The organism is Pseudomonas sp. GW822-FHT02G04, assembly GCF_058802085.1.
This window is the reverse complement of sequence record NZ_JBXANU010000018.1, coordinates 57,672-113,953: the sequence shown is the minus strand read 5'-3', so window position 1 is coordinate 113,953 and position 56,282 is coordinate 57,672. Positions and strand designations below refer to the sequence as shown.

Annotated in this window: 54 protein-coding genes, 1 tRNA gene and 2 pseudogenes (2 of these 57 cut by a window edge); 8 read left to right on the top strand and 49 right to left on the bottom strand. The window is 60.1% G+C overall.

The genetic code is table 11. The features are described 5' to 3' along the window. The 11 genes from AC1RO5_RS21190 to AC1RO5_RS21140 form a co-directional block, all read right to left on the bottom strand. Window positions 1-274, bottom strand: partial view of an efflux RND transporter permease subunit gene (locus AC1RO5_RS21190; protein WP_493177429.1) — the 5' portion only. 2,780 nt of this gene lie to the left of the window's left edge; the window shows 274 of its 3,054 coding nt (coding positions 1-274); it begins with the start codon at window positions 272-274; its stop codon lies beyond the left edge, outside the window. Continuing rightward, a complete protein-coding gene (locus AC1RO5_RS21185; protein WP_019651526.1) occupies window positions 271-1,338 on the bottom strand; it encodes an efflux RND transporter periplasmic adaptor subunit in 1,068 nt (355 codons plus the stop codon). The genes AC1RO5_RS21190 and AC1RO5_RS21185 overlap by 4 nt, the downstream gene beginning before the upstream one ends. After that, on the bottom strand, window positions 1,335-2,438 hold the full coding sequence (locus tag AC1RO5_RS21180) for an efflux RND transporter periplasmic adaptor subunit (RefSeq protein WP_413696090.1): 1,104 nt from the start codon (window positions 2,436-2,438) through the stop codon (window positions 1,335-1,337). Before AC1RO5_RS21180 ends, AC1RO5_RS21185 begins: the two co-directional genes overlap by 4 nt. A 437-nt stretch (window positions 2,439-2,875) precedes the next feature. Further along, window positions 2,876-3,757: a transporter substrate-binding domain-containing protein gene (locus tag AC1RO5_RS21175; protein ID WP_258671925.1), complete on the bottom strand. Its 882-nt coding sequence runs from the start codon at window positions 3,755-3,757 to the stop codon at window positions 2,876-2,878. Continuing rightward, entirely contained in the window at window positions 3,754-4,536 is a 783-nt protein-coding gene (locus AC1RO5_RS21170) for an amino acid ABC transporter ATP-binding protein (RefSeq protein WP_493177426.1), read from the bottom strand. The genes AC1RO5_RS21175 and AC1RO5_RS21170 overlap by 4 nt, the downstream gene beginning before the upstream one ends. Then, window positions 4,533-5,192 carry an amino acid ABC transporter permease gene (locus AC1RO5_RS21165; RefSeq protein WP_413696093.1) on the bottom strand — a complete coding sequence of 220 codons (660 nt, stop codon included), beginning with the start codon at window positions 5,190-5,192 and terminating at the stop codon, window positions 4,533-4,535. Before AC1RO5_RS21165 ends, AC1RO5_RS21170 begins: the two co-directional genes overlap by 4 nt. Beyond that, window positions 5,173-5,838 carry an amino acid ABC transporter permease gene (locus tag AC1RO5_RS21160; RefSeq protein ID WP_007941049.1) on the bottom strand — a complete coding sequence of 222 codons (666 nt, stop codon included), beginning with the start codon at window positions 5,836-5,838 and terminating at the stop codon, window positions 5,173-5,175. Before AC1RO5_RS21160 ends, AC1RO5_RS21165 begins: the two co-directional genes overlap by 20 nt. 562 nt (window positions 5,839-6,400) lie before the next feature. Continuing rightward, the gene (locus AC1RO5_RS21155; protein WP_493177425.1) at window positions 6,401-7,183 is read right to left on the bottom strand and encodes a MetQ/NlpA family ABC transporter substrate-binding protein; all 783 of its coding nucleotides are present in this window, start codon (window positions 7,181-7,183) and stop codon (window positions 6,401-6,403) included. Between the two features lie 263 nt (window positions 7,184-7,446). Continuing rightward, window positions 7,447-8,379 carry a sigma 54-interacting transcriptional regulator gene (locus tag AC1RO5_RS21150; RefSeq protein WP_493177424.1) on the bottom strand — a complete coding sequence of 311 codons (933 nt, stop codon included), beginning with the start codon at window positions 8,377-8,379 and terminating at the stop codon, window positions 7,447-7,449. Window positions 8,380-8,437: 58 nt separating this feature from the next. After that, a complete protein-coding gene (locus AC1RO5_RS21145) occupies window positions 8,438-9,019 on the bottom strand; it encodes an alpha/beta hydrolase (protein WP_493177423.1) in 582 nt (193 codons plus the stop codon). Between the two features lie 394 nt (window positions 9,020-9,413). After that, window positions 9,414-10,487: a fatty acid desaturase gene (locus AC1RO5_RS21140; protein ID WP_493177422.1), complete on the bottom strand. Its 1,074-nt coding sequence runs from the start codon at window positions 10,485-10,487 to the stop codon at window positions 9,414-9,416. Window positions 10,488-10,587: 100 nt separating this feature from the next. On the opposite strand from AC1RO5_RS21140, the gene AC1RO5_RS21135 reads away from it, so the two are divergent. Next, a complete protein-coding gene (locus AC1RO5_RS21135) occupies window positions 10,588-11,592 on the top strand; it encodes an AraC family transcriptional regulator (RefSeq protein WP_019581709.1) in 1,005 nt (334 codons plus the stop codon). Window positions 11,593-11,660: 68 nt separating this feature from the next. On the opposite strand, the gene AC1RO5_RS21130 is transcribed toward AC1RO5_RS21135, so the two are convergent. Further along, window positions 11,661-12,020 (bottom strand): response regulator, encoded by a 360-nt coding sequence (locus AC1RO5_RS21130; RefSeq protein ID WP_493177420.1) that lies wholly within the window; start codon window positions 12,018-12,020, stop codon window positions 11,661-11,663. An 86-nt stretch (window positions 12,021-12,106) separates the two neighbouring features. Continuing rightward, a complete protein-coding gene (locus AC1RO5_RS21125; protein WP_493177418.1) occupies window positions 12,107-12,793 on the bottom strand; it encodes a Crp/Fnr family transcriptional regulator in 687 nt (228 codons plus the stop codon). An 84-nt stretch (window positions 12,794-12,877) separates the two neighbouring features. On the opposite strand from AC1RO5_RS21125, the gene AC1RO5_RS21120 reads away from it, so the two are divergent. Then, window positions 12,878-13,396 (top strand): Mpo1 family 2-hydroxy fatty acid dioxygenase, encoded by a 519-nt coding sequence (locus AC1RO5_RS21120; RefSeq protein ID WP_493177416.1) that lies wholly within the window; start codon window positions 12,878-12,880, stop codon window positions 13,394-13,396. Between the two features lie 43 nt (window positions 13,397-13,439). Here the strand turns inward: AC1RO5_RS21120 and AC1RO5_RS21115 are convergent, their stop codons facing one another. From AC1RO5_RS21115 to dibA, 9 genes and pseudogenes are all read right to left on the bottom strand, one after another. Next, the gene (locus tag AC1RO5_RS21115) at window positions 13,440-15,650 is read right to left on the bottom strand and encodes a GMC family oxidoreductase (RefSeq protein ID WP_493177414.1); all 2,211 of its coding nucleotides are present in this window, start codon (window positions 15,648-15,650) and stop codon (window positions 13,440-13,442) included. Continuing rightward, window positions 15,647-16,159 carry a sorbitol dehydrogenase gene (locus AC1RO5_RS21110; protein ID WP_493177413.1) on the bottom strand — a complete coding sequence of 171 codons (513 nt, stop codon included), beginning with the start codon at window positions 16,157-16,159 and terminating at the stop codon, window positions 15,647-15,649. The genes AC1RO5_RS21115 and AC1RO5_RS21110 overlap by 4 nt, the downstream gene beginning before the upstream one ends. Beyond that, window positions 16,149-17,519, bottom strand: a pseudogene (locus AC1RO5_RS21105) (cytochrome C). The gene AC1RO5_RS21110 and the pseudogene AC1RO5_RS21105 overlap by 11 nt, the downstream one beginning before the upstream one ends. A gap of 269 nt (window positions 17,520-17,788) precedes the next feature. Next, on the bottom strand, window positions 17,789-18,778 hold the full coding sequence (locus tag AC1RO5_RS21100; protein ID WP_493177411.1) for a sulfate/molybdate ABC transporter ATP-binding protein: 990 nt from the start codon (window positions 18,776-18,778) through the stop codon (window positions 17,789-17,791). A gap of 3 nt (window positions 18,779-18,781) precedes the next feature. Beyond that, window positions 18,782-19,651 carry a sulfate ABC transporter permease subunit CysW gene (cysW, locus tag AC1RO5_RS21095; protein WP_007941037.1) on the bottom strand — a complete coding sequence of 290 codons (870 nt, stop codon included), beginning with the start codon at window positions 19,649-19,651 and terminating at the stop codon, window positions 18,782-18,784. Window positions 19,652-19,664: 13 nt separating this feature from the next. After that, the gene (gene cysT / locus AC1RO5_RS21090; protein WP_493177410.1) at window positions 19,665-20,483 is read right to left on the bottom strand and encodes a sulfate ABC transporter permease subunit CysT; all 819 of its coding nucleotides are present in this window, start codon (window positions 20,481-20,483) and stop codon (window positions 19,665-19,667) included. Between the two features lie 71 nt (window positions 20,484-20,554). Continuing rightward, window positions 20,555-21,568: a sulfate ABC transporter substrate-binding protein gene (locus tag AC1RO5_RS21085; RefSeq protein ID WP_413696101.1), complete on the bottom strand. Its 1,014-nt coding sequence runs from the start codon at window positions 21,566-21,568 to the stop codon at window positions 20,555-20,557. A gap of 151 nt (window positions 21,569-21,719) precedes the next feature. Beyond that, the gene (oscA, locus tag AC1RO5_RS21080) at window positions 21,720-21,902 is read right to left on the bottom strand and encodes a sulfur starvation response protein OscA (protein WP_019651544.1); all 183 of its coding nucleotides are present in this window, start codon (window positions 21,900-21,902) and stop codon (window positions 21,720-21,722) included. Between the two features lie 243 nt (window positions 21,903-22,145). Next, window positions 22,146-24,056, bottom strand: a complete 1,911-nt coding sequence (dibA, locus tag AC1RO5_RS21075; protein ID WP_493177407.1) for a phosphodiesterase DibA — start codon at window positions 24,054-24,056, stop codon at window positions 22,146-22,148. Between the two features lie 148 nt (window positions 24,057-24,204). Here dibA and desA point away from each other — a divergent pair, with 148 nt between their 5' ends. Together desA and AC1RO5_RS21065 are read left to right on the top strand one after the other, a co-directional pair. Further along, entirely contained in the window at window positions 24,205-25,386 is a 1,182-nt protein-coding gene (gene desA, locus AC1RO5_RS21070; protein WP_493177406.1) for a delta-9 fatty acid desaturase DesA, read from the top strand. A 253-nt stretch (window positions 25,387-25,639) separates the two neighbouring features. Continuing rightward, window positions 25,640-26,629, top strand: coding sequence for a GGDEF domain-containing protein (locus AC1RO5_RS21065; protein WP_493177404.1), 990 nt, complete (start codon window positions 25,640-25,642; stop codon window positions 26,627-26,629). A 188-nt stretch (window positions 26,630-26,817) separates the two neighbouring features. Here the strand turns inward: AC1RO5_RS21065 and AC1RO5_RS21060 are convergent, their stop codons facing one another. The 3 genes from AC1RO5_RS21060 to gabD all read right to left on the bottom strand — a co-directional run bounded on the left by AC1RO5_RS21060 (window position 26,818) and on the right by gabD (window position 31,064). After that, window positions 26,818-28,032, bottom strand: coding sequence for an HDOD domain-containing protein (locus AC1RO5_RS21060; protein WP_493177403.1), 1,215 nt, complete (start codon window positions 28,030-28,032; stop codon window positions 26,818-26,820). Window positions 28,033-28,168: 136 nt separating this feature from the next. After that, complete coding sequence (gene gabT / locus AC1RO5_RS21055) at window positions 28,169-29,446, bottom strand: 4-aminobutyrate--2-oxoglutarate transaminase (protein ID WP_493177401.1); 1,278 nt, start codon at window positions 29,444-29,446, stop codon at window positions 28,169-28,171. Between the two features lie 175 nt (window positions 29,447-29,621). Further along, window positions 29,622-31,064, bottom strand: coding sequence for an NADP-dependent succinate-semialdehyde dehydrogenase (gabD, locus tag AC1RO5_RS21050; protein WP_205887049.1), 1,443 nt, complete (start codon window positions 31,062-31,064; stop codon window positions 29,622-29,624). Between the two features lie 349 nt (window positions 31,065-31,413). Here gabD and AC1RO5_RS21045 point away from each other — a divergent pair. Next, window positions 31,414-31,490: transfer RNA gene (locus AC1RO5_RS21045), tRNA-Arg, on the top strand. A 76-nt stretch (window positions 31,491-31,566) separates the two neighbouring features. On the opposite strand, the gene AC1RO5_RS21040 is transcribed toward AC1RO5_RS21045, so the two are convergent. The 9 genes and pseudogenes from AC1RO5_RS21040 to AC1RO5_RS21000 all read right to left on the bottom strand — a co-directional run bounded on the left by AC1RO5_RS21040 (window position 31,567) and on the right by AC1RO5_RS21000 (window position 36,791). Further along, a complete protein-coding gene (locus tag AC1RO5_RS21040; RefSeq protein WP_493177399.1) occupies window positions 31,567-31,875 on the bottom strand; it encodes a type II toxin-antitoxin system RelE/ParE family toxin in 309 nt (102 codons plus the stop codon). Continuing rightward, window positions 31,872-32,171 (bottom strand): type II toxin-antitoxin system prevent-host-death family antitoxin, encoded by a 300-nt coding sequence (locus AC1RO5_RS21035; RefSeq protein WP_019581695.1) that lies wholly within the window; start codon window positions 32,169-32,171, stop codon window positions 31,872-31,874. The genes AC1RO5_RS21040 and AC1RO5_RS21035 overlap by 4 nt, the downstream gene beginning before the upstream one ends. A 309-nt stretch (window positions 32,172-32,480) precedes the next feature. Beyond that, window positions 32,481-32,663, bottom strand: a pseudogene (locus AC1RO5_RS21030) (type II toxin-antitoxin system HicB family antitoxin); the annotation flags it as partial. Beyond that, the gene (locus AC1RO5_RS21025) at window positions 32,660-32,812 is read right to left on the bottom strand and encodes a type II toxin-antitoxin system HicA family toxin (RefSeq protein WP_493177458.1); all 153 of its coding nucleotides are present in this window, start codon (window positions 32,810-32,812) and stop codon (window positions 32,660-32,662) included. The gene AC1RO5_RS21025 and the pseudogene AC1RO5_RS21030, both read right to left, overlap by 4 nt. Before the next feature lie 99 nt (window positions 32,813-32,911). After that, window positions 32,912-33,181 (bottom strand): hypothetical protein, encoded by a 270-nt coding sequence (locus AC1RO5_RS21020; protein WP_019581692.1) that lies wholly within the window; start codon window positions 33,179-33,181, stop codon window positions 32,912-32,914. A gap of 20 nt (window positions 33,182-33,201) precedes the next feature. Continuing rightward, complete coding sequence (locus tag AC1RO5_RS21015) at window positions 33,202-33,822, bottom strand: hypothetical protein (RefSeq protein WP_493177397.1); 621 nt, start codon at window positions 33,820-33,822, stop codon at window positions 33,202-33,204. After that, window positions 33,819-34,400: an RNA polymerase sigma factor gene (locus AC1RO5_RS21010; RefSeq protein ID WP_230174042.1), complete on the bottom strand. Its 582-nt coding sequence runs from the start codon at window positions 34,398-34,400 to the stop codon at window positions 33,819-33,821. The genes AC1RO5_RS21015 and AC1RO5_RS21010 overlap by 4 nt, the downstream gene beginning before the upstream one ends. 8 nt (window positions 34,401-34,408) lie before the next feature. Further along, a complete protein-coding gene (locus tag AC1RO5_RS21005) occupies window positions 34,409-36,142 on the bottom strand; it encodes a vWA domain-containing protein (protein ID WP_493177395.1) in 1,734 nt (577 codons plus the stop codon). Between the two features lie 88 nt (window positions 36,143-36,230). Next, entirely contained in the window at window positions 36,231-36,791 is a 561-nt protein-coding gene (locus AC1RO5_RS21000; protein WP_493177393.1) for a YbhB/YbcL family Raf kinase inhibitor-like protein, read from the bottom strand. 140 nt (window positions 36,792-36,931) lie between these two features. Between AC1RO5_RS21000 and AC1RO5_RS20995 the strand changes: the two genes are divergently transcribed. Then, window positions 36,932-38,461, top strand: coding sequence for an FAD-dependent oxidoreductase (locus AC1RO5_RS20995; RefSeq protein ID WP_493177390.1), 1,530 nt, complete (start codon window positions 36,932-36,934; stop codon window positions 38,459-38,461). Window positions 38,462-38,484: 23 nt separating this feature from the next. On the opposite strand, the gene pgaD is transcribed toward AC1RO5_RS20995, so the two are convergent. From pgaD to AC1RO5_RS20925, 14 genes are all read right to left on the bottom strand, one after another. Then, on the bottom strand, window positions 38,485-39,012 hold the full coding sequence (gene pgaD / locus AC1RO5_RS20990) for a poly-beta-1,6-N-acetyl-D-glucosamine biosynthesis protein PgaD (protein ID WP_493177388.1): 528 nt from the start codon (window positions 39,010-39,012) through the stop codon (window positions 38,485-38,487). Further along, window positions 39,009-40,364, bottom strand: coding sequence for a poly-beta-1,6-N-acetyl-D-glucosamine synthase (pgaC, locus tag AC1RO5_RS20985; RefSeq protein WP_493177387.1), 1,356 nt, complete (start codon window positions 40,362-40,364; stop codon window positions 39,009-39,011). Before pgaC ends, pgaD begins: the two co-directional genes overlap by 4 nt. A gap of 1 nt (window position 40,365) precedes the next feature. Further along, entirely contained in the window at window positions 40,366-42,363 is a 1,998-nt protein-coding gene (gene pgaB / locus AC1RO5_RS20980) for a poly-beta-1,6-N-acetyl-D-glucosamine N-deacetylase PgaB (RefSeq protein WP_493177386.1), read from the bottom strand. Between the two features lie 12 nt (window positions 42,364-42,375). Beyond that, window positions 42,376-44,856, bottom strand: coding sequence for a poly-beta-1,6 N-acetyl-D-glucosamine export porin PgaA (gene pgaA / locus AC1RO5_RS20975; protein ID WP_493177384.1), 2,481 nt, complete (start codon window positions 44,854-44,856; stop codon window positions 42,376-42,378). A 251-nt stretch (window positions 44,857-45,107) separates the two neighbouring features. Next, window positions 45,108-46,619, bottom strand: a complete 1,512-nt coding sequence (locus AC1RO5_RS20970) for a YdgA family protein (protein ID WP_493177382.1) — start codon at window positions 46,617-46,619, stop codon at window positions 45,108-45,110. A gap of 238 nt (window positions 46,620-46,857) precedes the next feature. Continuing rightward, window positions 46,858-47,493 (bottom strand): NADH:ubiquinone oxidoreductase subunit N, encoded by a 636-nt coding sequence (locus AC1RO5_RS20965; RefSeq protein WP_493177380.1) that lies wholly within the window; start codon window positions 47,491-47,493, stop codon window positions 46,858-46,860. An 81-nt stretch (window positions 47,494-47,574) separates the two neighbouring features. Continuing rightward, complete coding sequence (locus AC1RO5_RS20960) at window positions 47,575-49,023, bottom strand: efflux transporter outer membrane subunit (RefSeq protein WP_493177379.1); 1,449 nt, start codon at window positions 49,021-49,023, stop codon at window positions 47,575-47,577. Further along, window positions 49,020-49,907 (bottom strand): efflux RND transporter periplasmic adaptor subunit, encoded by an 888-nt coding sequence (locus tag AC1RO5_RS20955; protein WP_493177378.1) that lies wholly within the window; start codon window positions 49,905-49,907, stop codon window positions 49,020-49,022. Before AC1RO5_RS20955 ends, AC1RO5_RS20960 begins: the two co-directional genes overlap by 4 nt. Then, the gene (locus tag AC1RO5_RS20950; protein WP_493177376.1) at window positions 49,904-50,113 is read right to left on the bottom strand and encodes a DUF1656 domain-containing protein; all 210 of its coding nucleotides are present in this window, start codon (window positions 50,111-50,113) and stop codon (window positions 49,904-49,906) included. The genes AC1RO5_RS20955 and AC1RO5_RS20950 overlap by 4 nt, the downstream gene beginning before the upstream one ends. Then, window positions 50,110-52,182, bottom strand: a complete 2,073-nt coding sequence (locus tag AC1RO5_RS20945; protein ID WP_493177375.1) for an FUSC family protein — start codon at window positions 52,180-52,182, stop codon at window positions 50,110-50,112. The genes AC1RO5_RS20950 and AC1RO5_RS20945 overlap by 4 nt, the downstream gene beginning before the upstream one ends. Continuing rightward, window positions 52,179-52,604, bottom strand: a complete 426-nt coding sequence (locus AC1RO5_RS20940; protein WP_258671877.1) for a MarR family winged helix-turn-helix transcriptional regulator — start codon at window positions 52,602-52,604, stop codon at window positions 52,179-52,181. Before AC1RO5_RS20940 ends, AC1RO5_RS20945 begins: the two co-directional genes overlap by 4 nt. Window positions 52,605-52,731: 127 nt before the next feature. Then, window positions 52,732-52,977, bottom strand: a complete 246-nt coding sequence (locus tag AC1RO5_RS20935) for a type II toxin-antitoxin system Phd/YefM family antitoxin (RefSeq protein WP_493177374.1) — start codon at window positions 52,975-52,977, stop codon at window positions 52,732-52,734. A 96-nt stretch (window positions 52,978-53,073) separates the two neighbouring features. Further along, complete coding sequence (locus AC1RO5_RS20930; RefSeq protein WP_493177372.1) at window positions 53,074-53,319, bottom strand: DUF2789 domain-containing protein; 246 nt, start codon at window positions 53,317-53,319, stop codon at window positions 53,074-53,076. Between the two features lie 132 nt (window positions 53,320-53,451). Beyond that, complete coding sequence (locus AC1RO5_RS20925) at window positions 53,452-53,919, bottom strand: aminoacyl-tRNA deacylase (protein ID WP_493177370.1); 468 nt, start codon at window positions 53,917-53,919, stop codon at window positions 53,452-53,454. Between the two features lie 214 nt (window positions 53,920-54,133). Here AC1RO5_RS20925 and AC1RO5_RS20920 point away from each other — a divergent pair, with 214 nt between their 5' ends. Further along, window positions 54,134-54,661, top strand: coding sequence for an NfeD family protein (locus AC1RO5_RS20920; protein ID WP_493177368.1), 528 nt, complete (start codon window positions 54,134-54,136; stop codon window positions 54,659-54,661). A gap of 22 nt (window positions 54,662-54,683) precedes the next feature. Next, window positions 54,684-55,442: a slipin family protein gene (locus tag AC1RO5_RS20915; protein WP_019651568.1), complete on the top strand. Its 759-nt coding sequence runs from the start codon at window positions 54,684-54,686 to the stop codon at window positions 55,440-55,442. Window positions 55,443-55,554: 112 nt separating this feature from the next. Here AC1RO5_RS20915 and AC1RO5_RS20910 read toward each other — a convergent pair whose 3' ends face one another. Then, window positions 55,555-56,282, bottom strand: the 3' portion of a protein-coding gene (locus AC1RO5_RS20910; protein ID WP_493177366.1) for a sulfotransferase family protein. Its footprint extends 217 nt past the window's final position; only the last 728 of its 945 coding nucleotides appear in the window; its start codon lies beyond the right edge, outside the window; the stop codon is at window positions 55,555-55,557.

The following is a 56,282-nucleotide window of genomic DNA, read 5'->3' as shown; positions in this document are numbered from 1 at the left end:
CGCCGGGGCGGGTGTAGCTTTTCACGTAATCGAGCGAGTCGAGTTCTTCGAGTTTTTTCTCGATCCGGTCAGTGACCTGTTTGAGGGTTTCTTCCTGAGTCGCACCGGGCCAACGGGTCTGGATCACCATGGTTTTGATGGTGAACGACGGGTCTTCTTCGCGGCCCAGGTTCAGGTAGGAGAACACGCCCATCAACAGCGCGACGAACATCAAATACCAGACAAACGACTGATGCTTGAGGGCCCACTCGGATAAGTTGAAACTCCCTTTCATTGCGGGCTGCCCTCGTCGATTTTCACTTTCTGCCCCGGTTTGAGGCTGTTCACACCGGCACTGACCACCCGCTCGCCAGAGTTCACGCCGTTGGCCAGGACCACCGTGGCATCGGTCCGGCTGATCACGCTGACGTCCCGTGGCGCAACGGTTAGCGTCTGCGGGTCGATGACCCAGATCCGTGTTTTCCCATCGACCTCTTGCAGCGCACTCACCGGAAGTTCGAGGCGAGGCTTGATTGCGGAGCTGAGGGTCACGCTGATCGCCGTGCCGAGGTGAAAACCCGGCGGCGTATCGGTCAGGCTCAGGCGGGCGCGACGGGTACGGGTCGCGCTTTGGGCCTGGGGTTCGATTTCACGCACGATGGCGGTGCTGGTGATGCTCGGGTCCAGCTGCGAGGCGACCTGGAACACCACGTCGGCCGGCAAATCATCGACCAGGGTGTCGGGCAAGTCGATCACCGCTTCCTTGATGTCCGGCTGCGCCAGGGTCACCACCTGCTGGCCGGCCGTCACCACTTGCCCGGCTTCGGCGCTCCACGCGGTGACAATGGCTTTGTGATCGGTGCGCAGTTCAACGTAGTTGAGTTGGTCCTGCGCCTGATTGACCGCGGCCCTGGCTTGATCGAGGGACGCCTGGGTGGTTTTCAAATCGGTCTGGGCGATGTCCAGTTGCGCCTGCGCGCCAACCCCGCGATTGAACAACTCCTGCTGACGCCGGGCGTTGGCCTGGGCGTTGATAAGCTGCGCCTGGACACGCGCCAGATCCCCTTGAGCCGAGCGCAACTGGTTCTGCTGATCGGTGGGGTCAAGGGTGGCGAGCAAGGCGCCCTTCTGTACTTCGGCGCCGACATCGACGTTACGGCTGGCGATACGCCCCGGCACACGGAACCCGACGTTGCTTTCGTAACGGGCCTGAATGCTGCCGGCGAACCGGCCGAGGTTCTCTTGATTGAGCGCTTTCACCTCTATGGACAGCACCGGCCGTACCGGTTCTGGCGGAGCTTCTTCCTTGGAACAGGCGCCCAGCAGCACAGCGGCGGACAACAGCAACAGGCGTTTCATGGTTGGGCTCCTGTCGCTGGGGTCTCGTAGGTATTTTCGACGACCTCCACCCGCACGCCCGGGTGCAGTAACTGACCACCCGCGGTGACGACTTTTTCGCCACCGGTGAGGCCAGCGCTAACAATGACTTTGCCGGTCAGGTAACGACCGACGGTGACCGTGTGCAGCTGCGCCTTGCCCTCGGCGTCCACCAGCCACACGGCCGGGTCGCTGAGATTTTTGGTCAGGGCCGCCCAAGGCAGTTCCACCGCGGTTTTGCCCACAGGCTTGGCGGTGGCGCTCACCACCGAGCCGAGCTGCATGCCTTCAGGAAGGCTGTCGAGGCTGACTTTGACTTGCACCGTGCCGGTCTGCGCAGACACCGCCGGCGTGACTTCGCGAACGGTGCCCGTGGTTTTGATTTTCGGATTGTCGAGCAGGCTGACCACAATCGATCTATCCGACGGTGGTTCGGCCAGCAGCGATTCGTAAACGTTGAACACCGCGTCACGCTCGCCATCTCGGGCCAGGCTGAAAATCGGCACCGTGGCTTGTACCACCTGGCCGACTTCGGCCTGGCGCGCGGTAATCACGCCCGGCGCGTCGGCAATCAACGCGGTGTAGCTCAGTTGATCGCGGGCGTTGGCCAATTGCGCTTGAGCGGCGCTCAGAGCGCTCTGGCTGCTGCGCAAGGCCGCTTGGGCGGAGTCGTATTCGCTCTGGCTGGTGTAGCCCTTGGGCAGAAGTTTTTGCTGGCGAACGAAGGCTGCCGCTGTCTGTTTGACCCGCGCCTGTTCGGCAACCACCTGGGCCTGCGCCGAATCGACATTGGTTTGCAGGTCTTTGGGGTCAAGCCTGGCCAGTACTTGTTTGGCTGAAACACGGTCCCCGACGTCGACCATGCGCTGGATGATCTTGCCGCCCACGCGGAACGACAACTCGGTCTGGACACGCGCCTGGACGTCGCCGGTGAGTGTCACCGCGGCGGCGTAATCGGTTGGCTTGACCTCTTGCACGAAAACTCGCGGGCGGTCCTTCTCGACTGGCTTTTTATCGCCACAGGCGGTCAGCAAGGCAAAGATGCTCAGGCCAACCATTAATTTCAATCCGGGACCCGCCATGCAGACTCCTTTGCGTTGTACGTACGTGCCAGTGACGATACGACTGTGAGCTTAGAACAGGGTTCCACCTTCGCCCACGCCGATAATCGAAGACCGCGATCTTTTGACTTTAGCGATCGTGATATCGCCGGAAGATCAAAAGATCGCAGCCTTCGGCAGCGTCTACAACGTTAATTCATCAACGCGGTGATCCTGATGCCGATTTGGTGGTCGGGCAGCGGATGCTGGATGAGCCGGCGTGGTATTGGCCTGACTGAGACACACTGATCGTTCCCACACCTGTGGCGAGGGAGCTTGCTCCCGCTGGGGCGCGCAGCGGCCCTAAACCTGAGCATGCGATTTGTCTGAGGTAACGCATTGATAGGTTTTGCGGCTGCTGCGCAACCGAACGGGAGCAAGCTCCCTCGCCACAGGTGGAAACGTTTATCTGAAGCAAATCACCCCTGCCACTTCCCACCCTCGACGATCACGCTCTCAGGCCTGGTGTCATCGCTCAATTCTTTACGCACATACTGGTCGTACAGCTTGAGCAAAAACTTCTCCTCACCCAGCTTCGCCAACTCGGCATTCACCCAGTCACGCAGTTCGATGTTGCCCTTCTTCACCGCCGGGGCGATCGGCGCTTCGGCGCCCAACTTCTGTTCCAGCACGCGATAACCCGGGTTCTGCTTGGCCCAGCTGAACAGCACCAGATTGTCCTGCGCATAAGCGTCGCCGCGACCATTGGCCAGGGCTTGCAGGGACTCGGAGTTTTTCTCGAACTTCAGCAGTTTCCAGTCCGGGTGATTTTTGGTCAGCCAGACATCGGCTGTGGTGCCCGTGGTCACGATAGTCGTGCGAGTCGCCAGGTCATCAAGGTTCTTCACCGAACTGGCCTGAGGCACCAGCGCCTGCACCGCCACCTTGAGGTTCGGGTTGGTGAAGTCCACTGCTTCCTTGCGCTCCGGGGTAACGGTCATGTTGGCCAGGATCAGGTCGACCTTGTCGCTTTGCAGAAACGGAATCCGGCTCGCCGGCTCCACCGCCACGAACTCGACTTTGTTTTCATCGCCCAACAAATCCTTGGCGAATTGGCGGCCAATGTCGGTATCGAACCCCACGTAGCGTCCGGCTTCATCGACAAAACCGAACGGCGGTTTGTCGGTGAACACGCCGACAATCAGCTTGTCCCGGGCTTTGATCTTTTCCAGGTAACCGGCCGGTGCGCTGCTGACGCTGGCGACTTTCGGCTTGGCCGGTTCTTCGGTTTTGTTGCAACCGGCCAACAGCGCCAGGCCGAACAGCGGGAGTAGCAGCAGAGAAGACTTGGCAGTTTTCATGGCAGTTCCAATTCCTTTATTTGAGTCGTTTTGGGTAGTGCGGCGACGAAGGAGAACTTCTCCAGGAACTGCTGCGCTCGTGCGGTTTGCGGGTTCGTAAAGAAAATCTCGGGGGGGTGTTGCTCAAGGATGCGCCCGGCGTCCATGAACACGATGCGGTCGGCCACGGCGCGGGCGAAGGCCATTTCGTGGGTGACAATCAATAAGGTCATGCCCTCGCGGGCCAGGCCCTGAATCACTTCGAGTACCTCCTTGACCATCTCTGGGTCGAGGGCGGCTGTGACTTCGTCAAAGAGCATGACCTGGGGGTTCATGCACAGCGAACGGACGATGGCGATGCGTTGCTGCTGACCACCGGAGAGCTGACGCGGGAACGCGTCGCGCTTGTCCAACAGGCCTACGCGCTCCAGCAAGGCTTCGGCCTGGGCACGGGCTTCGCGGCGATCGCGCTTCTGCACTTTCACCGGGCCAAGCAGCAGGTTGTCGAGCACGCTCATGTGCGGGAACAGGTGATAACTCTGGAACACCATGCCGATCTGCTGACGCACTTCACGCCAGTCGGTGCCCTTGTCCAGCAGCTCTCGCCCGGCAAAATTCAGGCTGCCGCTGTGAGCGACTTCAAGGCCGTTGAGGCAGCGCAGCAAGGTGCTTTTGCCACAGCCGCTGGGGCCGAGGATGACAATCACCTCGCCCGGTTTCACCTTCAGGTCGATGCCATTGAGCACCTGCTGCTCACCGAAAAACTTGTTGAAACCCTTGAACTCGATCAATGCGCTCATGCTTGCGTCCAGCGCCGCTCCAGCACACGCGAAGCGGCTGACAGCGGGTAGCAGATGAAAAAGAAAAACAGAAACAGCGCGCCGTAGATCAGTACCGACTCGTAGGTGCGCTCGATGATCTGCTGGCCGACCTTGATCACGTCCACCACGCCGATCAGCACCGCCAGGGAGCTGGTCTTGATAATCCGCGTGTAGACGTTGATGGTCGGCGGCGTCATGCGCTTCAACGCTTGGGGCAGCAGCACGTAGCCGTAGAGTTGCGGGCCGTTCAAGCCAATCGACAACCCCGCTTCTCGCTGGCCGCGCGGTAACGAATGCAAGGCGCCGCGCACCACCTCCCCGACTTCGCTGGCGCCCCACAGCGACAACACCAGCACCGCGCACCAGAAGCTCGGAATGCTCAAGCCGAAGAAAATCGGCAGGCCGAAGAACAGCAAATACAGCCAGACCAGCACCGGGATCGCCCGGAACAGTTCCAGATAGACCCGCAAAATTGCGTTGAGCCATGTCGAATTCAGCGTGCGCAACACGCCATAGAGCACGCCGCCGATAGTGCTGAAGGCGATGCTCAGGAAAGAAATCGACAAGGTTTGCGCGGCGCCCTTGCCCAGTTGCGGCAATGACACCATAAGCAACTCAAGACCCGAACTGGCCATGCTGGAGCCTCCTTTCCAAACGGCTGAGCAGCAGCGACAACGGCAAAAACAACAGCACGCAGATCAGCGTCAGCACGGCGAGCATTTCGTAGGTTTTGTAATAGAGCGCGATGTAGCTCTTGGTGGTGTAGAGAATCTCCGGCACCGCCACCGCCGAGACCACAGTGGTTTCCTTGAGCAGGAAAATGAAATTGGCGAACAGTGACGGCAGGCTGAGAATGCCGGCCTGCGGCAGGATCACGTAGCGCAGCAATTGCCCGTGGGACAAGCCGATTGAACGGCCGGACTCAAGTTGCGCCTGGGGCACGGCGTCCACGCCGGCGCGCAGGACTTCGGTGAGGTAGGCACCGCCGAGGAAGGTCATGGTGATGATCGCTGCGGCAAAGCCCGAGACTTTGATGCCCAGGGCCGGCAAGGCGAAGTAGACGAAGAACAGCTGGATCAGCAGAGGCGTGTTGCGCGCCAGCTCCACATACAGCCCGACCAGGCGCTGCAGGTAAGGCGTGCGAAACACCAGAATCGTCGCGTTGATCAGCGCCACCAGCAACGAAGTGCCGATGGCGATGAAGCCGACCTGCAGCGTCACGCCCACGGCCTTGAGAAACGCCGGCAGGGTGCTGAGGATAAAAGCGTAATCGAAGGTCATTGAACATCCTGTACGCCGCTCGGTAAGCGACGATGGCGCAGTCCATGGGCAGTGGATAACCACCCGGCAGGCGCCAACTTTAAAGGCATAAAAAGAAGAATTTAAATACCGATAAAGCATATTGATATCACGCAAAAAACTATCCTGCGGATTTGCGACGGCAATGGGAGACGGCTATTTTCCTTTGCGCTGTAGGAAGGATCTTTTTTTCAAGATACCCCTCCAAGGACGTGCAGCTTTTGGCCAGACTCCCCCGGCCGAACCATCACAAGGAAGAGAACATGGCTAACGTAAACGTGCCACAGCGGCTGGATCCGCAGGACATCGTGAAATTGCTGGTGGCGCTGCGCAGGGCGTTGAAGGCGCGGGTGGCCTGAAATCTTAAAGCAAAAGATCGCAGCCTCGTTTCACTCGACAGCTCCTACAGGGGATACGCATTTCAATGTAGGAGCTGTCGAGTGAAACGAGGCTGCGATCTTTTGATCTTGGCGTAATAAAAAACGCCGACGCTGTACTAGCCGTCGGCGTTTTAAACCTTGAAGGGGTTCGAGACTACGGTGAATCAGAACGCCGGCAGTACGGCGCCGCTGTATTTCTTGTCGATGAACGCCTTCACTTCCGGGCTGGTCAGGGCCTTGGCCAGTTTCTGGATGGCAACGCTGTCCTTGTTGTCCGGACGTGCCACCAGGAAGTTCACGTAAGGTGAATCGGCACCTTCGATCACCAGCGCGTCTTTAGCCGGGTTCAGGCCGGCGTCCAGCGCGTAGTTGGTGTTGATCATGTCCAGGTCGACCTGGTCCAGAACACGCGGCAGCATGGCCGATTCCAGCTCCTTGAACTTGAAGTTGTGCGGGTTCTTGGCGATGTCTTTCGGTGTGGCCACGGCGTTTTTCGGGTCTTTCAACTCGATCAAGCCAGCCTTCTGCAGCAGGATCAGGGCACGGCCGCTGTTGCTGCCTTCGTTCGGGATGGCGATGGTTGCGCCGTCCTTCAGCTCAGCCAGGGTTTTGACTTTCTTTGAGTAGCCGCCAAACGGTTCGACGTGCACACCGATCACGGTCACCAGGTTGGTGCCTTTGCCTTCGTTGAAGTTTTTCAGGTACGGCAGGGTCTGGAAGTAGTTGGCGTCCAGACGCTTCTGGTCAACTTGCACGTTCGGCTGAACGTAGTCGGTGAAGACTTTGATCTCCAGGTCCACGCCTTCTTTGGCGAGGGTTGGCTTGATCAGTTCCAGAATCTCGGCGTGTGGAACCGGGGTCGCCGCAACCACCAGTTTCTCGCCAGCCTGGGCCAGGCCCGCGGTCAGGGCAGCCGCCAATGCGGTGAACAACAGAACCTTTTTCATGCAGTGTCCTTATCGAAAATCACGGTCGTCATCGACGACGGCTAAATGTTTAGGTGCCAGTGAAGTGCTATCGCTGGCGTGACGCGGACAATACCGGGATTTTTTATTCCAGAACAATATCTTTTAATCACTTTCATATTCCATTTTGTTCATACAGTCCAATCCACGAACGACCCTGTAGGAGCGAGGCTTGCCTGCGAAGAGGGAGTGTCAACCGACATCAATATTGCCTGGCACACCGCTTTCGCGAGCAAGCTTCGCTCCTACAGAAGCCCCGTGGTTTTGAGCAGTTTTTTCAAGGCCTCTTTTTCGGCGGCGGAGCCGTTGGCGAGGATTTTTTTGAGTTGCTGTTCGATCTGTAGCAACGATGCAGACGCCTCGGGCAGATTCAAATGCTCCGGCAAAATCTCATCGCCAGTACTCACCAGCAGCGCAAAGTGAATGACGTTCTCCAGCTCCCGGGTGTTGCCCGGCCAATTGTGTTGCTCCAGCAGATGCTGCGCGGCTTCGCTGATCAGTGGCACCGGCAGGTCGAGGCGTTGGCTGTAGATGCCGAGGAAGTATTCGGCCAGAGACAAAATATCGCCCACCCGTTCACGCAAGGCCGGCAGGTCGAGCTGGCCTTCGCTGAGGTAGTGATAAAGCCGCTCATGGAATTTTCCGGCAGCCACCGCTTGCGCCAGATCGATGCTGGTGGCCGCCACCAGACGCACGTCCACCGGGCTCGGCTGGTGCGCGCCGACGCGGGTGACTTCGTGGTTTTCCAGGGCTGCGAGCAACTTGATCTGGATCGGCAGCGGCAGGTCGCCGATCTCGTCCAGATACAAGGTGCCGCCGTTGGCCGAGCCGAACCAGCCGGCACGACTGCTGGCCGAACCGCTGTAACTGCCGGCGGCATAGCCGAACAGTTCAGCGTCGGCGTAAGTCGGGCTGATCGCGCCGCAATTGACGGACACGAACAACCCGCCACGATCACTGGCGCGATGGATGTGCCGTGCCAGCAGTTCTTTACCGCTGCCGGTTTCACCGCGAATCAACACCGAGATAGAACGTGGCGCCAGTTGTTCCAGCTCCTGGCGCAACTGCCGGGAACGCGGATCGACAAACACCAGCGCCTTGGCGCGGATGCTCAGCGGGCTTTTCTCCGCATCGGGAAAGGTCAGCAATGGCTGACCGAAGGTTTCATGCAAACTCATGGCAGACTCCCGCCCAAAACCGCCGGGAGGCGAGGGCGATTCTAAAAAAGGAAAGGGTTCAAGCGCGAAGCAGGGCGTGCTGTTCCATGCGATTCTGCAACCGATAAAGGTAGGCAAAACCCTGCTCCCAACGCCGGTGACCGGACTTCACGTTGATGTGCCCGGCCCCCGATAAAATCCCCGCCTCGGCGCCCCACTGACGCGCCAGTTCAAGCGCACGAGGCGCGCTCACAGCGGCGTCGTTGTCAGAGCTGACGACCTGGCTCGGGAACGGCAATAAATGGGTCGGGATCGGCGCGAAGTTGCGCAGGGCCGGTGCGCAGGCCGGGCGTTCGACATCCGCCGGCGCAACCAGCAAGGCGCCGCGCACTTGACGCAAAAATTGCACCGGCGCGGTGGCCGCCCAATGGGCGACGGTGATGCAACCCAGGCTATGGGCGATCAGGATCACAGGCGTGCTGTCGCCGGCAATCGCCTCGGCCAACGCCGCGACCCAGTCTTCGCGACGAGGCGTCAGCCAATCGGCCTGCTCCACCCGCGCGCTGTTCGGCAGACTGTTCTGCCAGTGGGTTTGCCAATGATCTTCTGGCGATCCTTGCCAGCCCGGCACAATCAGGTAGCGAATTGATTCGTTGCGCATGGGGGAGCTCTCCTGCTGCGTGTCTGTTCCTGATCGAGTATAGGGAGGAGAGTTATATTCGTTAAGGAATAAGAAGCTATTTATTAAGACAAATATCGAATATACAAATGATCAGTGTGGGTGCGGCTTGCCAGGAATAAAAAAGGGGCCGCACCCTGCCAAGGAGACGGCCCCGGAAACTCAAAATCTGTCAGCGCTGATCAACAATCCTGAAGTCGATGATTGGCGAAATTGGTTATCCAATAAAGGAATATTTAATTACTTTAATAGGCCAAAATTGCATATGCCAACCCTCAACAACCGTCGAACCATCGCTGCTTGCGTCACAACGTAGCGTTCCTTTGGGTCAAATTGATGACGAACGTTTTCGCCTTTGAGTTTCCGGGTGTATTACTCAGGCCTGAGCGGCATGCACCTGCCGGGGTTCTGTGGCTCCCTTGCGCGTAAATCGGTTCGCCCGCCCGAACGTCCCGAAATCATTGAACCGCACCCCCATCTCCCGCATCACCTCATGCGCCACCGGAACGGTCATCTGGCGGATGTAAAACGGCTCCTTCACCACAAAATGATGGATCCCGTGGCTGCTGCCAAAGTTGAAGCAGAACGCCTGCAACGGCCACAGCCACCAAGGGTTCAAAACCTGAGTCTGCTCAATCACATTCCCCGGTTCCACATCACCGTAGTAGTGCATGTTCGAACTGACAAAGTGCAGGCAGAACGTGCGCAACACGTTCGGACCGATGATCACCACGACAACGATGTCGATCACCTGCATCACCGCAAAAGTAGTCGCCGACCATTCGATGGGCGCCCCCGATAGATGCGCGATACCGTTGGCCGCGTGAAACCCGAGGAATACGTACCACGCCCCCCAATGCACCAGCGCCAGCGGTGCGTAGACCTTCAGGGAGCGTTTGAGGATGCTGAACTTATGCGCCCAGGTCTTGGCTCGCAGCATGCGGATGAACGCCGACATCACGTTGTCGCCGACCATCAACAGCCGCGCAAAACCCCAGGGCTCACCGTTGGTGATCGCCCGCTCTTCCATGTCGGCTTCGGTGCCGGACACCTTGTGGTGGTTGAGGTGCAAATGGCGGCGGATCCACGGGTTGATGGTGCTCGGCCGCGCCAGCCACACCAGGCCCATCATCAGGTTATGCGGCACCCGCTGTTTGCGAAAGTACATGCTGTGGATCAGGTCATGCTCAAGTTCATGGGTCAACGAGGCGAAGAACGCATTGAGCAACAGGCACGCCCACCAAGCCATGTAGCCATTGATGTAGAGCACTGCCGAACCGATCATCCCGGCCAGGGCGAAGGCCAGAATACCTGCGCCCAAGGCGTCCTGATGGTTGAGAATCGGATAGCGCCGACGCAATTCGACTCCCTTGGCCAATACCACCTGGCGAATATGCGCTGATCGTTGTGCTGCATTCAGTCGCTGGGGACTTGCAGAAGTACCGTCCATGCTTCCATCCTCTGGTTATTGATGTTCGCATCCTGCCCTGTGATGCTTCACACAGCGGTAGCCGTGAACGCCAACCTGTTGACCGGACGCGCCAATCGACATGACTGAACCGACCTCCCTCGCCAGCTGGACCCGCGCCCTGCGCAAGCAGCTCGATGCGCTGGGCCTCGACAGCACCGCCCTGTGCCGACAGGCGGGGCTCGACCCGCAGTTGATGGACGACCCGAACGCCCGTTACCCGTTGTCCGGTACCACACGCCTGTGGGAAATCGCCGTGCAGGTCAGTGGCGACCCGGCGATTGGCTTGCGGGTGTCGCGGTTTGTCAGCCCGACCACGTTCCATGCGCTCGGGTATGCGTTGGTGGCCAGCGGCAGTCTGCGGGAAGTGTTCGAGCGCATCGTGCGTTATCACCAGGTGGTCAGCGATGCGCTGGACCTGGAGTTGACCCGCGCCGAGGATCGCTATCGCTTCCGCCTGAAAATCCCCCAGGGCAACCCCGCGCCAGCCTTCGAAGCCATCGACGCCTTCGCGGCGATTTACGTGCGCACCTGCCGCAATCGCCTGGGCCGTGACTACGCGCCGCTGGCGGTTTATCTGCGCCGTCCGGAACCTGCCGACCCGCATCAATGGCACAAAGTGTTCCGCTCACCGGTGTATTTCGCCGCCGAGGAAGACCGACTGGAATTCGCCCTGGTGGATTTCGACAGCCACCTGGACGACGCCAACCCGGAACTGGCCGAACACAACGAAACCGTGCTCAAACGCACCCTGGCGCAACTCAAGCCCCTGACCTGGGAGCGCAAGGTTCGCGACGCCATTGAAGAGCAACTACCCGAAGGCGAACCGTCGGCCGATCGCATCGCCGAGGCACTGCACTTGAGCTTGCGCAGCCTGCAACGGCACCTGGCGGACGAAGGCTGTCGGTTCGATACGCTGCTCAACGAAAGTCGGGAAAACCTGGCGCTGCTGCACCTGCGCGACCCGCAATGCTCGTTGAGCGAGGTCAGTTATCTATTGGGATTCGCCGACACCAGCAGCTTCAGCCGCGCGTTCAAGCGCTGGACCGGAATGACGCCGGGACAGTTTCGGGATGGGTTGCGGTGATAGATCCTAAAGGTGTGTTGAGATTTCCGGCTTGCCCGCGAAGACGTCAATCAACTCACCGCATGCCATCAACGCTTACGCCGCAATAGTTTGCGCACCCGCTTCACCAGCTCACCGACGGTAAACGGCTTGAGCAGGTAATCATCCTCATGCAGCTCCAGCCCGCGCAGCCGATCTTCAATGCCATCCGTAGTGGTGAGCAACAGCACCGGCGTATCGCCGAACTTGCGGATCTGTTGCAGCAACTGCCAGCCGTTGAGCCCCGGCAGCATCACGTCGAGGATGATCAATTCATATTCGCCAGATTCGATAAAGCGCCGACCGTCCATGCCATTGAGCGCTACATCCACCGCATAACTCGCTTCGCTCAGGCCTTTGGCCAGGAGGCTGGCGGTCTCGGGTTCGTCTTCCACTAACAGCACACGCATGGCACACCTCGATTGTCGTCTTCACAGGCTAGGCGCGTTCGTGGACAAAGCCCATCAATAAAATCGACAGCGCCTGCAAGTGCACATCAAACCACCCCCAACGCCCGCAACCGCTGCGCATCCAGAATCTCGATCTCGCCATACCTGAGATTCAGAATCCCCTGCCCCTGCAAGTCCTTGAGGATCTGGTTGGTGGTCTGGCGCGACAGCGACAGCATCGACGCCAGTTGCTCCTGCGGCAGTTGCAGAACGCGGCGCGGCAGGTCGATTTCACCATAGCCCTCGGCGATCATCAGCAAGCGATGGGCCAGGCGCGCCGGGGCCGGCATCAGGCTCAGCTGCTCGAGGTTGATGAAGGTCAGGCGCAATTTGTGGCTCATCAACAACGCCAGTTGCCGCCAGTACGCCGGGTGTTCGTCGAGCAATGCCAGCAGCGCCGTTTGCGGGATGTGCAACAGGATGCAATGACCTGTGCCGAACGCGTCGTGGGTTCGCGGCTGGCCATCGAACAGGCAGATTTCGCCGAACCAGTGCGGCGGCTCCACCAGACTCAGCAGTGCTTCCTTGCCCTGCTCGTTCACCGCGCCAATGCGCACCGAACCTTCAAGCACCGCATACAACCCGCACGGCGGATCGCCACGCTTGAACAACCGCTGCCCCGGCGACAACCGCCGAACCCGGGCGATTGTCAGCAGACTATCCTGTAAGGAAACAGGTAAATGACTGAACCATTGCCCCGTATCCAGGCGCGAACGCCAAACCTGCATGTCCATGAAAACTCCTGGAGATTGTCGCCTGGCTGACAGAGCGAGAGATGAACCCGGGGCATCATCAATCACCCTACAGGAGGAATAACAATGAAAAGCCTCGTTGACCATCTCAGTCAATACGCCGCCTACCACCGTGATCCGCGCAATATCGCCAGTCACTTCGTGGGCATTCCACTGATCGTCGTGGCAGTCGCGGTGTTGCTGTCGCGTCCGCAATGGGCCGGGGGCTGGCTGTCACCGGCAGTGCTGGTGTCACTGGTGTCGGCCTGGTTTTACCTGCGGCTGGAACTGCGACTGGGGGTGCTGATGACGGTATTGCTGGGCCTGTCGGTCTGGCTGGGGCATGTGTTTGCGCAGCAGAGCACGTTCGTCTGGCTTAGCGCCGGCATCGGGATGTTTGTGGTGGGCTGGGCGATTCAGTTTGTCGGTCATCATTACGAGGGACGCAAACCGGCGTTTGTCGATGATGTGACAGGGTTGATTGTCGGGCCGTTGTTTGTGGTGGTGGAAGCAGGTTTCCTGCTGGGGCTTCGGAGCGAACTGAAGCGGGCCATCGAAGAGCGCGCCGGGCCAGTGGCCTTGCGCAATCAACGCTCCGCCGCCTGAGAAAAAGAGCGGTAACGGATTGATGCCGTTACCGCTCAAGGTTTCACAGCGTGCCGAACTCGACCCGAACCGTCAGTGCACCGAGGTTGTCCTTCAAACCCGCACCGTAGAGGCCTAGCAGGTCATCATTGATACACAACTGCAGCTCGCCTTGCTGGCCAGCCGGAATCTGCGCCAGATCACCGATCAGGAAGGGAATGCCAAAGTCACCAACACGGCCGATCAAAGCACCTTCGGCGGCTCCCATCAGCGTATAGCCGAACTTGGCGATGTAGTCCGGATTGCCCTTTCCATCCACCCAGTTACTCGCCGGGCTGGCGCACCATAGGCCAAGGACACAACGAGCCAGACGCGGCACCAGAGCGTTGATCTGTACACCGGTGCCCTGCCAGGGCAGATTGGCCAGAACCTCCACCGTCGCAGCCTTCAGGTCGTTGGCCAGCGTATCCCCGGCCTGGAACGACAACGCGGCAATCGTCAGGCTCGGGTTCGAAGTGCCGGTGCTGGGGAAGACGCCATCGCCCACCAGGAACAGGTTCTTGTGGTCCCAACTGCGCTGGTATTTGTCGACGACCGATTTGGTTGGATCATCGCCCATGCGATAGGTCCCCATCAGGTGCCCGGCGCCCTGGAAACTGTAAGGCTCATTGTCGTAGGTGAACGTCCCGGGCGTGAGAGGCTTCGTCAGCTCCACCGCGCCGAGCAGTTCGGTGATGATGTGAGTCGCCAACTTCTTCGCCTGCTTGAAGCCCTCCTTGGTGTATTTGGACAGGTCATAGTGAATTTCCGGCCGGGGAATGCCGAGCCGGTCCTTGTACTCGGTCGACGGCACGATGTAACACGTGGGGTGATCGGGATCGTCCTCGACCTGCTCCACCAGAAACGCGATCCGGAACTGACGGATGAACAAGTCGTTGAGCTTTTGAACCAACGCTGTCCCATAGAGCACTTGCTGTGGTTTCAAGGCCGGCGGTAGCGGGTTGGTTTGACTGTGATTCGCCCCGTCGATGAAGTCAGCCACGGTGGTGTAAGGATCGGTGGCCGGCCAGTTCCAGCCCTCGTTACCGATTTCGATGCGCCACGCCGCTCGAGATTTGCGAAAGTCACCGTCACGCAAACTCTCGATGCCCGCCGTGGACAGAGGACCCCGGTACGGAAAAACCGCCTTGCCTTCAGGCATCAGCCCCCATGCCAGGTAGATCGGGTGATCGGCCAGGCTGCGTCCCACCTGCCCACTGCTGTTGGCCACACCTTTGGGCCAGGCCGGACTCGTGGAGTTCAGTAATAGCTTGGGTGTCTCGATGGCATGGGCGGCGATCACATAACGCTGCCCGATAGCGACGCCGGTTCCAGTGACCGGGCCGTCGCCAAGCTGATACTGAATGAATTCGATGCCGTTGATATTGCTGTCCGCCCCGACGGTCACTTTGCTGGCCACGGTTCGGTACAACACTTTGACCTTGCCGGTGGCCAGGGCTTTGTTCATTGTCACTGTCGCATCGTACTTGGCCTGGATCGGGCAGATCGGTGTGCAGTTGGTGTTGCCGGCACACACCCGGCGCCCCGCGTAAGGTTGGGAGTTGCGCCCGGCAGGCGTCGGGCTGACTACCAGCGGCAAGCCGTCGAACGTCTGCCCCGTCACGGCCGTGACAAAACTGCCATCAACCAGCGACAACGGAATGCTATGCATCGGGAATGAATAACCTTCGGGAAAGGTCATACCCAGATAGGCCTGGTCGGCGACATTGGCCGCCACGCCGATTTCCGCCTCGGCCCGGCAGTAGGCACTTTGCAGATCGTCGTAGCCGATAGGCCAGTCCACCCCGACGCCGTATTTTGATTTCAGGCGGAAATCGTTCGGCACCATGCGCAGGCATGTCCCGACCCAATGCCAGGTGGTGCCGCCGCCGACCCGTTCATAGGTGCTGGTGAAGGGCATCGGGCCTTTCTGTACCAGATAGCTGATCGCCGGCTTGTCCCAGCCCAGGATCAAATCGGCGATGGTCGCACGCGGGGCGTTCTCGTTGGCCGGATCACGGGGGGTGTCCAGGCTCGTCACCGGTGGGTAAGGGGCTTCGGGGGTTTTCAGCGTGGCCGTATAGAAGCGCTCCAGGTATTGAGCACGGTTGGCCGGGATTTCCGGGCCTGATTCGAGCACCAGCACATCCACCCCGGCCATGCCCAGTTGATAAGCGATAATGCTGCCGGCCAGCCCCGCGCCAACGATCACTACGTCCGCTTGTTCGATACTCATGACGAGGCTCCTTGCTGTCCGCTGGCGGGTACTCCGGTGTAATCCTCAAGGCTCGGCGGCGTGGTGTTCCAGTAGCCGAAAAACATCTCGCTGTAGCCTATGGGATGGGCCTGGGCAATTTTCCAGGCCCAGCTGTTGATGTAGGCCTGATCGGACACCACCATCGAGTCGGTCGATTTGTAGCTCCCGGTGGCATAGGGCTGATACCAGACACCCAACAACCACAGCTTCATGATCGAACGCGCTGCTCGGGCGGTTTGCGTGGTCGCCGGTAGCGTCCCATCCATCAGTACCGCCTGGGCGATCCGGTCCGGAGGCTCAAGGTCCGCCGCCATCGTGGCGTACTGAGTCAGCAAGGCGTTGAGCACATCAGGCGTGATGCGCGGCGTGATGAACTCGAGAAAGATCGGCGGCAAGCCCACCTGGTCGATGGCCGGCGCCAGTCGATCGGCGGGAATGCCGGTGAGGGCCGATGAAAGGCCAATGAAGTTTTGCAGATCACTGCTCATGGCTGACTCCTTGTCCGCCGGTGGACTGTGCGCGTTCAAGCAGGTAGGTGAAATCCGCGAAGCTGGTGCGCGGGGATTCGGTGACATGGGTGGCCGCATTACCGTGGCACGCCATGCAACTGGAAGACGCCTGGGGTACGGTGCCCTGGATATAGGTTTCCAGCGTGGCGTTGGCCAGGAACAAGGGCGCGGGACTGCCCAGTGGGTTGGTCGCCGATATCTGGCAATTGGGCTGTGGAGGGGCAGACGGCCACTGGGTGCTGATCAATTGATAGTTCGCCCAGACGCTCTGCGGATTGACCGTTCGCAGCAGGGCCTGGTACGTGGTGTTCAGGTTTTTGGTGGCGTCGGTCAGCGGCGCGTCACGCTCGATCTGCGAGGGCGTCGCCTTGACTGCCGGGTTCCACGGCCGTGGCGGAGGCTGGTTGACGTCGCTCTTGCTGTTGACGTTGTAGAACAGGTACGGGCCCACCCGCTGCTCAGGAGGCGTGGATTTCTCCGGTACGTTTTTCACATGTTCAAAGGTTGACCAGACCCACTGCGCCGCATTGGCGGTCTTATGAACGATGTGCAACCCCACCAGCCCGACCGGCTCGGATACGCACGACTCCTCGACAATCGGCCCATGACTTGGGTCGTTGTTGCCCGGCGTATAGACCAGCGCATCGACGGTGTGGAAATCCTGTCGGCGATCATTGGAGCCAAGCACTTTCCACGACGCCTTCACCATCACCGCACCCACCTGTTTGGTGACGGCGGAGCCACAGCTGAAAGCCACGGCGTTGCTCGGGTTCGCGGCGAAAAACTTCCGCTGGCCTTCGATGCTGTACAGCCCGTTGTTGACGATCCCGTCGAACATCGATTAGTTGACCACGATTTCGTTGCGCGTATAGACGCCGTTCTGATCCACCAGCGGGCCGCTCTCGAAGGGCTGGATAAACTCATCCAGCACATCGGGCACCTTGCCCATCTGTTGCAGCAGGCGGCCAGGCTTGAGTGACTTGCACACTTCGGGGAGGGTGGCCGGCGCATCCCAGGGCAGCGGTGTCTGGCCCTTGGGCCTGAATATCTGGTAGCTCTCTTTCCAGCTTTCCCACACCGTGGCCCCATCCTGCTTGCCGATGGGGGTGCCGGTATTTGGATCGCCATTGTCCAGCGCCGGCCAGCTCAGGGCGATGAAGGTCTGCCACGACAAGTCATCGAAATCGGCCTGCAGGCTGGGCAGAGAAACCGGTTGGGTAACCGTGACATCAAAGGGTATCTGTGGCGACAGCGAGGGGGCGGCGCTGGCGGACGAGCCCAGCAAAACGCTCAACAAGGCACAGCCAAACGGGCCATGCCGACTGACTTCCATTCTCATGTTTTATCTCCTTGGCATCAGGGCGCCAGGAGATAACACCGGTCCGTCATGGACTCTCACTGCCTCCTGGCAAGTCAGAGTCTAGGTAGGGTTTGAGGCAAAAAAGTCACGGGGGTAGAACCGATCGAAGCAAGGTCGGTTGGTGTTATTACAGATTGGGCGGGGTGTTCTTGGAGACGCCATCGCGAGCAAGGACTTTGGGTTGGCCACAAATGTGTGTTCAACCCAAATCCACTGTAGGAGCTGGCGCAGCCTGCGATCTTTTGATCTTAAATGTTGGCGACTTTCTGCCAGACCTTGGGTTTGAAGAACAGCGTCTCACCCTTCGCCAATCCAACCAGGCTGTCGTGATCCTTCACCACTTCCGCTTCAATCAACTCGCTCTGGCCTTCGACCTTCAGCGTCACCCGCGTGGTGGCGCCCAGCGGACGAATATCCCGCACTTCAGCGGCGTGGTGGTCTTCCAGCTCATGGCGCGACAGCGACACTTCGTGTGGACGGAACAGCACATGTTGGTCTTCGCCCAAATGCAGACGGTTCGAATCGCCGAGGAAGTGATAGACGAAATCGCTGGCCGGATTTTCGTAGACGTCGCCCGGTGAGCCGATCTGCTCGATCACGCCTTTGTTCATCACCACGATACGGTCGGCAACTTCCATCGCCTCTTCCTGGTCGTGCGTCACGAATACCGAGGTCAGGTTGATGTCTTCGTGCAGCCGTGCGAGCCAGCGACGCAGTTCTTTACGGACCTTGGCGTCGAGCGCGCCAAAAGGCTCGTCGAGCAGCAGCACTTTCGGTTCCACCGCCAAGGCGCGGGCCAACGCGATACGCTGACGCTGGCCGCCGGAGAGTTGTTCCGGGTAGCGGTCCGCCAACCAGTCCAGTTGCACCATGTTCAGCAGTTCGTGGACTTTCACCGCGATCTGGATTTCGTTCGGGCGCTGGTTTTTCGGCTTCATGCGCAGGCCGAACGCAACGTTGTCGAACACCGTCATGTGGCGGAACAGGGCGTAGTGCTGGAACACGAAACCGACGTTGCGATCACGCACGTCGTGGCCGGAAACGTCTTCGCCGTGGAACACGATGTTGCCCTGATCCGGGGTTTCCAGGCCGGCGATGATCCTCAGCAGCGTGGTTTTACCGCAACCCGATGGACCGAGCAGCGCCACCAGCTCGCCGCTTTGAATGTCCAGGCTGATGTTGTCCAGCGCCTTGAACGCGTGGAAGTTCTTGCTGACGTTACGCACTTCGATCGACATGACTTATTCCTCCGCGGCGCTGGCGCGCAGGCGGTTAATACGGTTTTCGCTCCACTGCTTGAGCAGCAGGATGAAGAGCGCCAGGATCAGCAACAGGCTCGCCACAGCGAACGCGGCCACGTGGTTGTATTCGTTGTAGAGGATCTCGACGTGCAGCGGCAAGGTGTTGGTCACCCCGCGAATGTGCCCGGAAACCACCGACACCGCACCGAACTCACCCATCGCCCGCGCCGTGCAGAGCACCACGCCGTAGATCAGGCCCCATTTGATATTGGGCACGGTGACGTGCCAGAACATCTGCCAGCCATTGGCGCCGAGCAGGCGCGCGGCCTCTTCTTCCTGGGTGCCTTGTTCCTGCATCAGCGGGATCAGTTCACGGGCCACGAACGGCACGGTGACGAAAATCGTCGCCAGCACAATGCCCGGCAAGGCGAAGACGATCTGGATGTCGTGATCCTGCAACCACGGGCCGAACAAGCCTTGGGCGCCGAACATCAACACGTAGACCAGACCTGCGATCACCGGCGACACCGAGAACGGCAAGTCGATCAGGGTCACCAGCATGCTCTTGCCGCGGAACGAGTATTTGCTCACGCACCACGCCGCGCTGACTCCGAACACCAGGTTCAGCGGCACCGAAATCAGCACTGCAATCACCGTGAGTTTCAGGGCCGACAAAGCGTCCGGTTCAAAGATCGCGGTGAAGAACGCCCCCAGGCCCAGCTTCAGGCCTTGGGACACCACGATGAACAGCGGCAGCAACAGAAACAGCGCAAAAATCAGCCAGCCGAGGCCGATCAGGATTCGCCGCGAAGCGGCACTGCCACGGCGAGCGGCGTTCGAGGAGGCCGCTGCAATAGACGATTGGGACATTTTTCGCGCCTCCTTATGGGGTTTCGATGCGCCGCTGCAACAAGTTGATCAGCAGCAACAGGACAAAGGAAACCAACAGCATCAGTACACCAATGGAGGTGGCGCCGGTGTAATCGTACTGGTCGAGTTTGACCATGATCAGCAGCGGCAGAATTTCGGTTTTCATCGGCATGTTGCCGGCGATGAAAATCACCGAACCGTACTCGCCGACCCCGCGGGCAAAGGCCAAGGCGAAACCGGTCAGCCAGGCTGGGAGCAGCGCCGGCACCAGAATATGGCGGAAAACCTGCAACGGTTTTGCCCCCAGGCACGCCGCCGCCTCTTCCACTTCACGGGGGATATCGGCCAGTACAGGCTGTACCGTACGTACCACGAATGGAAGCGTCACAAAAGTCAGCGCCAGGGTGATGCCGAGGGGGGTATACGCGATCTTGAAACCCAGGTCCGCCGCGAACTGACCCACCAGGCCGGTGGGGGTGTACAGCGCGGTGAGCGCGATACCGGCCACGGCAGTGGGCAATGCGAAGGGCAGGTCGATCATCGCATCGATGACTTTGCGCCCCGGGAAGGTGTAGCGCACCAGCACCCAGGCCAGCAGCGTGCCGATCACGCCGTTGATGATCGCGGCGTACAGCGCGGTGCCGAAGCTCAGCTTCAACGCGGCCAGCACCCGAGGTGCCGAGATGATTGCCCAGAACTGGTCCCAGGTCAGTTGAGCGGCATGCACGAACATCGCCGCCAGTGGAATGAGCACAATCAGGCTGAGGTACACCAAGGTGTAGCCCAGCGTCAGCCCGAAGCCGGGTATGACGGGGGAGATACGACGCGACATAAAAGTCCTTGGTTGAGAACGCGCTAAGCCCCGACGATGAAATCGGGGCCCATTGGCTGATCTATTTCAGGTTACTGCGCCTGGTAAATCTGGTCGAACACGCCACCGTCATTGAAGAATTTCGGTTGCGCGGTTTTCCAGCCGCCGAAGTCCTTGTCGATGGACACCAGTTCCAGGGTCGGGAACTGCTTGGCGTACTTGGCGGCTACGTCCTTGTCACGTGGACGATAGAAGTTTTTCGCCGCGATTTCCTGGCCGGCCGGGCTGTACAGGTGCTTGAGATACGCCTCGGCGATCTCGGTATTGCCCTTTTTCTCGGCGTTCTTGTCGACCACGGCCACCGGTGGCTCGGCAAGGATCGACAGCGAAGGCACAACGATGTCGAACTTGTCGGCGCCGCCGTCCTCTTTCAAGGCCAGGAAAGCTTCGTTTTCCCAGGCCAGCAACACGTCGCCCTGACCGTTGTTGACGAAGGTGATGGTCGAACCGCGCGCACCGGTGTCCAGCACTGGCACGTGCTTGAACAGGGTCTGCACATACTCTTTGGCCTTGGCTTCGTTACCGCCGTTGGCTTTCAGGCCATAGGCCCAGGCCGCGAGGAAGTTCCAGCGTGCACCGCCGGAGGTTTTCGGGTTCGGGGTGATGACTTCCACGCCGTTTTTGGTCAGGTCGCCCCAGTCCTTGATGCCTTTCGGGTTGCCCTTGCGCACCAGGAACACGATGGTCGAGGTGTAGGGCGTGCTCGCTTCCGGCAGACGCTTTTGCCAGTCAGCCGGCAGGCTCTTGCCGAGCTTGGCGATTTCGTCGATGTCACCGGCCAGGGCCAGGGTCACCACGTCGGCCCGCAGACCGTCGATCACCGCCCGGCCCTGCTTGCCTGAGCCACCGTGGGACTGCTGGATCTTCACATTGTCGCCAGCGTGGTCTTTCTTCCAGAAGTTAATGAATTCGGCGTTGTAGTCCTGATATAGCTCGCGTGTCGGGTCATACGACACGTTGAGCAATTCGTAATCCTTGGCAACCGCGGAACCAGCAAAAAGGGCACTGGCCAGGGCGGCCAAAGCAAAATGGCGAATCGACGACATGGTGAAAGCTCCTGGAATTCTTGGTGTGGTGGCTTTTTCTTATGGTCTGGAAACGGGTTACCTGTTTGAAAAGATCGCAGCCTGCGGCAGCGCCCACAGGCGCGTAGGAGCTGCCGAAGGCTGCGATCTTTTGATCTCTAGATCTTTTACTTCAACTCGGTTTATTTGCCGGATGCTGCAAACGGAATTTCTCTTTGCGTTCGATCTGTACCACCTGGGCGTTGTGCACGGTGATTTCCACCGCGCCAAAGCGCAGATCGCGCAAGGCGCTCTGGATCTCACGCAAAATGGTGGCTTCGTCCTGCCCGTCAACACTGCGTAGGGATGCGCTCATGGTGCTGCTCCTTTAATGAGATATGCCTGGCAGTGGCGGGCACTGCGTACGGCGTGAGAGCAATAGTAGATAGGCGCGGATATTCTTAAAAATACTATTTAAGAATGTTTATATAACTGGAAGGCATTATTTGATGGGGCAAGGGATTGCGGAACGTTATTAGCTTGAAGATCAAAAGATCGCAGCCTTCGGCAGCTCCTACGCGCCTGTGGGCGCCGCCGAAGGCTGCGATCTTTTCGCTTTTTAGGACACTCGAGCCCAATCCAATGAAGCCGCCGGCACTGGCCGCCCAAACCAGTACCCCTGCCCCAGATCGCAATCGTGCTCGAGCAGGAAAGCCGCCTGCTCGACCTGTTCGATCCCCTCGGCATGCACCTGCATTCCCATGCTTTGCGCCAACGCGACGATTACCCGAGCGATCGCCGCGTCATCCTCATCACCCGGCAAGCCTGCGACGAATCCCTGATCGATCTTGAGCTTTTGCACAGGCAAACGCTTGAGCCGCAGCAACGACGAATACCCCGTGCCGAAGTCATCGATAGCCAGCCGCACGCCTAACTCACGCAAGCGGTGCATCTGCTCCAGCGCCACTTCCGGGTCCTCCATCACCGCGCTTTCGGTGACTTCCAACTCCAGATACGCCGGATCCAGCCCGGTGTCGTGCAGCACCTGAGCCACCTGCTGGTACAACTCACGGCGGGCAAACAGGCGCGAAGAAACGTTCACCGCGACAAACGACAACACCACGCCCGCGGCTTGCCACTGGCACATCTGCTGACAAGCCTGGCGCATGACCCAGGCGTCGATCTCGGCAATCAGCCCGGTGCGTTCGGCAATGGGGATGAATTCAGCCGGTGACACCAACCCGCGTTGCGGATGCTCCCAGCGCACCAGTGCCTCGACGCCAATCAGGCGACTGGTTTTGAGGTCATGCACTGGCTGGTAATAAACCCGCAACTCTTGCTGCTCCAGCGCTCGGCGCAATTCGAATGCAATCTCGACGCGTTGCTGGGCATGCGCAGTCAGCTCTTCGGTGTAGAGGGCATAACCGTCGCGACCGGCGCTCTTGGCTTTGAACAATGCCGAATCGGCGTTGCGCAACAGCTGCTCGGCGCTCAACGCATCGCTGGGGAACAGGCTGATGCCGACACTGGCGTTGATGAATAACGAATGCCGGTCAATCTGAAACCGCTCCTTGAGACCATCGATGACCCGCTGGGCCAGCGCCGCGGCATGCCCCGGTTGCGGGCAATTTTCAGCCAGCACCGCAAATTCATCGCCACTGAGCCGCGCCAGGGTGATTCCCGGTCCGAACAAGGCTTTCAAGCGCTCAGCCACGGTCTTGAGCAACTGGTCACCGACACTGTGACCGAGGCTATCGTTGATCAATTTGAAGTGATCCAGGTCGATCATCAGCAACGCACAACCGCGCTTATGTGCCTGCGCCGAGGCCACTGCCTGCCCGGCACGGTCGGTAAACAGCAGGCGATTGGGCAGATCGGTCAACGGGTCGTGGTGGGCCAGGTGCGTCAGTTCATGCTCGGAGTTCTTGATCGCGCTGATGTCGGAAAACACCGCAACGTACTGGCTGAGCCGCCCCTGATCGTCGTAAACCAGGCGGATCGTCTGCCATTGCGGGTAAATCTCGCCGCTTTTGCGACGGTTCCAGATTTCCCCGCTCCACTCGCCGAAGCTGTCGAGCGTCGCGAACATCGCCTGGTAGAAGCCTGGCGGGTGATGGCCCGACTTGAACATGCTCGGTCGCTGACCCAGCACTTCCTCACACTGATAGCCGGTGATTTCCATGAACGCCCGGTTCACATGGACGATCAGCCCTTTGCTATTGGTGACCAGCACCCCTTCGCGAGTGCAATCGAACACCGCGGCCGCTTGTCGCAAACGCTCCCGGTCGGCAGTGCGCTCACGCAATTTGGCGCCGACGCCCAGGCAGCGAAACAATCGTGCCCGCGCGATGAAAATCAGCCCGGCACTGAAGGCCACCCAGGCATAACCGTTGATCAGTTGCCAGCGCAGCAGGTCGGTGGAGTTATCGAAGAAACTGTTCAATAAATAGCCACTAAACTGCAGCCAGACAACAGAAAGCACCAGATAGAGCAGCGCTGCACGCAAGGCATCGCGATATGTGGCTGACATTCGAGCGTCCATGTCCCTACAAAATAGGGTGGAATTATAGATTAAAGAAACATCCGGCCACTCTTATCTGAAAGGGCGACTGGTTTTATCTGTGGGCTAAGTGATAATGCGACGGCTGTTTTTTTCTTTATCGAGGGTCCTATAGGCTATGTGGTACGAAGGTTTTCTTGGCTTATCGCCCTGGTCACTGGTGGCAGTCACCCTGCTGATGACCCACGTCACGATCGTCGGTGTCACGGTCTATCTGCATCGCTATTCAGCCCATCGCTCACTTGAGCTCAATGCCGGCCTGAAACATTTCTTCCGCCTCTGGCTGTGGTTGACCACGGCGCAGAACACCCGCGAGTGGACCGCTATCCACCGCAAGCATCACGCCAAATGCGAAACCGTCGATGACCCGCACAGCCCGGTCATCAAGGGGTTGTCCACCGTTCTGCGCAAAGGCGCCGAGCTGTACCGCGCCGAAGCGGAAAACCCCGAGACCCTGCGCATCTACGGCAAGAACTGCCCCGAAGACTGGATCGAACGCAACCTCTACAGCCGCTTCCCGCTGCTCGGCGTGGCGATCATGGGCGTCATCGACCTGCTGCTGTTCGGCACCATCGGCATCACCATCTGGGCCATCCAGATGATGTGGATCCCGGTCTGGGCTGCCGGCGTGGTCAATGGCCTGGGCCATGCCATCGGCTACCGCAACTTCGAATGCCGCGATGCGGCGACCAATCTGGTGCCCTGGGGCATCCTGATCGGCGGCGAAGAACTGCATAACAACCATCACACCTACCCTAACTCGGCCAAACTGTCGGTGAAGAAGTGGGAATTCGACCTCGGCTGGGCCTGGATCCAGGTCTTCAGCTTCCTGCGCCTGGCCAAGGTCCAGCGGGTTGCGCCGATCGCCCACCGTGTCGAAGGCAAAGGCAACCTGGACATGGACACCGCCATGGCGATCCTCAACAACCGCTTCCAGATCATGGCCCAGTACCGCAAGCTGGTAATCGCGCCGCTGGTCAAGCAAGAGCTGGAAAAGGTCGATCACTCGGTCCGTCACCAGTTCCACCGGGCCAAACGCCTGCTCTCGCGGGAAACCAGCCTGCTGGACGACAAGCACCACATGCGCATCCAGACCATGCTCGAGCACAGCCAGGCGCTGAAGGTAATTTACGAGAAACGCCTGGCCCTGCAGCAGATCTGGGTCAAGACCAGCTCAAATGGTCACGACATGCTGGCCGCCATCAAGGATTGGGTACACGAGGCCGAGGCCAGCGGGATTCAATCCCTGCGTGATTTCGCCGACCAGCTGAAAACTTACTCCCTGCGCCCTGCCACCTGACCTGTAGGAGCTGCCGCAGGCTCGGGCCGCGTTCGGACGATCTTTTGATCTTGAAAGAGCAAAATCAAAAGATCGCAGCCTGCGGCAGCTCCTACAAACGCGTCGCCAGTACCGCCCGGCGGGAGCAAGCTCCCTCGCCACATAAAGCGGGAACTTCGCCCCAAATCTCCTATCTCAAAGACACTTCGCCATCCAGGCGGGCTTTGTGTTGGCCGCTGTCGAAATAGCGGCACGCCCTTTGAGATTTGTGCCGATGGTCAATAAAAACCTACAAGACACATCCCTTCCACAGTGGCCCGAGGCCGCGCAAACGCTGATGGCGCTGATGCATGCCCAAGGCGAAGTAGCGCGCCTGAGCGAACGCGAACAGCTGTTCAGCTCGCTGCTGGTCAGCGTCAACGCCGTGCTTTGGGCATTCAACTGGGAAACCCGCCATGTGCTCTACGTCAGCCCGGCCTATGACCGGATCTTCGGCCGCCCCGCCGGCCTGTTGCTGTCCGACTACAACCACTGGCGCGACAGTGTTTATCCCGACGATCTGGACTACGCCGAGCGCAGCCTGGCGCAAGTGCTGGTCAACGGCGCCGTTGAAGACCGCGAGTACCGCATCATTGCCGCTGACGGCCAGGTGCGCTGGCTCAGCGACAAGTGCTTCATCAACCGCCAGGCCGAGCCGGGCCAACCGACGATCATCGTTGGCATTGCCGAAGACATCACCGAAAAGAAACAGATGGAAACCGAACTCCACCGCTTGGCCACCACCGACGTACTGACCCAAAGCAGCAACCGCCGACACTTCTTCGAATGTGCCAATCGAGAATTCGAGCAGGCGCGCTCGCAAGGCAAGCCGCTGGCCTTCCTGCTGCTGGACATCGATGACTTCAAAGTGATCAACGACACCTACGGCCATCCGGAAGGCGACAAGGTGCTGCAACGCATCGCCGAGAGCGGTCGCGCGGCCCTGCGGCGTGGTGATCTGTTCGGGCGGATTGGCGGTGAGGAATTCGCCGCGGTGTTCCCCGGTTGTGCACCGGACATGGCCATGCAAGTGGCCGAGCGCCTGCAACGGGAGATTCAGCGGTTGAGTTTCAGCCATGACGACCAGACGTTCGGTATCACCGTCAGCCAGGGCCTGACCAGCCTCACGCCCGAGGATGAGAACCTCGACAGCCTGTTCGCCCGCGCTGATGCGGCGATGTACCAGGCCAAGCGCCAGGGCAAGAACCGGATAATCTCCAGCTGAGAACTGTCTGACGCTGATGCCACCTGTGGCGAGGGGGCTTGCCCCCGTTCGGTTGCGCAGCAGCCGTGAAACCAGAGAGCGCGGTATTCCTGACAGAGCGAGGTTGCAGAATTCAGGACTGCTTCGCAGCCCAACGGGGGCAAGCCCCCTCGCCACAGAGCCTCGCTCCTACAAGATTGGCGTCTGGCTTATTTTTTGCGCAAACGCATCAGCTCCGGCAATCCGATCTTGAGCAACCGCGCCGTGCGACTCTTGGCCAATGCCTCGATCCCCTCATGCTCGGTCAGGCGCGCCAGTTGCGCGGCCATGTTCATCACCAGCGCTTCGCGGGAGTAAACCCCGCCACCGAGCTGATAAACCGCCGCAATCAGCTCACGCAGCTCCAGTGGCAGGCGCCAGCGGGTACGCAGCGCCGAACCGTAGGCCGCGCCGAATTCGGCCAGGGCATCGCCGACTTCCTCCCATTCATCCAGCTCACCGCCGGCCTGCTTCCACTCCTGCAAACACCGCAGCAACGCCAGATCGCCGAGGCGATGCAGCATGCCCGCGCAATAACAGCGCTCCTGATCCAGATCCAGCAAGCGCGCCAGCGTCCGCGCGTATTCGGCGGTGTGCAGGGACAATTCCCAATAGCGCTCGGCATAGTCCGCCAGTTGCGGATCACTGAGCCGGGCACTGCGTTTGAGGGCAAGGCCCAGAATCAGGTTCATGCTTTGCCCGGTGCCCAAGCGATGCAGCGCCTGCGACAGGGTTTGCACGGCGGCGCCATGATGCTGGGCCGCGCTGTTGGCGGCGGCAATAAGGACAGCGGTGACTTGTGGATCGGTGCGGATTTCGTCTTCCAGTCGCGTCAGGTCGAGGCCATTGGGATTGAGGCTGCGCTTGATCGCCACCTGCACATCGGTCATCAGCGGTGCACCGTCCGCCAGTTCGCGCCGCCGTTCCAGATACACCGACAAGGTCATGCCCGGCGCCAATGACGGCACCTCGCAAGACACCTCTTCACCGGCGTTCAACAGCAAATCCTGCAGACGCTGGGTCAGGTTTTCCATGTCCAGGGGTTTGGTCAGGTACGCCGTGGGCGCCAGAGGCAAGGCTTCACGCACGCTGGCGCTGTCGTTGCGGCTGCTCATCAGAATGAACGGCAACGGCGGATTACGTTTGCGCTGACGAACGCTGCGCAACACATTCAGGCCATCGACGCCGGGCAACTCCCAGTCGACGATCACCAGGTCATAAGGATTTTCCGCCAACAGCTGCAGGGTCTCCTGGCCATCGGCACACAGGTCCAGCCGCGCGTCACAGCGCACATTCAACAACACCTGCTTGAGCAGGTCGCGGGACCAAGGGTCCGCCTCGGCAATCAACACTCGCGGTACAGCGGGTAACACCACAGCAGTCATCTGCACACTCCAACGGCAATGCTTGCACCTTAGTCAATGCTGGCCATTCGATACAGCCCAATTGCCCCTGATGTGTTTCAAGGGACATAAAAAAACCCGCCGAAGCGGGTTTTTTGTCGATCAGTTCACAAACGGATCAGAGCTCGGCGAAGCACTCTTCGATGATCGCCAGGCCTTTGTCCAGTTGCTCGTCCGGCGCGGTCAGCGGTACCAGCACGCGCAGAACGTTGCCGTAGGTGCCGCACGACAGCAGGATCAGACCCTTGTCGCGCGCCTTGGCCACAACGGCTGCTACAGCAGTCGGGTTCGGCTTGTGGGTGTCGCCGTTTTCGAACAGCTCGACAGCGATCATTGCGCCCAAGGCGCGGACTTCGCCGATCACCGGGTACTTGGCCTGGATAGCTTTCAGGCCAGTCACCAGACGCTCGCCAACCGCTTTGCAACGGTCCAGCAGGTGCTCTTCTTCAAACACTTCCATTACGGCCAGGGCCGCGGCGCAAGCGATCGGGCTACCGGCGTAAGTGCCGCCCAGGCCGCCCGGAGCGATGGCGTCCATGTATTCAGCCTTGCCGCACACACCGGCCAGCGGGAAGCCGCCAGCGATGGATTTGGCGAAGGTGGTCAGGTCGGCGGCAACGCCCATCTGTTCCATGGCGAAGAAGGTGCCGGTACGGCCAGCGCCCGTTTGCACTTCGTCAGCGATCAACAGAATGCCGTGCTGGTCGCACAGAGCGCGCAAACGCTTCATGAACTCTTTAGGCGCGACGTAGAAACCGCCTTCGCCCTGCACCGGCTCGATGATGATGGCAGCGATGTCACGCGGCTCGGCGTCGTTCTTGAAGATGCGCTCGATGCTGGCGATCGAATCGTCGATGCTCACACCGTGCAGCTCGTTCGGATACAGCGCGCGGAAGATGCCGCCAGGCATCAGGCCCATGCCGGCCGAGTAAGGCACGACTTTACCGGTCAGGCCCAGGGTCATCATGGTGCGACCGTGGTAAGCGCCAGTGAACGCGATCACACCGGCACGGCCAGTGGCGGCACGGGCGATCTTGATGGAGTTTTCCACGGCTTCGGAGCCGGTGGTCACCAGCAGGGTTTTCTTGGCGAAATCACCCGGTACCTTGGCGTTGATTTTTTCGCACACTTCCACGTACGGCTCGTAGGCCAGAACCTGGAAGCAGGTGTGGGTCAGCTTGTTCAGCTGCTCGGTGACGGCGGCGATGATTTTCGGGTGCACGTGACCGGTGTTCAGCACGGCGATACCACCGGCGAAGTCGATGAACTCACGACCTTCAACGTCGGTCACGGTAGCGTTCTTCGCGGAATCGGCGAAGATCGGGTGAATCTGGCCAACACCACGCGGTACAGCAGCGGTGCGGCGGGCCATCAAATCAGCGTTAGTCTTGCTCATACATTCCTCATTCGCCGCTCATCGGTCGGCGTGGTTCAAGGATTAAGCGGCGGGGAAGCAACTACGGCAGCATGCGATGATCGACTGCCACAGCGTTCCCGGCCACAGAGAAAATTCCGTTTGAAGCGCGCAAAGGGACAGCGCTCTCGTGCCCTTTGCGCTTGAAGCAATGGACTCAGATACCCAGGCAGAGGTATTTGATTTCCAGGTAATCTTCGATGCCGTACTTGGAGCCTTCACGACCCAGGCCCGACGCCTTGATGCCGCCGAACGGCGCGACTTCGTTGGAGATCAACCCGGTGTTGACGCCGACCATGCCGTATTCCAGGGCTTCAGCCACACGGAACACACGGCCCAGGTCACGAGCATAGAAGTACGACGCCAGACCGAACTCGGTGTCGTTAGACATCGCGATCACGTCGGCTTCGTCTTTGAAGCGGAACAGCGGCGCCAATGGACCGAAGGTTTCTTCCTTGGCCACGGCAGCGTTGTTCGGCACGTTGGTCAGGATGGTCGGCTCGAAGAAGTTGCCTTGCATGCTCTTGCCACCCGCCAGCACGGTAGCGCCTTTGCCGACGGCGTCAGCAATGTGCTCTTGAACCTTGGCCACGGCTTTTTCGTCGATCAGCGGACCAGTGGTGGTGCCGTCTTCCAGACCGTTGCCGATCTTGAGTTTGGCCACGGCCACTTTCAGCTTCTCGGCGAACGCGTCGTACACCGAATCCTGAATGTACAGACGGTTGGCGCAGACGCAGGTCTGGCCGTTGTTGCGGTACTTGGAAATGATCGCGCCTTCGACGGCCTTATCCAGGTCTGCGTCGTCGAACACGATGAACGGCGCGTTGCCGCCCAGTTCCAGCGAGACTTTCTTGATGTCCTTGGCGCACTCGGTCATCAACTGACGACCGATTTCGGTCGAGCCGGTGAACGACAGTTTGCGCACGATCGGGTTGCCGGTCAGCTCGCTGCCAATGTCGCCGGCGCTGCCGGTCACCACACTGAACACGCCGTTCGGAATACCGGCACGCTGAGCCAGTTCAGCCAGAGCGAACGCGGAAAACGGGGTTTGCGAAGCAGGCTTGAGCACCATGGTGCAACCGGCGGCCAGGGCCGGGCCGGCTTTACGGGTGATCATCGCGGCCGGGAAGTTCCACGGGGTGATCGCAGCGGTCACGCCGATTGGCTGCTTGATTACGATCAGGCGCTTGTCTGGCTGGTGGCCCGGAATCACGTCACCGTAGATGCGCTTGGCTTCTTCGGCGAACCATTCGATGAAGGACGCGGCGTAAACGATTTCGCCCTTGGCTTCGGCCAATGGCTTGCCCTGCTCCAGGGTCATCAGGCGAGCCAGGTCGTCCTGATTCTCGATGATCAGCTCGAACCAGCGACGCAGCTTGTTCGCGCGCTCCTTGGCGGTCAGTGCACGCCAGGCCGGCAGCGCTTTGTCAGCAGCTTCGATCGCACGGCGGGTTTCGGCAGCGCCCATTTTCGGCACGGTGCCCAGAATTTCGCCCGTTGCCGGGTTGTTGACCTTGATCGTCTGACCGTTGTCCGCATCGACCCAAGCGCCATCGATAAAGGCTTGCTGGCGGAACAACTGGGTGTCTTTAAGCTGCATGTCGGCTTTCCTTAACAGCACCGCGGCCAGCGCGGAGCGAATTATGATTGTAGAAAGGCGCCTTATAGGCTGCCGTCAGGGAAATCATTCACCGGGCTGAAGCACATAAATAGCGCACTGATCGAACTCGTGCGGTTCAGCACCCAGACAAGAGCGTTTGAAATCTCAAACGAATCCTAGGATCAAAGGGGGTAAAGGACAATAGGCTGTTCGAAAAAAAGAACGAAAACGCCGCATTTGCCTATTTTTTCTGATCAACGTAGCAAACGCAGGTTACGCTTTGGAAAAACGCAGATGATTCAGCAGCATGGACGCCTGCAGCGCATATGAGTATCATGGCGCCCGCATTGCACCAGTAGCTCAGCTGGATAGAGTACTGCCCTCCGAAGGCAGGGGTCGTGGGTTCGAATCCCGCCTGGTGCACCATATGTAGAAACGAGAAAGCCTCAGGCCGTTGGGTCTGGGGCTTTTTTGTGGGTAAGCCATTTTCAATGGTTTGGGTCTAGTGATCAGCGCTGCCTGATTCGAATAGACGTCCAACGTCCCTTGCGGCATGCAGGACACGCTCAATCTGAACATCGCCCTCGAAAAGACTATAAAAGATCAAATATCGGCCGTGGGAAATCATTCGCAGCCCTCTGGCATAGTCATCTCGGGGAATACCTTGATTAGGCTGATCCAGCAGCCGAGCACAGCACACTCGTAGCTCACCAACAAAAATCCGAGCTCGACCCGGATTGTCACGGGCAATGTAGCGGGCGATTTGCTGCAGATCCTCTCGTGCCAGTGCGGAGAAAAACAGTTGTCTCATGGGCGCTTCTGCTCTGCTTCGACCTCATCAATGAGCGCATCAAGCTCGGCAAACACGGTATCGGCAGCAATGGCCGGACGTGGGTCATTGCGGCTGGTCGCAATAGCTACACATATTTCTGCGGCTCGTAATCTATCCAGGAGCTGCTGATAAGCGGCGTGCGGCAAAAGGTAGGCAGCAGGACGATTGTGGTTGAGAACGGCAACTGGCTCTGAGCCTGCTTGCTCAATCACAGTACTTGGGCTGCGTTTCAGCTCGGTAATACTGACCGACCGACTCGCAAGTAATTGCTCCATGACGGCTCCAAAGGTACAAAAAATAGTACCTTATAGTGCTCGTTTTTCCGAACAACGGTCAACGTGCAACTGACCGGGGCCATCTGCCCCACAAAAAACCATCGAAACGGGTTTCCTATGCTGTCGTTAAATCGAGATTGCTAGTCAAATGACCGGCAAATGAGCGGTAAATGAGCGGCACGAGCAAAGGCGACTGAAACAGCATTTTGGCCAGTTGCTGCCTGCTGCCAGGCCTTGTTCAATCAAATGACCGTCAAATGACGATCATACCCAGCCGGGTACAAAGCGATTGGCGCCCGGTCTCCATCAGAGCTTGGCGCAAGTTTCCAAATAATCAGTGACGGCCTCTTCAAATGCGTTTTGAAGTTCCTGTACTGACACGCCATGAAATCCAACGACATCTCTAATACCAGCAATATGACCGACAAACAGGCCATCTTCCTCGCTGTATTCAATTCGGGCGGCATAGCCTTTGTAATTCATTACGTTCATTCGGTGACTCCTGATTGCTCAAGGAAAGCGCGAACCTGGTAGGGCTTTGCTTCTTTGTCCGGGTGTGTTCGATGAAAGATGCCGACCACACCGTTGAGCTCAAAACGTACCCGGAACCCAACACGATTGGTAAGGCGGAAAAATCCCAGGCAATAAAAAACCCCTGAGCAGTCTCAGCACCGAAGCGCATCAACCGACAGGGGCCATCAACATTTCTTTAATGGCAAAAAACCGCCAAAGCGGTTTTTTCATTCTGTCGTCCAATCAAACTCGTCGTATTCATCATCGTCTTCTTCGTCCTCGATCAACTCATCATCAAGAACGTCTTCCTCAAGATCATCTTCTGCCTGCTTCGCCAGAAGAAACTCCTTACGGCTCTCAGTCACAGCTCGCCGCAGTTCCTCACCCTTCACCGGGCAGTTGAGCATTTGGGCGATGCGGTCGATTTTTTGGGCCACGGCATCCTCCAACGCATCGGCTATAGGCTGATAGTGCGCGCTTTCGGGGGTTGTTGCCAAATCGTCGACCGCTGTTCAGCTCATTTTTTCTGCAAATCCTTGAGTTTGGCTGCAAGGTTTTCCTTGGGAAAGCGCTTGTGCAATGTCGTCATCAGCGCCTCGGCGGCTTGGGTTTGTCCGGCGTCTTGCAGGCGTATCACCTCACGTAATTGATCATCCAGTGACTTAACCGGCGCGGCGGCGCGTTTGCTGAGTTTGGCTTCGTCGGCCATTTCGCTGTTGATCGACTCTCGTTGCATCGGCGCGGAAAACTCCGCCATTGGCGCAGCCGGTGCGGGCGCGGACAAAGCCTCAACCGGTGCGGCCTGGGAGCGGGCAGCGGCTTCCGGTTTGGCGAGCGGTGCGGAGGCTTTGGGCGCAGGTGCGAAGTCGTAACTCGGCAGTTGTTCCGGCGTGCGTTGCACCAGTGCCAGCATCAGCGCAACCCCGACCAGGCTTGCGAACGCGACTTGCCAGCGGGGCTGTTGGCAGGCTCGGAGCCAGCGTTGCCACAGGTTTGGTTTCGGCTTGGGGGCTTCTCGGTGTGCGGTGGCGAGGATGAAGGCGTCGAGGTGCGCCGGTGGTTCGCCGCTGCTGTGATCGCGAAAATGCTTGAGCATTTCATCGTCGGGCGATGACGGTGTTTGTTTGGCGTCAGTCATGTCAGTACCTCCTCGGCCAGCAGCCGACGCAGTTTTTGCTGGGCGTAGCGCAAGCGGCTTTTAACGGTTTCCAGCGGTGTTTCGGTAAGAGTGGCGATCTGTGGCAGGTCGAGGTCGCCGTGGGCGCGCAGCAGGAACACTTCGCGCTGGTCGGCGGGCAGGGTTTGCAGGGCGGTTTCGAGGCGTTGACCGTCGCGGCTCAGGCTCAGCAGTTGTTCTGGGTCGGCAGCGTCATCGATCAGGGCGTGAGCCTGTTCGTCGTAGCTGTCGTGCAAGGGGTTGTGGATGCCATGTTTGCGCCAGTGATCGATCAGTCGGTTACGGGCAATCTGGTAGAGCCAGGTACGAAAGTTCGCCCGGCCTTGTGGCTGACTGGTGCTGCGGATCAGGCTCAGCCAGGTTTCCTGGTACACCTCTTCGGCCAGTTCGGGTTTGCCACTGAGGCCGAGGAGGAATCGATACAGGCCCTGGCGGTGGCGGGCGTACAAAACTTCGAACGCCGGCCCGTCGCCCGAGCGATAACGCGCCAGCAGCGATTCATCGCTGCTGGCGGTTGAGCTGATTGCAGGATCGGACATGTCAGCTTTCACTCTATCCGGTTGTCATTGGGCGGTTGATTGGAGGCGGTGGAGGTTCGCAGGCTCTGCGCCAGTTCTACTAATTGCACGAATTCACCGCGCAGGCCGAATTGGTCATCACCCCGAGCGCCACGGGCCAGGGCTTCGGTGTCTTTCAGGCTGAAATTACCGGTGTAACGCCCATCCTTGAGCTGCTGGGAAAAGGCAGCGACGGCGGCGGCAAAGCGCAGATCATTGCTGGCGGCCAAGAGCTTGCCAGCCTCACCCTTCAGTATTGGCCTTTCGATCAAGCGACTGTTCCCACCTTCCGGCAACTGATAACGCACCCGCAGCATCGCCAATTCTCCGGTTTTTGCGGAAACATCGACCGCAGATTTGCCATAGCGCAACGGTTCCAGCCAGCCCTTCTCGCCCTTGGGCACAATTTCGTACAGCGCCGTCACCGTATGCCCTGCGCCGATTTCTCCGGCGTCGACTTTGTCGTTGCTGAAATCCTCACGTTTCAGGGCACGATTCTCATAGCCCAACAGCCGATATTCACTGACCTGTGCCGGGTTGAACTCCACCTGCAGCTTCACATTTTTCGCCACCACCGCGAGGGTTGAGCCGAGTTGATCCACCAGCACTTTGCGCGCTTCGCGCAGGTTGTCGATGTAGGCGTAGTTACCGTCGCCGGCGTCAGCCAGTTGTTCCATCAGGTGTTCATTGTAGTTATCCACACCAAACCCCAGGGTGGTCAGGGACACGCCAGTCTTGCGTTTATCCACAGCCATTTGCTTGAGGCTGTCGAAGTCGCTGATGCCGACGTTGAAGTCACCATCAGTGGCCAGCAGGATGCGGTTGATGCCTTTGGGGATAAACGCCTGTTGCGCCATTTGGTAAGCCAGTTCGATACCCGACGCGCCGGCGGTCGAGCCGCCCGCAGTCAATTGATCGATGGCGGTACGAATTTTCGCTTTTTCCCGTCCGGAAGTCGGCTCCAGCACCACGCGGGATTCTCCGGCGTACACCACCAGCGAAACCCGATCTTGCTCGCGCAGTTGATCGACCAGCAATTTCAGGGTGCTTTTAACCAGGGGCAAGCCTTCGCGACGGTCCATGGAGCCGGACACGTCCACCAGAAACACCAGGTTCGCCGGGGCCAGTTCCGCCACCGCGCGATCAGACGCCTTGATGCCGATGCGCAGCAATCGGGTATGCGGGTTCCAGGGCGACGGCGCCAGCTCGGTGGTTACGCCAAATGGCGAGCCGTCGGTGGGCAAGGCGTAATCGTAGGGGAAGTAATTGACCATTTCTTCCAGCCGCACCGCCCCTTCCGGAGGCAAACGCCCCTGATTGAGCAAGCGCCGGACATTGGCGTACGCGCCGGTATCGACGTCGGCGCTGAAAGTCGAGACCGGCGCTTCGGCCACGCTGTGAATCGGGTTATCGGCCAGCGCCTGATATTGCTCGCGCTGTTCATCCCGATAGCCCTGTGGATAAGCCTCACCGGCCGGCATTGGCGCGAAGGCGACCAACGGGCCCGGTCGTGCGCTGCGCTTGGCCATCGCGGTGTCTGCCATGACCGCCTCGCGCACCAATGCTTCAGTTTTCGGCGCATTTTGCGCCGGGGGCGCAACCGCTACCGGGTTGCCCGTCTCAGAGGGTGGCGTGGATGAACCGCCGCAACCGGCAACGGCCAGCAATAACCCGGCGGCGAAACCCTGGGCGGCCGGGCGGAGGAAATGCAGAGGGAGGGACATGGGGGGCTGACCTCAGGAGGAAATTGACTCATTCATCCTCTGAGACGGACAGCCCGCCGGGTTCGGGTTAAGCCGAAGTGAAAAATCTTCAGCGGTGATAACGCCGCACCACGCTGCTGTTTTTCAGCACATGGCCTTTGATCTGATCCAGCAACTGCGCGCGGGTCAGGCCGGCAGGCAAGGCCTCTGGCGCCAGGTCCAGGGCGTAGATCTGGAGGATGTAGTGATGGGAGCTGTCACCGATGGGCGGGCACGGGCCGATGTAGGTAGTGGTGCCTTTGATGTTGGTGCCACCTACGCCTTCAAGGGTGGATTTAGTGCCGAAACCGGCCGGGATCTGCCGCGTCGTGGCCTTGATGCCATAACGAATCCAGTGATCGACGCCCAGGCCTTTCTGGCCGTCCGGGTCGTGCATGACGATGGCGTAGCTGAGGGTGCCCTGGGGGCCGGCGTTCCAGCTCAGGGCCGGGGACTGATTCTTGCCGCCGCAACCGCTGGCATCGCTGGCCTCCGCCGACGTGAACAGCCGATTGTCCGAAACGCCGGGGATGCTGAGGGTGAAACGCTCCTGGGCCTGCGCCGGCAACTGCACGCAAAGGGCGACTGCAACGGCCGCCAGCCAAGGGTTCAAAGAGGTCAATCGGGTCATACCGGAGCACCTTGTGCGGGGTGGGGCCGTCGTCGGCACGCAAACTATAGCCGGACCGTTCGTGCGGTGGCAGTGGGAATTGGCTGAACCTGGGAATAAGCGCCAAACTCCTAAGTGAAACACCTGCCTGGAGATCGATCATGGCACTGCACCGCGTCGCCCGTTTCGCCGATGTGCCCCTCGACCGTGGCCTTGAGGTCCGGATCGACAAGATGAAAATCGTCTTGCTGCGGGTCGGCGATCAATTGCGCGCCTATCAGGGCAGATGTCCCCACGCTGGGGCCCCTTTGGCCAAAGGGGCGCTGTGTGAGGGACGGCTGATCTGCCCGTGGCACAAGGCGGCTTATCGGCTCGAAGACGGCGCGCTGTGCGAACCACCCTCCCTGGACAGTCTGCGGCGCTACCCGCTGGAGCTGCGCGACGATGAGGTCTGGGTCGATGACCAGCCGATGCCCAGTCCCAGCACACCGCCGGCGGACGATAAGCGAACCTTTGTAATCATCGGTGCCGGTGCAGCGGGTACGGCCTGCGCGGCGGCGTTGCGGGAGAAAGGTTTCGGTGGTCGGGTGTTGCTGATTGACCGTGAGCCCGAAGCCGGATACGACCGTACGGCATTGAGCAAATTCGTGATTGCCGGGGAAATGCCACCGGACGAAGTTCCGCCGCTGCGCGATGAAGACTTTTATCGTGAACAGCGCATTGAACGGATAAACAGCGATGTGATGGGCCTGGATGCAGCGAACCGAAGCCTGCGCCTGGCCGATGGTCAATCGCTGAGCTATGACGCCGCGGTGATTGCCACCGGCGGTATACCAAAATCCCTGTCGCTGCCGGGCGCCGATCTGCCGCAGGTGTTCGTGTTGCGTTCGAAGGCGCAGGCGCAGCAGATTCTGACCACCGCAAAACCGGGTCAAAGGGCAGTGATTGTCGGCGGCAGCTTCATTGGCCTGGAATCCGCTTCATCCCTGCGTCAGTACGGCCTGGATGTCACCGTCCTGACCCGCCATGCCATCCCTTTCGAGGCGCAATTCGGCGAGGCCGTCGGCAAGGCGATTCGTGCTCTGCACGAGGCCAACGGCGTGGTGTTTCATACCGATGGTGAAGCAGCGAAGATCGAAGGCACAGGCAAAGTCGAAGCGGTGCTGCTGGACAACGGTCAGCGCTTGCCGGCGGATCTGGTGCTGGTTGGCATTGGCGTCACCCCGGCAACCACCCCGTTTACCGATCTGCCGAAGGAAAAAGATCAATCATTGAAGGTCGACGGCGGCATGCGCGTGACCGACGGGCTCTGGGCCGTCGGCGACATTGCCACCTTCCCGCTCAACGGCCAGCCCCAACGGATCGAACACTGGCGCCTGGCCCAGCAACAGGCGCGGATTGCAGCGGCGAATATGCTCGGCGGCGACGAACGCTACCTCGACGTGCCGTATTTCTGGACCTGGCACTTCGGCAAAAACTACGACTACCTCGGACACGCCGAGGCCTGGGACGAGGTTGAATTCAAAGGCGACCCAGAGCATCCACCGTTTATTGGCCTGTTCGCCAAAAACGGCGTGATAGCGGCGGCCGTTGCCTGCGATCAGGAACGGGCCATGGCGATGCTCGCCGAACGGATGAAACAACCGCTGTCAGTGGACGAGGCGTGGCGCCTGGTTCGGGATTTTGCCTGACGCACGTCTGCAACGCGTCAGGCTCAGATGTGGCTCATCGGCTCGCGGTTGTCGTCATCTTCGGCCGGCAAGCGGATCACCAGCGGATGCTCCAATGGCGCCAAAGGCGGTGGCAGCTCGGCCGGGTCGACCGGGGTGAAGTGCGTAACGACGTGACTGACATCGCCTTCCTGATCGTTATGAATGGTCATCGAGCCCGGTGCGCGCAGTTTCGCCAGCCGGTCGCCGGTCAGCTTGAAGCTTTTGCTCAGCCCCTGATCATCCACCACCGGCGCCGGCAAACGGCGCTGGGCGAAGCTCTTGCTTTTGCGTTGTTGATAACGCGCCCAGCCAATCAGGATCACCGCGTTGAACAGCGCCACCCACAGGTAAATCTGCAACGTGCCGAGGGCGTCGAAAATCGATGGATCGATGCGCGGGCCGTCATGGGTATCGATCAACGGCCACAAACCTTGCGCCAGCAAGTACAGCAGCCCGATCCACGCCAGTACGGTGAAGAAAACGTCGATCACGACCAGAAAGGGCCGCTGCCGGGTTCTGATGATTTTCATTTGATGACCTCCTCTTCATCGTCATCCAGCGGCTTGATGCCCCGGTCTGGACTGACCCAGCGCGCGCGCTTCTGATGTTGGCCAAACAGCACTTTGGGGAAGCTGACCAGGGTGGTGAGCAGGCTGATGAACCAGAACACCAGTGGGTACCAGACCACCCAGAACATGGTCCTGCCGAGCCCTTTTTCGTAACGGCGATCGATCATGATGCTGACCGCGAATTGCACTAGGCAAACCACCGCCAATAGCAGCCCGGTAAAGGCCGGTGGCATCAGGTGATGGACGGCAATGGCTGGCGGCATTTCGACGAAGTTGCCGATAGCCCAGAAGATCACCGACAACAGGAAGGTGAAGGCCCAACCGGTGGACAGGCAGTATTCGAACAGCAGTGGCCAGAGGTAACGATGGCGGTATTGCCAGATGCCACGGATGTTCTTGAACAACACCTCGGCACCGCCCTGGGCCCAGCGCAGGCGCTGTTTCCACAGGCCGCCGAGGGTTTCCGGCATGAGGATCCAGCACAACGCGCGGGGCTCGTAGAAAATGCTCCAGTGATCCAGTTGCAGCTTCCAACTGATGTCGATGTCTTCGGTGATCATGTCCGGGCTCCAGTAGCCGACCCGGTTCAGGGCCGTACGACGGAAGGCGACGATCACCCCGGAGACGGTGAAGATCCGCCCGAACACCCGCTGGGTACGCTTGATCAGGCCGATGATCGAGGAGAACTCGCCGACCTGTACCCGGCCGATCAGAGTCGAACGGGTGCGGATTCGCGGGTTGCCGGTCACGGCGCCCAGTCGCGCGTTGTCGAGCATCGGTGCCACCAGATAGGCCGCGGTGTTCGGCGCCAGCAACGCATCGCCGTCGATGCACACCAGATACTCGCTGCGCGCCGCGATGGCGCCCATGCGCAGGGCAACGGCTTTGCCCTGGTTTTCCGCCAGGTGCAGCACCCGCAAACGTGGATCCTGCGCCGCCAGTGCGTCGAGCACCGCGGCGGTGTTGTCCTTGGAGCCGTCGTTGATCGCGATCACTTCGATGTTCGGGTAATGCTGGGCCAGCGCCGCGTGGATGGTATCGGCGGCGTTGTCGCCTTCGTTGTAGCAAGGGATCAGGATCGAGATCAGCGGTTCGCCGGCCAGCGGTGGCGGCAAGGTGTCGTCCTGCCACGGCCAGTGCCGCTCCCAGTGCAGCCAGAAATACAGGCCGCCGGCGATCCACAGCCCCGACATGAACAGTGGGTAGAAGAACACGAAGTCCATCAGGAATTGCCCGGTGACCAGAAAGATCAGCCCGAGGGGAACCCCCAGGACGATCGCCAGAACCAACAGGGCCAGAAGTCTGTCCAGCATGTTATGGATTCCACTTGTTGGAGAGCGCCGGCCGCACGGCTTTCAGGTCCGGCTGGTTCTCGAGGAAGTTGTCTGGGTAGTAGCCGAAACTGGTGGCGCCCTGACGCTTGAGGCGGCCCATCCAGTCAGCCAACTGCACGCCGTCGATGTCGGCGTGTTTATTTTTCGTCCAGTCGCGGGCCTGCAATTCGAACACCGTGCGGTCGAGTGCACCGGGGCGCGATTTGACCGTCGCCACCAGTGCTTCAAGCCAGGGGCCGGATTGCTGATGGCTCTGTTTTTCCATCAGCGGCATGGCCATCGGTGCCGTCCAGTCGTAGGCGCCCAGGAAGTCATCGAGGTTCTGCGCGAACCAGGCTTCGCTCTCGGGGTTGAGCATCGGCTCGGCGAAAATATTGCGCGCCGTTTTCACTTGCGGGCCGCGAATGGCGCGAACCTTGGCGGTCAGCTCATGGGTGAAATCGATCAGGTAGCGGCTCTTGAACCGCGTCCAGCGTTGCAGGGTGGCCGGATCCTCGCGCAGGGCGGCAATCGAACCGGACAGACCGTTGGCAGCATAGATTTTCAGGGCTTCGGGGCCGGCGTCTTCGAAGTCCGACAGCACCGCGTCATCGTGATAGAGGATGCCGTCGACCGAGGTCAGGCGTGCCACGTCTTCGTAGATTTCACCGATGATGCGCCGCACGTTCGGGTCGAATGGCGACAAGCGCTTGTATTGGTCCGGATCGATCGACGTGGTGCCGGTTTTCGGGTCCCAGCGAGTGACTCGCGGCAGCTTCGAATCCAGGGCAAAACTCAGCACCGGCATCCACGCGAAAACTTTGACGTGAGCCCGGGTGCGCAGCTGCCAGGCTACACGGTCAAAGATATCGGCACGCATCGGCAGGTGACGGTTGGGAAAGTACAGCGAATGCACCAGGCCATCGCCCGCGGGGTCGGCGAAGGCTTGCAGGAACACCGTGTTGGCGCCCATGTCGGCCATGCGCTGGATCAGCTTGCCGAGGTTGATTTCCTGTTGGGCCGGGTCCGGGTCGTAGACGTTGTCCAGATCCACATGCACCACGCGCATCGGCGATTCGGCCTGCACCGCGACGACACTGTTGGCGAAGTGTTCGCCATCCGGGTCCGAGGCCACCAGAAAGCGCGGGCTGCTCATCAGGTTGTCGAGGGCATCGAGGCCGTCGTCCAGAGTCAGGGCCATCTGATAACCCTGGTCGTTGATCACTTGCAGCGAGGTGCCATCTGCCACGCCGTACGGCCAGACCCAGACTCGCGGTTTGTAGCCAGTGACCTTGCGGATCTTCTCCGAGATGGCCGCTACGTCGGCGCGCATCCGGGCCTGGAATTGGGCTTCGGTTTCATAGCGACCGGTGGCGGCGTCATAGCGCCGGGTCGCGGCCGCCGGCTGCAGGTTGCCTTGCGGGTTGGCCAACACGCCTTTGTGGCTGGCGTCGGTGTGGGCGGCGATTTCCACCAGGCCGGACCGGGAAATCTCGCGGATCTGCTCCCAGGTCAGGAAATCCGAACGCTTGCGCGGTGTGCCGGCGAAGTCGACTGGCTGGTTCGGCGGCGTGTCGATCCACACCCCGACCGGCGCCAGCAAGGCGTGCCAGTTATAGGCACGCAGCACCGGCAACACGCGGGTGTAGAAGCTCGAATAACCGTCGTCGAAACTCAGCAGGATCGCCCGTGGCGGCAATTCAGGGCCGCCATTGCGAGCGGCGATGATCTGGTCAACGGTGACCGGTTGGTAGTTGTTCTCCCGCAACCATGCCAGTTGCTCGATCAGGCGCTCGGTGCGCACGGCCACCACCGCCTGATCGGGGTCGCGGTCTTCGACATCGTGGTAAGCGATCCCCAATACATGGTTTTTCGGCCACGGCTTTTCATTGGCCGGCATCGGGCGTTCGGACGGCGGCGCGAAGGCTGGGGCTTGCTGGGCACAGGCGCTGATCAACAGCACTCCCAGCAGGAGGATGAAACGCGAAATAAAAGGCATCTTCAAACTCTTCTAGAAGCGGTAAGTAAGGTCGACGAGCAGGCGCAGATCGGTTTCCCGGTCACCGTCAAATGGCCGGTTGATCACGCTCAGCAGGCCGCCCACCTCGAACACGTCGTTCCAGCTGTAGCGCTGGCCGTAGCCCAGCAGGGCGATACCGCCGGTGCCGTGATCGCGCTGGCTGTAAGTGCCCGCACCGGCCTGGAACTGCTGGCTCCAGGAGGTTTCGTAGCGGTGGTAGAGCACGTGATTGACGTTCACCGTCGGCAGCACGCTGAAGTCGGCTTTGGGGTTGAAGTACGGCACGTCGTCGGACTTGGAGTTATGGCTGCTGCCGACTTCCAGGCCGAGGTCGACTTGCAACCCCGGCGCGCGATAAACGCCCTCGCGACCGGTGAGCACGGCTTCGACACGGTTGTTGCCATCGCTGAAGTGCGAGGGGCTGACCGCCAGTCTCCACTCACGGCTTTCATTGGCGCGCCAGCGGATAAAACCGCTGCCGCCGTTGGCCGTGATGTCGCTGTTCAACGCTCGCAACGGCGTTTGTGCAGACAGGTATTCGAGGCTGCCGCCGTACTGCCAGTGATCGTCGATGTCTCGGGCAATCGCCAGGCGCGCGCCCTGTTTATCGCCGAAGCCGTAGGAATGGTTGGAGACTTCCGCTTCCAGGCTCATGTCGCGGGTCCGCCGTTCGAGCCCGACGCGCTGGAAGCGATGGTGGCCGGTGCCTTCCTGGAAGTCGCCGGTGGCATAGCCGGCACCGGCGAACAGGCGCCAGTCTTCATCGATGGGAGGGCTGTACAGCGTGGTTTCGATACCGAAATCGCGGCTGCCGTTGACCGCCCCGACGTCGCCGTTGCCACCGCCATAACTCTTGCCACCGTAGGCCTGCACTCGCAGCTCGGCCATGTCGTGGACCGCTCGCTGACGCTGCAAACGCTGCACCTGACGGTTGTCCGGAAAACGCGCGACCACATCGTCGGTCAGCGCATCCATCTGCCGCCATTCCTGCAGATCCATGGCGGTGTAGCCCTGAGCGACTTCCAGCCCGATATCCCGCGGGGCCATGCTCTCGGTTTCCTTCAGCTGATTCTCGGCACGTCGTGGCCAGTCCCGGGCCAGGTACAGATCGGCCTGGGCCAGGCGCAGGCCGATGTTGCCCGGTGCCTGATCCACCAACGTCTGTAAACGCTGCTCGCCCGACGGCAGATCGGCGCCGTAGGTGCCGGCCTGGGCGGCGAGTTGCTGCGCGTCCATCCATTCATCGTTGGGGTTGCCCACCGGCAAGCCCTTGAGCTCGATTCGCGGTTTCTGGGTCTTGGCCACGTCTTCGGCGACCTGACGCGCTTCATTGGCCTTATCGCTTTCGAGCAAGGCGTAATAGAGCGCGGTGCTGTCTTCCAGGCGATCGCCGACATCGGCATCCGGCGCCACCAGCACCTGGCGATACAAATCGGTGGCGAGTTCCGGCTGACGCTGGTCCAGATAAGACGACGCCACCCAACGCAGGGCATAGGTCGGAATCTTCACGCTTTCGGTGAGCAGCTTCTGGTATTCGGCGATCACATCGGCGGTGCGCGCTCGGGCCTTGAGGGCGCCCATGCGGTCGATTCGCCAGCGGATGACGTCATCGTGGGCCGCAGGGTCCGGCGTCCAGGTCGCCAGTAACTGGTCGTAATCAGACAGGGCACGATCGGCGATCACATAACGTTCTTTTTCACTGCGGGTGGCCAGTTCGGCCAGGCGCACGCGTTCGGCGGCCAGGTCACCTTCGAGACGGCGTTGCGTGACCGGATCAATCAACCCCGGCCGCTGACGCGCCAGGCGCAAGGCCGGTTCCGGCAAACGGGCGCGCTGCAGGGCAATCACGTATTCCCGAGCGACTTCGGGTTTGCTGCCGCCACGGATGAAGGCCTGGTCGTATTCAAACAATGCGTCATAAGTGGCGCCGGCGCGGGTCAAGGCATAGGCCAGGGCCAGGCGGCGGGAAGGATCATCCGGTTTCGCCGCCACCAACGCCCTGGCGCGGGCAACCGCCTCGTCAGGTTTACCGGCGTCGGCCTGGGTCATCGCCAGGCCCAGCTGCAGGTCGGCATTTTGCGGTTCAAGGGCCAGGGCCTTGTTGTACACCTGGGTCGCCGAGTCCCAACGCTTGAGGTTGCGATAGGCCCGCGCGGTGGCAGTCAGGGCCTGGACCGGCAACGCTCGATCACGTCCCTGGGTTTCATAGACCTGCACCACTTCCGCATCCAGACCGGCCCAACTGGCGATCTGCAAGTGATCGCTGATCTGGCCGGTGGTGGCCTGGTTTATTGGCACCTGGCGCAACACAGTCAGCGCAGGCGTGTAGTTGCCGGCCCGCGCATCGCGAACCATTTGATCGTAAGGGGTATCGGCGAGCGCCAGCACCGGCCACAGCAATTGGCCGCACAGCGCAACGCGAAATAAGGGGCGCAGCCCACGATGAATAAAGGGACCAGCAATACGCGGCATTCGTCAGCATCCTTACATGGCCAGCCGGGTCGCAATGCCCCTTGCCCACTCGTAACGGAAAGCCGGATCGAAAGACCCGGCCAAGCTTTATCGACGCAGTCTTGCATGCAAGCGTAGTCAATAATTCAAGACACAATATTTCTTCAGATTCGTGGCGGGCCTCACCCTCACCCCGTTTCGAAACCCCAGACAGCAAAACGCCCGGCGTCTGCGTGTTGCAGAGGCCGGGCGTTGCGCTGAAGCCTGCGGTTTTACTGGATGGTGACGTTGCCAGTGCCGCCGAGTTTGCTCATCACAAAGCCGACAAACTCCTCGAGGGTCATTTTCTGGCCGTTGAAGTCCACCTGATTGTTGGCGTAATGCAGCTTGGTGACGACGTTGTTACCGTCCAGTTTCGCCAGTTGCGTACCGACCGCCATGCTGCTGAACATGTCGGCGGTTGCGCTCGCCTGATCGGCGATGAGCTTGGCATCGGTCTGGCCGTCGATTTGCGACTGCACGGTGAGCAAATCAATGAGCATTGGCTTGGAGACCAGTACGTTGAATTCCAGCAACGCGATCAACTGCTTGACCAGTTGGTCCGGCGGCAGGTCCATGGATTGCGGTTTGGTCAGGTCCAGCACCAGGTTGGCGCGGCTTTCACCGTTGCTGGTGTTGAACGACAGGTTTTCCAGAGCCACCTGGGGACCTGCGGCCAGCAGTTTCTCCAGACCGGTCTTGACCTGTGCTTCTTCGGCCGGGGTCAGGTTCAGCGGCGGCGCCGGCAGACCGGCGGCAGTGGCTTCGGCGGCGGCCCGCTCGTACGGTTGCAGTTTGGTCTGGTAGATCTGCATCAGCGACATCGTCGACGGGATGTCGAGGTTTTTCAGGCTCATGGCCATCTGCGCAGAGCCGATAACCTTGCCGTTCAAGGACACTTCACCGACCTTGTAATCGGCACGCCCCGAAGCGTTGGGGCCTGATTCCCCGGTCTGGTTCTTCATTTCAAAGCTCTTGAAACCGAGTACCGATTGCTTGGGGCCAAAGGTGGTTTTGCTGTTTGTCAGCTCGAGGGTGTTGTCACCGACGTAATAGCCGTAGGTGCTTTTGTTCAGATTACTGGCCAGGGTCAAACCGTTGAGCTCAACCTGCACCGGCGTCTGGTCTTCAGCCACAGTGGTCAGCTTCAGGCTGTCCATGTAACCGTCGGCCTTGACCTTTTGTGCCTGGGCGCTGGCGGCCACGTCGAGTTTCAACCCGGAGAATGTCAGGTTGGACTTGTCATCCAGTGCGGCTTCCAGCGGCAGGAATTCGAGCGAGCCCTTGGTGGAGTTGTCGTAGCCGATGTTGACCACGCCTTTGACCGGGGATTTGTCCTTGGCGGCGGCGAACCACTTCTCGGTCAGTGGCGTTTTTTCCAGCTCGTAGTGACTGGTGGCCAGGACTGGCAACCACTTCAACGACACCAGGCGCGAGAACGGCAGCGGGCCGTGTTCGATGCGGTCGACGAACAACATCTCCATCGGCGCTTCACCAAACATCTCGCCCTCGCCCTTGAGGCGGTAGTGCGCGGTGCTGCTGAACACATGACGGTCCAGCGACACCAGCTCCAGCGACGCCGTACCGTTGGAGCCTGCCAGCGCGGCTTGCAGTTCTTTGTTGGCATCGGCGATCGAGCTGTTCAGCACCCCATCGAGTTTGCTGCCGGTGTACCACGCTCCGCCAGCGCTGATTGCACCGATGGCCACGACAATTCCTAGAAGCACGCCTGCTGATTTATTCATGAAGTACCCGATCGATGTCCATTGTTGAAAGTGTGGTCGTCTTCCCTGAACCCATGACGGGTCGCGGTCACGACTGCGCTAAAAGTGGGATGGAGATTAGCATTTGCGCCGCAGGGCGACCCAATGATTAAAGGTGAAAGAGTGTCTATGGGCCGCGCATGAGGGGCGAGAGTTTTGGTGGTCATGAGATCGGCATCGCGGGCAAGCCCGCGATGGCGTCAGTGCAAACGACATCGACTCAGGAATACTGCACTTCAATTTCATCAAGCTGATGATCGAAGCTTTTCAGCCGTGCGGTCCACGTATACACCAGCACTTCAAAATCCCGATTGATCACCGCCCCGCCGCTCACTTCCGCGCGCGGGTCACAGAAGTCCAGTTGATAGCGTTCGCGGGCCATGGCGTTGGCGACATCGGACAGTTCTCGGGCATTGTTGAGCCAGTGCCAGCCCTCGTCGGCCACTTGCTTGTCCAGCGCCTGGCATTGCTTCTTCAAGGTTTCAAGGCTTTTTTCCAGCGGCGTGCCGGTAAGTTCGCCCATGACTTCCTGGAACGTACGCCCCGGTTGCCAGTAACTGCCCCAGAAATACCGGTCGAACACCGTTTCAACCCGACGCAAAGCCACCTTGGTGTCCCAGATCAGCACCAGGGTTTTGCCTTGTTCGAGTTGTCGTCTCTTGATGCGCTGGTTCTGGAGCGAAGCCCAGGCGACCACCACGATGGCCATCACGGCGATCAGTGCCGCCGCGCTGTCGAGGAAGATCAGCGCCTTGTCGATCTGGTGGGCTAGCATGACGCCGTAGAAATAGGTGGCCGACAGCAAAACCAATGCCGCAATGGCGCACCAGAAGCCGGGAGCGTAAGGGTTTTTCATTATTAGATCCCCATGACCAACGCAAGCCTTGATCGACGGGTTCGCCGCGCGACCCCATCAAATCAAAGCATAGCAACGGCCTCAGGGTTTGCCGGGTTGTGAGCCTTGCGTTCGTCCGCTTTCCCAGCCGCCGCCCAAAGCGAGGAACAAATCGATCTGGCTCATGGCAACCTGGGTGTTGGCCGAGGCCAGTTGCGCCCGCACATCGGTGTAGGTGCGGGTAGCTTGCAAGTCCGCCAGGAACGACGCGCGACCGGCCTGGAAGAAGCGGTGGGTCTGGTCTGCCGCCAGTTGCGCCGACTGCTCGGCGTCCGCCAACGCATCGCGACGCTGAAGTTGCGCGGAATATTGCGCCAGGCCGGTCTGAGTTTCGCGGATGGCGTTGAGCACCACGCCATCGAAATGCGCCAGCGCGCCTTGGGTTGCGAACTCGGCCTCACGGATGCGCGCGCGGGAGCCGTTGGACGGTACGGTCCATGTCAGCAACGGACCGAAGCCCCAGCGATTGGTCGATGGTTTGCCGAGGTTTTCCAGGATGCCGACCGTGCCTACGGTCGCGCCGATGCTGATGTCCGGGTACAACTCACCGGTGGCAATGCCGATGCCGGCGGTTGCCGCCGCCAACTTGCGCTCTGCCTGGCGCACGTCGGGCCGGCGTTTGAGCAGCGCGGCGCCATCACCCACCGGCAACAATTGGACAATTTTCGGCAGCTCCGCACAGGTGGCGGTTCCGGCCGGCAATTGCTCGACTGGTTTGGCCAGCAGCATCGACAAACGGAACAACCCGGCCTGACGCGCGGCTTCATAACGCGGCAATTCGGCGCGCAAGGATTTGAATTGGGTTTGCGAGCGAGTGACCTGGGTTTCATCGCCGCGCCCGGCATCGCGCAAGCGCTGGGTCAGGGAGGTGCTCTGGGCTTGCAGGTCGAGGGAATGCTGCGCGATCTCCCGCTCTTCGTTGGCCGCGCAAACCTGGGTGTAAGCCCGCACCACATCGGCCACCAGGGTGATACGCGCGGTATCCGCTGCCGCCTGGGTCGCATCGGCATTGGCTTTGGCCGCTTCGATGCCGCGCTGCAAGGTGCCGAACAAGTCGAACTGATACGAGGTCGTGATGCCGATATCGCCAACGTTGGCCACGGGCACTTTTTCCGGTATCAAGAACGCTTCGCCGGACTCCTGCAAACGCTGGGCGCCGACCTTCACGCCGCCGCTCCAACCGCCCGCCGCCTGCGCTTCGTCGACCTGAGCGCGAGCCCGCGAAAGATTCGCCGCCGCCACCCGCAAATCGGTGTTGGAAGCCATGGCCTGTTGCACCAATTGGTCCAGACGCGGATCCTGATACAACCGCCACCAATCGGCGGGCACCGGTGCCGAGACGACACGCTTGCCGTTCACCGCCAGGTCGCCCTGTAAGTCTTCACGGTGCACGGCGGCCTCGTCCGGCAAGTGATAATCCGGCCCCACCACCTGACAGGCCGACAGCAACAAGCCCAATCCGGCGACCGCCAAACCCGAGGCCCTGCTCATTTCGCCGGCCCCCCGGTTTGATCGTCGATGATCGACACGGTGGCCGTACGCCCGGCAATCATGCGGAAATTTTCCGGCACCTCATCGAAAGCGATTCGCACCGGAATCCGCTGGGCCAGCCGCACCCAGCTGAACGCCGGATTGACGTTGGGCAACAGGTTACTGCCACTGCTGCGGTCGCGGTCTTCGATGCCGGCGACGATGCTTTCGACATGCCCGCGCAGGCGCGCACGGTCGCCGATCACGCGAATATCGACACTCTGGCCGACATGAATGCCGTCCAGTTTGGTTTCTTCGAAATAACCGTCGATGTGGAACGAATTACTGTCCACCACCGACAACACCGGGCGCCCGGCGCTGACGAACTCCTGGGAACGCGGCGCCCGGTCGTTGACGTAGCCATCCACCGGGCTGCGGATCACCGAGCGGTCGAGGTTGAGCTGGGCGCTGTCCACCGCCACTTGCGCCTCCATTAATGCCACTTCGGCTCGAGCCGCCCGGGACTGGCTTTCTTCCAGTTGCTCGGCCGGGACCAGATTACCGAGTCCACGGTTACGCTTGGCCTCGCGCTGGGCCTGGGCCAGGGTTTCCTGACGGTCGGCGACGGTTGCTTTGGCTTGGCGCAAGGCCAGCTTGAAGCGGTCCTGATCGATGCTGAACAGCACCTGGCCGCGTTTCACCCACTGGTTGTCGCGCACCTCCACTTGCTGGATCAGCCCGGAGACGTCCGGAGCGATCTGCACAATGTCGGCACGGATATGCCCGTCCCGGGTCCAGGGCGCGAACATGTAATACATGACCATGCGCCAGACCACGACAATGGCGAAGGTCACGATCAACAACGTCAGGACCACACGGCCGAGGGTCAAAAAAGGTTTTTTCATGTCATCAGGTATCGACTGAGTGAGTCCACGGCGCCAAGCAGCACAGCGTAGAGAGCCACGTTGAACAATGCCCGGTGCCAGACCAGACGGTAAAAGTGCAGGCGCATCAGCACCCCGTGCACCAACAGGAACAACACGTAGGTAATGCCCATCAGCACCAGCAGCGTGGGCAGGAATACCCCGCCGATATCCAGATCACCGATCATAAAGGCGCTCCATCGATGCCATGGGGAAGCGGTTCTTCGAGTTCGCCCGTGCCGACAAATTCGACACCCGGCAACAGCGCCAGACGCAGGCCGCTCAAGGCGTGCAGCAAATGCAGACGAGTTTCGTCGTCACCTTGGCCGCCGAGGGCGCGGCGGGTGCGATCGAGGGTCATCAGCAACGGACTCGGCGCCGGCAGACGTTCGCCAGCCTTGAGACAGGCCTTGAAGTACTCACCGACTTCAGCCACTACCTGGCGCAGTAGCGCTTGCGGCGCACCCGGCACTCGCGGCGAATAGGCGAGCAGGTCCAGCAGATTCAGGGCCACGCGCACTTCGCGCAGGGCGATGCCGGTGTCCTGGCCGGTCATGGCCAGTCGCGGCAAATGCTGCATCAGGCGATCGAGCATCTGCACGCCCATGTGCCGGTGTTCGGCCAGCGTAGCCGGCTCGGTCAGGCTGACGATGTCGCGCCAGCTGAAACGGGTCAGGCGTTTGGCCGCCAGTTCCGCACCGAATGGCCGGGCGATCAGGGTCCAGATGAATGCGAACAGCAACCCCATGGGCCCGGCCAGGTTGGAGTTGGCGAAGCTGAGGAAATCCGCGTCGTAGGCGCCCTGAATACTGATGAAGGACGATGTGTTAACGATGGTCAGCAGCATGCCCAGGTAAAAACGCGGCTGTACCGTCAAGGTGCCGACGCAGATGAACGGGATGGCGAACGCCAGCACCAGCATCGGGAAGTCATGCAGGTTCGGCAGGATCAGAAACAGATAAAGGCCGGCGAACAGCACCGACATCGCGGTCCAGAAAAAGAATCGGTAGATCTGCGGTGCCGGGTCGTCCATCGACGCAAAGAAACTGCACGCCACCGCCGCCAGAATCACCGCGCTGCCGCCGTCGGTCCAGCCGAGCAGAATCCACAGCACCGAGGCGACGATGATCGCGGTGACCGTAGAAGCCGCCGAATAGAGCATCAAGCCACGGTCGAGAAACGGTGACAGTCGCCCCAGCCGCCAGTGCCGATACACCGCGCGCCAACTGTCCTGGCTCTCGCACTGAATGGCGTATTGCAGGCTGCGGCAGTCTTGCCACACATCGATCCACTCGCCGAGGCGATACAGGGCGTTGGAGAACAACAACTGCTTGCGATCGTCCAGCGCCTCGGCACTCGGTTGCAGCGCTTCGAGCTGGTTTTTCAGGGCCCGCCAGCGGCCGAGGTCAGCGTCTTTGTGATCGAGCCATTCAGTGGTCGCGGTCAGCAGTGGCGCGAACTTATCCACAAGCTCCGGGGTGCGCCGCTCGAGGGCATAGAGCGCATCGTCGAGGGCGTCGATCACTGGCAACAGGTGGATCATTCGCCCGCGCAGTTCCTTGGTATTACGCACCGTTTGCGCTCGCGCGCCCTCGTGGGGCAATTGACCGATCATCAATTCCAGGCTGTTGAAGTTCGCCACCATCGATGAACGCAAGGCGCTGACTTCGTCCGGCTGCACATTGCGGCTGAGGAAACGCAGGCTGTAGGTCGAAGCATCGGCAAACCATTTGTTCACCGAGTCGTTGAACACCGGCGCCAGCCGCCGTGGCCAGAACATGGCGCCAACCACCGCCGCAACAGCGATGCCGAGAAAGATCTCTTCGGTCCGCGCCTCGGCCACGTCCCACACCGCCAACGGATTATTCACCACCGGCAAGGCGATCAGCGGCAAGGTGTAACCGGCGAGCATCAAGGCGTAGTTGTTGGCAGTGCGCAGATGCAGGGACAGGAACAGCAAAATCCCGGTCCACAGCGCGATGACCACCACCAGCACATAAGGGCTCTGGACGAACATCGGCACGAAAAAAACCGCCGCTGCTGCACCGAGCAAAGTGCCGGCCGCGCGGTATAACGCCTTGGAACTGGTAGGGCCGAGGAACGGACTGGAAACGATATACACCGTGGCCATCGCCCAATAGGGACGAGGCATTTGCATGAGCATGGCGATGTACAGCGCGATCATCGAGGCCGCGAACGTGCGCACACCATAGAACCAGTCCCGCGCCGGGGGCACGCCGGTGAAAAATCCGCTCAAGGCTGGGCCACCGAATGATTGGCCGCTTCGAAGGCTTTGAGTACCCGTAGCGCTGCTTCCAGATCACTCTGGTCGATGCCTTCGAGCACCTCCTGGCGCAAACGCACCAACTCAGCTTCGACCGCCTGCACCAACTCGCGACCGGTCGCGGTCAGGCTCAGGCATTTGGCGCGCCGGTCATGAGCGTCTTCGGTACGGCAGACGTAACCGGCGTGACACAGCTGATCCAGCAGCCGCACCAGAGACGGGCTCTCCATCCCCGCCGCCTGCGCAACCGTCACCTGCCGCACACCCTCGCCCAAGCGCCCGATCATCAATAGCGGGGCGGCGCAAGCTTCGGAGATCCCATAGTTGACCAGCGTGGTCTGGCAGATCTTCCGCCAATGCCTGGCGGCCACCACCATGGAGCTGCTGATGTTCATCTGGAGAGCGGCGAGGTTCTTTGGCACGAGGGAATGCACACACTGTTAGTTTGCTAACTATCAATATGGCATTGGTGGGGAAAGCTGGTCAAGTTTTGAAACAATTCTCATGCTGGCAAACGAGTTTTCACAGATCATCAAGTCTGATTGGTTCAGCAATTTCAGGGCTGCGGGCGCGTATGAGAGTCGCAAGGTCGAAATCATCCAGGCGGTTCAGCATCGCTTCATAGAGATCTGCCGAAATCAGATACGCCGTGATTCGATTGTTATCCAGCACCGCAATAGGCCCGATTTGTGTATCCCGCAGGACAGCACTGGCGTTTTCAGCAAGCTCGGAAATGCTGATGATCCTTTCGGCCAAAACACATTGCATGAATCAGTCTCATCTCGGGATTTGTCGCCATGGAAGCTACTTCAACCCAGTTGGCAAGGCCCAGAAAAAATCTGTGACGAGGTCTTTCATGCAGCTTTACACCCCCCGCCCCTTCCTCAGCATTACATCCAGCTGATCCACCACCTCCGCCCAATCCGCGTCATCCAGAATTTCGTCACGCAGCAACTCCGCCTGGCTCTCGCTCCAGAAGAACGCGTCCGCCAGGTGCAGTTCGGGTTTGAGTGGTGAATGGGTGGCGATGAATTTATCGATGCTTTCGGCGTCGTCAGGCAGGCCGAGTTGTTTGAACAGGGCTGAGAGGCTATGGGTGGGGGATTCCATGTCGGGCTCCTTCTTGATGGCTGGAATGGGGTGACCGCTGCGCGGTCAATCGCGGGCAAGCCCGCTCCCACAGGTTTTTTGCAATTCCTGTAGGAGCGAGGCTTGCCCGCGATGACGGCAGCGATAGCGACGCTATGCCGACAGACTCAACTCGCAGACCTCGGCATGCGGCACCATTTTCAGATATTCCGGTACGCTCAGGTGTACCAGGTTGTTGTGGTTGCCGGCTTCGAGGTAGATGTCTTGCTGCCGGGTCAACATCGGGTCGATGACCATGTCCATTCCATAGGACTCGCCCAGTGCAGGCACGGCGCCGCGTTCGCAATCGTCGAATAGGTGCGGCAGGTTGCTTTCCCGGGTGACTTGCCATTCGCTGCTGCCACGGACTTTGCTCAGGTCCAGGTGACGGCTGGCGGGCAGCACGGCCATCAAGTAATGCCCGTGGCGATCGTCGAGGATCACCGATTTGGCCACCCGTTCGGCAGGAATGCCTGCAAGCCGCGCCGTTTCAAGGCTGCTGGCTGAGTGCGGATGGGAAACGATGTCATATTCGCAGTGCGCCTTGTCCAGGCTGTTCTGCACGGTTTTTGCCATACGCATGATGCACCTCGGTGTCCGCAACAACGAATGGCGGACGATGGTTAGAATTTTTTCTCTCCATTAAAAGTCTAGGCCCGCTGGTGGGATCCGGCGGGAAATCCGCCCGTCGGACGCGGTCGACAACTGGTCGAAATTCATACAACCGCAGGCTCAACTAGACTTGTACACAGAGCCACGAACGGCTTGCGGACGGATGACTCTCCTGGAGGGTCAAGTGAACATTCGTTGCTGTGCAATTGCGCTGCTGCTGGCCTTGAGCGGGTCGGTATTGGCGGAGGATACCGTCGTAGTGCTGGTTCCCGACCCCATCGGGATCTGGCTGATCACGTTCGGCATCGCGTTTCTGATCGCCGAGGCGGCCTTGCCCAATTACGGCGTGGTCGGTCTGGGCGGCATTGTGATGTTCGTGATCGGCGCGGTGATTCTGAGCAATGCCGAAGTCCCTGTTCCCTTGATGATCGGCCTGGGGCTGATCAGCGCATTGCTGCTGATTTTCCTGCTGATCCGCGCCTTGAAAACCCGACCGCGCCGCAACTTCAGCGGCGACGCCGAATTACTGGGCAGCGTGACGCCGATAACGTCGTTGCAGGCTGGCAATGCTTATGTCGGCTGGGTGCATCTGCAAGGCGAGCAATGGCAAGTAACGAGCCAAACACCGCTGCAACCGGGCCAACAGGTCCGGGTGGTGGCACGCAAGGGTCTATTGCTGGAAGTGGTCGCGGCTGACGCGGCGTCCGCATGAACAATGATGGCGGAGAATAGTCATGGGTCTGCAACTGGGTTTTGCCGCGCTCCTGTTATTGCTGATTGCACTGGCGGGGTCGACCTTCCGCATCCTGCGCGAATATGAACGCGGCGTGGTGTTCCAGCTCGGACGCTTCTGGCAGGTCAAGGGCCCCGGCCTGATCCTGCTGATTCCGGCGGTTCAACAAATGGTCCGTGTCGACCTGCGGACCGTGGTGCTCGACATACCGCCGCAAGACGTGATCACCCGCGACAACGTCTCGGTCAAGGTCAATGCGGTGCTGTATTTCCGCGTGCTCGACCCGCAACGGGCGATCATTCAGGTCGAAGACTTTCTCATGGCCACCAGCCAACTGGCCCAGACCACGTTGCGGGCAGTGCTCGGTAAACATGAACTCGATGAATTGCTGGCCGAACGGGAACGGCTGAACGTCGACATCCAGCAAGTGCTCGATGCCCAGACCGACGCCTGGGGCATCAAGGTGGCCACCGTCGAGATCAAGCACGTGGACCTCAACGAATCGATGATCCGCGCCATCGCCAAACAGGCCGAAGCCGAACGGGAACGCCGGGCCAAGGTAATCCACGCCGAAGGCGAATTGCAGGCCTCGGAAAAACTCATGCAGGCTGCCGAAATGCTCGGGCGTCAGCCGGGGGCCATGCAGTTGCGCTACATGCAGACGCTGAGTTCGATTGCCGGGGACAAGAGTTCGACCATCGTCTTCCCGCTGCCGATCGAATTGCTCAAGGGGATGGCGGACTTGTCGTCAAAATCCTGATGCATCGATAAGTTGTGGCGAGGGAGCTTGCTCCCGCTGGGTCGCGAAACGGCCCCAACATCTGCGACTGCTACGCAGCCGAGCGGGAGCAAGCTCCCTCGCCACAAAAAGATTATATTTCGCGCAATTGTTCCAGCGCCTCATACGGTTCCCGTGCCCAGTGTTCCACCCGCTCACGAAGCAACGCCGAGGCTTCGCGATGCTTGTCATCACTGTCGCCGACAAACACCTGCGACGGCTGCTTGGCATGTTGCCCCACTGCTGCAAACACCTGCCGGCGCTGCTCGATGTCCAACGCAAAGAACGCCGCCAACCGCCCCGCCATCGCCTGCGGCAGTTCGCTGTAATTCACCGCCCAGCCGCCAAATACCTGGCATTGCGCCAACCCCGACGCCAGCAACCGCCCCAACCGCCGAGCGATGTAATCCTCACGGCCGCTGAACGGGAATTCGTCATCCAGCACACTGGCGCCAATCATCCCCGGCACCATGTGCACGCCCGGGCGACGCAGATGCGAGACAGCAATCTCCAGCGGATCGCGATAAAGAAACAGCCAGGGTGTTTCAGGGAAGCACTCGCGCAGTAACGACAGTTCACCGATGTTCCAGGCGTCGAGTTTGATCACCAACCGTTGCTCCACGCCACGTCGACATTGCCCGTAGGCCGACAGTAACCCTTTGATCGCCGCACGTCGCTCGACGGCAGGCAAATCGCTGCGTAGCAACGCGTCCAGTGGCGGGGGTTCGCTGATGACAATGTGGTTGTCGAGTTGCGCCAGCATCTGACTAACCAGGGTCGAGCCACAGCGGGAGGCGTGAAAAATAAAGGCGCTCGGCGTCA

Coding starts and splice junctions, on each gene's coding strand:
- AC1RO5_RS21185 (WP_019651526.1), bottom strand. CDS start 1,338: ATGAAACGCCTGTTGCTGTTGTCCGCCGCTGTGCTGCTGGGCGCCTGT.
- AC1RO5_RS21180 (WP_413696090.1), bottom strand. CDS start 2,438: ATGGCGGGTCCCGGATTGAAATTAATGGTTGGCCTGAGCATCTTTGCC.
- AC1RO5_RS21175 (WP_258671925.1), bottom strand. CDS start 3,757: ATGAAAACTGCCAAGTCTTCTCTGCTGCTACTCCCGCTGTTCGGCCTG.
- AC1RO5_RS21170 (WP_493177426.1), bottom strand. CDS start 4,536: ATGAGCGCATTGATCGAGTTCAAGGGTTTCAACAAGTTTTTCGGTGAG.
- AC1RO5_RS21165 (WP_413696093.1), bottom strand. CDS start 5,192: ATGGCCAGTTCGGGTCTTGAGTTGCTTATGGTGTCATTGCCGCAACTG.
- AC1RO5_RS21160 (WP_007941049.1), bottom strand. CDS start 5,838: ATGACCTTCGATTACGCTTTTATCCTCAGCACCCTGCCGGCGTTTCTC.
- AC1RO5_RS21155 (WP_493177425.1), bottom strand. CDS start 7,183: ATGAAAAAGGTTCTGTTGTTCACCGCATTGGCGGCTGCCCTGACCGCG.
- AC1RO5_RS21150 (WP_493177424.1), bottom strand. CDS start 8,379: ATGAGTTTGCATGAAACCTTCGGTCAGCCATTGCTGACCTTTCCCGAT.
- AC1RO5_RS21145 (WP_493177423.1), bottom strand. CDS start 9,019: ATGCGCAACGAATCAATTCGCTACCTGATTGTGCCGGGCTGGCAAGGA.
- AC1RO5_RS21140 (WP_493177422.1), bottom strand. CDS start 10,487: ATGGACGGTACTTCTGCAAGTCCCCAGCGACTGAATGCAGCACAACGA.
- AC1RO5_RS21135 (WP_019581709.1), top strand. CDS start 10,588: ATGACTGAACCGACCTCCCTCGCCAGCTGGACCCGCGCCCTGCGCAAG.
- AC1RO5_RS21130 (WP_493177420.1), bottom strand. CDS start 12,020: ATGCGTGTGCTGTTAGTGGAAGACGAACCCGAGACCGCCAGCCTCCTG.
- AC1RO5_RS21125 (WP_493177418.1), bottom strand. CDS start 12,793: ATGGACATGCAGGTTTGGCGTTCGCGCCTGGATACGGGGCAATGGTTC.
- AC1RO5_RS21120 (WP_493177416.1), top strand. CDS start 12,878: ATGAAAAGCCTCGTTGACCATCTCAGTCAATACGCCGCCTACCACCGT.
- AC1RO5_RS21115 (WP_493177414.1), bottom strand. CDS start 15,650: ATGAGTATCGAACAAGCGGACGTAGTGATCGTTGGCGCGGGGCTGGCC.
- AC1RO5_RS21110 (WP_493177413.1), bottom strand. CDS start 16,159: ATGAGCAGTGATCTGCAAAACTTCATTGGCCTTTCATCGGCCCTCACC.
- AC1RO5_RS21100 (WP_493177411.1), bottom strand. CDS start 18,778: ATGTCGATCGAAGTGCGTAACGTCAGCAAGAACTTCCACGCGTTCAAG.
- cysW (WP_007941037.1), bottom strand. CDS start 19,651: ATGTCCCAATCGTCTATTGCAGCGGCCTCCTCGAACGCCGCTCGCCGT.
- cysT (WP_493177410.1), bottom strand. CDS start 20,483: ATGTCGCGTCGTATCTCCCCCGTCATACCCGGCTTCGGGCTGACGCTG.
- AC1RO5_RS21085 (WP_413696101.1), bottom strand. CDS start 21,568: ATGTCGTCGATTCGCCATTTTGCTTTGGCCGCCCTGGCCAGTGCCCTT.
- oscA (WP_019651544.1), bottom strand. CDS start 21,902: ATGAGCGCATCCCTACGCAGTGTTGACGGGCAGGACGAAGCCACCATT.
- dibA (WP_493177407.1), bottom strand. CDS start 24,056: ATGTCAGCCACATATCGCGATGCCTTGCGTGCAGCGCTGCTCTATCTG.
- desA (WP_493177406.1), top strand. CDS start 24,205: ATGTGGTACGAAGGTTTTCTTGGCTTATCGCCCTGGTCACTGGTGGCA.
- AC1RO5_RS21065 (WP_493177404.1), top strand. CDS start 25,640: ATGGTCAATAAAAACCTACAAGACACATCCCTTCCACAGTGGCCCGAG.
- AC1RO5_RS21060 (WP_493177403.1), bottom strand. CDS start 28,032: ATGACTGCTGTGGTGTTACCCGCTGTACCGCGAGTGTTGATTGCCGAG.
- gabT (WP_493177401.1), bottom strand. CDS start 29,446: ATGAGCAAGACTAACGCTGATTTGATGGCCCGCCGCACCGCTGCTGTA.
- gabD (WP_205887049.1), bottom strand. CDS start 31,064: ATGCAGCTTAAAGACACCCAGTTGTTCCGCCAGCAAGCCTTTATCGAT.
- AC1RO5_RS21040 (WP_493177399.1), bottom strand. CDS start 31,875: ATGAGACAACTGTTTTTCTCCGCACTGGCACGAGAGGATCTGCAGCAA.
- AC1RO5_RS21035 (WP_019581695.1), bottom strand. CDS start 32,171: ATGGAGCAATTACTTGCGAGTCGGTCGGTCAGTATTACCGAGCTGAAA.
- AC1RO5_RS21015 (WP_493177397.1), bottom strand. CDS start 33,822: ATGACTGACGCCAAACAAACACCGTCATCGCCCGACGATGAAATGCTC.
- AC1RO5_RS21010 (WP_230174042.1), bottom strand. CDS start 34,400: ATGTCCGATCCTGCAATCAGCTCAACCGCCAGCAGCGATGAATCGCTG.
- AC1RO5_RS21005 (WP_493177395.1), bottom strand. CDS start 36,142: ATGTCCCTCCCTCTGCATTTCCTCCGCCCGGCCGCCCAGGGTTTCGCC.
- AC1RO5_RS21000 (WP_493177393.1), bottom strand. CDS start 36,791: ATGACCCGATTGACCTCTTTGAACCCTTGGCTGGCGGCCGTTGCAGTC.
- AC1RO5_RS20995 (WP_493177390.1), top strand. CDS start 36,932: ATGGCACTGCACCGCGTCGCCCGTTTCGCCGATGTGCCCCTCGACCGT.
- pgaD (WP_493177388.1), bottom strand. CDS start 39,012: ATGAAAATCATCAGAACCCGGCAGCGGCCCTTTCTGGTCGTGATCGAC.
- pgaC (WP_493177387.1), bottom strand. CDS start 40,364: ATGCTGGACAGACTTCTGGCCCTGTTGGTTCTGGCGATCGTCCTGGGG.
- pgaB (WP_493177386.1), bottom strand. CDS start 42,363: ATGCCTTTTATTTCGCGTTTCATCCTCCTGCTGGGAGTGCTGTTGATC.
- pgaA (WP_493177384.1), bottom strand. CDS start 44,856: ATGCCGCGTATTGCTGGTCCCTTTATTCATCGTGGGCTGCGCCCCTTA.
- AC1RO5_RS20970 (WP_493177382.1), bottom strand. CDS start 46,619: ATGAATAAATCAGCAGGCGTGCTTCTAGGAATTGTCGTGGCCATCGGT.
- AC1RO5_RS20965 (WP_493177380.1), bottom strand. CDS start 47,493: ATGAAAAACCCTTACGCTCCCGGCTTCTGGTGCGCCATTGCGGCATTG.
- AC1RO5_RS20960 (WP_493177379.1), bottom strand. CDS start 49,023: ATGAGCAGGGCCTCGGGTTTGGCGGTCGCCGGATTGGGCTTGTTGCTG.
- AC1RO5_RS20955 (WP_493177378.1), bottom strand. CDS start 49,907: ATGAAAAAACCTTTTTTGACCCTCGGCCGTGTGGTCCTGACGTTGTTG.
- AC1RO5_RS20950 (WP_493177376.1), bottom strand. CDS start 50,113: ATGATCGGTGATCTGGATATCGGCGGGGTATTCCTGCCCACGCTGCTG.
- AC1RO5_RS20940 (WP_258671877.1), bottom strand. CDS start 52,604: ATGAACATCAGCAGCTCCATGGTGGTGGCCGCCAGGCATTGGCGGAAG.
- AC1RO5_RS20935 (WP_493177374.1), bottom strand. CDS start 52,977: ATGCAATGTGTTTTGGCCGAAAGGATCATCAGCATTTCCGAGCTTGCT.
- AC1RO5_RS20930 (WP_493177372.1), bottom strand. CDS start 53,319: ATGGAATCCCCCACCCATAGCCTCTCAGCCCTGTTCAAACAACTCGGC.
- AC1RO5_RS20925 (WP_493177370.1), bottom strand. CDS start 53,919: ATGCGTATGGCAAAAACCGTGCAGAACAGCCTGGACAAGGCGCACTGC.
- AC1RO5_RS20915 (WP_019651568.1), top strand. CDS start 54,684: ATGGGTCTGCAACTGGGTTTTGCCGCGCTCCTGTTATTGCTGATTGCA.